General features: G+C 39.4%; 50 protein-coding genes, 2 tRNA genes and 2 pseudogenes (2 of these 54 running past the window's edge). 23 read left to right on the forward strand and 31 right to left on the reverse strand.

What is annotated here, in order from left to right; translation table 11 throughout:
- From EAL87_RS00590 to EAL87_RS00610, 5 genes are all read left to right on the forward strand, one after another.
- Positions 1-225: the 3' end of a TrbG/VirB9 family P-type conjugative transfer protein gene (locus tag EAL87_RS00590; protein WP_120912554.1), read on the forward strand. The gene continues 750 nt to the left of window position 1, outside the view; the window shows 225 of its 975 coding nt (coding positions 751-975); its start codon lies off the left edge, out of view; it ends in the stop codon at positions 223-225.
- Positions 218-1354, forward strand: a complete 1137-nt coding sequence (locus EAL87_RS00595; RefSeq protein WP_120912555.1) for a DNA type IV secretion system protein ComB10 — start codon at positions 218-220, stop codon at positions 1352-1354. The genes EAL87_RS00590 and EAL87_RS00595 overlap by 8 nt, the downstream gene beginning before the upstream one ends.
- Positions 1355-1423: 69 nt before the next feature.
- A complete protein-coding gene (locus EAL87_RS00600; RefSeq protein ID WP_120912556.1) occupies positions 1424-2836 on the forward strand; it encodes a mannose-1-phosphate guanylyltransferase/mannose-6-phosphate isomerase in 1413 nt (470 codons plus the stop codon).
- Positions 2837-2863: 27 nt separating this feature from the next.
- On the forward strand, positions 2864-4009 hold the full coding sequence (gene gmd / locus EAL87_RS00605) for a GDP-mannose 4,6-dehydratase (protein WP_120912557.1): 1146 nt from the start codon (positions 2864-2866) through the stop codon (positions 4007-4009).
- A complete protein-coding gene (locus EAL87_RS00610) occupies positions 4002-4940 on the forward strand; it encodes a GDP-L-fucose synthase family protein (protein WP_120912558.1) in 939 nt (312 codons plus the stop codon). The genes gmd and EAL87_RS00610 overlap by 8 nt, the downstream gene beginning before the upstream one ends.
- Before the next feature lie 19 nt (positions 4941-4959).
- Here the strand turns inward: EAL87_RS00610 and EAL87_RS08175 are convergent.
- From EAL87_RS08175 to EAL87_RS00670, 12 genes and pseudogenes are all read right to left on the reverse strand, one after another.
- Positions 4960-5086: pseudogene (locus tag EAL87_RS08175) on the reverse strand (anthranilate synthase component I).
- A gap of 226 nt (positions 5087-5312) precedes the next feature.
- Positions 5313-5543 (reverse strand): hypothetical protein, encoded by a 231-nt coding sequence (locus EAL87_RS00620; RefSeq protein WP_120912559.1) that lies wholly within the window; start codon positions 5541-5543, stop codon positions 5313-5315.
- Positions 5544-5907: 364 nt separating this feature from the next.
- The gene (gene hypE, locus EAL87_RS00625) at positions 5908-6906 is read right to left on the reverse strand and encodes a hydrogenase expression/formation protein HypE (protein WP_120912560.1); all 999 of its coding nucleotides are present in this window, start codon (positions 6904-6906) and stop codon (positions 5908-5910) included.
- A gap of 11 nt (positions 6907-6917) precedes the next feature.
- The gene (gene hypF, locus EAL87_RS00630) at positions 6918-9170 is read right to left on the reverse strand and encodes a carbamoyltransferase HypF (RefSeq protein WP_162972514.1); all 2253 of its coding nucleotides are present in this window, start codon (positions 9168-9170) and stop codon (positions 6918-6920) included.
- On the reverse strand, positions 9167-10159 hold the full coding sequence (locus tag EAL87_RS00635) for an agmatine deiminase family protein (protein ID WP_120912562.1): 993 nt from the start codon (positions 10157-10159) through the stop codon (positions 9167-9169). The genes hypF and EAL87_RS00635 overlap by 4 nt, the downstream gene beginning before the upstream one ends.
- Positions 10160-10210: 51 nt before the next feature.
- Positions 10211-10909 (reverse strand): DNA-methyltransferase, encoded by a 699-nt coding sequence (locus EAL87_RS00640; RefSeq protein WP_120912563.1) that lies wholly within the window; start codon positions 10907-10909, stop codon positions 10211-10213.
- The gene (locus tag EAL87_RS00645) at positions 10906-11973 is read right to left on the reverse strand and encodes a DNA cytosine methyltransferase (RefSeq protein ID WP_120912564.1); all 1068 of its coding nucleotides are present in this window, start codon (positions 11971-11973) and stop codon (positions 10906-10908) included. Before EAL87_RS00645 ends, EAL87_RS00640 begins: the two co-directional genes overlap by 4 nt.
- A 43-nt stretch (positions 11974-12016) precedes the next feature.
- Entirely contained in the window at positions 12017-12970 is a 954-nt protein-coding gene (locus EAL87_RS00650; RefSeq protein ID WP_240444219.1) for an iron permease, read from the reverse strand.
- A 15-nt stretch (positions 12971-12985) separates the two neighbouring features.
- The gene (locus EAL87_RS00655; protein ID WP_120912566.1) at positions 12986-13276 is read right to left on the reverse strand and encodes a hypothetical protein; all 291 of its coding nucleotides are present in this window, start codon (positions 13274-13276) and stop codon (positions 12986-12988) included.
- On the reverse strand, positions 13276-15744 hold the full coding sequence (locus tag EAL87_RS00660) for an adenine/cytosine DNA methyltransferase (protein WP_120912567.1): 2469 nt from the start codon (positions 15742-15744) through the stop codon (positions 13276-13278). Before EAL87_RS00660 ends, EAL87_RS00655 begins: the two co-directional genes overlap by 1 nt.
- A 38-nt stretch (positions 15745-15782) precedes the next feature.
- Positions 15783-17273 carry a sodium/proline symporter PutP gene (gene putP / locus EAL87_RS00665; protein ID WP_120912568.1) on the reverse strand — a complete coding sequence of 497 codons (1491 nt, stop codon included), beginning with the start codon at positions 17271-17273 and terminating at the stop codon, positions 15783-15785.
- Positions 17274-17299: 26 nt separating this feature from the next.
- Entirely contained in the window at positions 17300-20857 is a 3558-nt protein-coding gene (locus tag EAL87_RS00670) for a bifunctional proline dehydrogenase/L-glutamate gamma-semialdehyde dehydrogenase (protein ID WP_120912569.1), read from the reverse strand.
- Between the two features lie 327 nt (positions 20858-21184).
- On the opposite strand from EAL87_RS00670, the gene EAL87_RS00675 reads away from it, so the two are divergent.
- The 10 genes from EAL87_RS00675 to EAL87_RS00720 all read left to right on the forward strand — a co-directional run bounded on the left by EAL87_RS00675 (position 21185) and on the right by EAL87_RS00720 (position 31102).
- Positions 21185-21394: a hypothetical protein gene (locus EAL87_RS00675; RefSeq protein WP_000849021.1), complete on the forward strand. Its 210-nt coding sequence runs from the start codon at positions 21185-21187 to the stop codon at positions 21392-21394.
- Positions 21395-21720: 326 nt separating this feature from the next.
- Positions 21721-22512, forward strand: coding sequence for a hypothetical protein (locus EAL87_RS00680; protein WP_120912570.1), 792 nt, complete (start codon positions 21721-21723; stop codon positions 22510-22512).
- Positions 22513-23262, forward strand: coding sequence for a coiled-coil domain-containing protein (locus EAL87_RS00685; RefSeq protein WP_120912571.1), 750 nt, complete (start codon positions 22513-22515; stop codon positions 23260-23262). It begins immediately after the preceding gene.
- A gap of 10 nt (positions 23263-23272) precedes the next feature.
- Positions 23273-25693: a hypothetical protein gene (locus EAL87_RS00690; protein WP_120912572.1), complete on the forward strand. Its 2421-nt coding sequence runs from the start codon at positions 23273-23275 to the stop codon at positions 25691-25693.
- The gene (locus EAL87_RS00695) at positions 25690-26259 is read left to right on the forward strand and encodes a hypothetical protein (RefSeq protein ID WP_120912573.1); all 570 of its coding nucleotides are present in this window, start codon (positions 25690-25692) and stop codon (positions 26257-26259) included. Before EAL87_RS00690 ends, EAL87_RS00695 begins: the two co-directional genes overlap by 4 nt.
- 15 nt (positions 26260-26274) lie before the next feature.
- Entirely contained in the window at positions 26275-26535 is a 261-nt protein-coding gene (locus tag EAL87_RS00700) for a type VII secretion protein (protein ID WP_120912574.1), read from the forward strand.
- A gap of 9 nt (positions 26536-26544) precedes the next feature.
- Positions 26545-27933, forward strand: coding sequence for an HNH endonuclease (locus EAL87_RS00705; RefSeq protein WP_120912575.1), 1389 nt, complete (start codon positions 26545-26547; stop codon positions 27931-27933).
- Complete coding sequence (locus EAL87_RS00710) at positions 27903-28328, forward strand: SMI1/KNR4 family protein (protein WP_120912576.1); 426 nt, start codon at positions 27903-27905, stop codon at positions 28326-28328. The genes EAL87_RS00705 and EAL87_RS00710 overlap by 31 nt, the downstream gene beginning before the upstream one ends.
- Position 28329: 1 nt before the next feature.
- On the forward strand, positions 28330-28683 hold the full coding sequence (locus EAL87_RS00715) for a hypothetical protein (protein ID WP_120912577.1): 354 nt from the start codon (positions 28330-28332) through the stop codon (positions 28681-28683).
- A complete protein-coding gene (locus tag EAL87_RS00720; protein WP_120912578.1) occupies positions 28676-31102 on the forward strand; it encodes an FtsK/SpoIIIE domain-containing protein in 2427 nt (808 codons plus the stop codon). The genes EAL87_RS00715 and EAL87_RS00720 overlap by 8 nt, the downstream gene beginning before the upstream one ends.
- An 85-nt stretch (positions 31103-31187) precedes the next feature.
- Here the strand turns inward: EAL87_RS00720 and EAL87_RS00725 are convergent, their stop codons facing one another.
- From EAL87_RS00725 to glmM, 10 genes are all read right to left on the reverse strand, one after another.
- Positions 31188-31985, reverse strand: a complete 798-nt coding sequence (locus EAL87_RS00725) for an urease accessory protein UreD (RefSeq protein WP_120912579.1) — start codon at positions 31983-31985, stop codon at positions 31188-31190.
- Complete coding sequence (gene ureG / locus EAL87_RS00730) at positions 31985-32584, reverse strand: urease accessory protein UreG (RefSeq protein WP_000238758.1); 600 nt, start codon at positions 32582-32584, stop codon at positions 31985-31987. The genes EAL87_RS00725 and ureG overlap by 1 nt, the downstream gene beginning before the upstream one ends.
- 28 nt (positions 32585-32612) lie before the next feature.
- Positions 32613-33332 carry an urease accessory protein UreF gene (locus tag EAL87_RS00735; RefSeq protein WP_120912691.1) on the reverse strand — a complete coding sequence of 240 codons (720 nt, stop codon included), beginning with the start codon at positions 33330-33332 and terminating at the stop codon, positions 32613-32615.
- Between the two features lie 50 nt (positions 33333-33382).
- Positions 33383-33895: an urease accessory protein UreE gene (gene ureE, locus EAL87_RS00740; RefSeq protein ID WP_120912580.1), complete on the reverse strand. Its 513-nt coding sequence runs from the start codon at positions 33893-33895 to the stop codon at positions 33383-33385.
- A gap of 1 nt (position 33896) precedes the next feature.
- Entirely contained in the window at positions 33897-34484 is a 588-nt protein-coding gene (gene ureI, locus EAL87_RS00745) for an acid-activated urea channel protein UreI (protein ID WP_000901274.1), read from the reverse strand.
- Between the two features lie 192 nt (positions 34485-34676).
- Complete coding sequence (gene ureB / locus EAL87_RS00750) at positions 34677-36386, reverse strand: urease subunit beta (RefSeq protein ID WP_000724295.1); 1710 nt, start codon at positions 36384-36386, stop codon at positions 34677-34679.
- Positions 36387-36389: 3 nt separating this feature from the next.
- Positions 36390-37106, reverse strand: a complete 717-nt coding sequence (gene ureA / locus EAL87_RS00755) for an urease subunit alpha (protein ID WP_000779222.1) — start codon at positions 37104-37106, stop codon at positions 36390-36392.
- Positions 37107-37354: 248 nt separating this feature from the next.
- Positions 37355-37430 (reverse strand) — tRNA-Val (locus EAL87_RS00760).
- Positions 37431-37448: 18 nt separating this feature from the next.
- Positions 37449-37922, reverse strand: a complete 474-nt coding sequence (lspA, locus tag EAL87_RS00765; protein WP_120912581.1) for a signal peptidase II — start codon at positions 37920-37922, stop codon at positions 37449-37451.
- Complete coding sequence (gene glmM / locus EAL87_RS00770) at positions 37916-39253, reverse strand: phosphoglucosamine mutase (protein ID WP_120912582.1); 1338 nt, start codon at positions 39251-39253, stop codon at positions 37916-37918. The genes lspA and glmM overlap by 7 nt, the downstream gene beginning before the upstream one ends.
- An 89-nt stretch (positions 39254-39342) precedes the next feature.
- On the opposite strand from glmM, the gene rpsT reads away from it, so the two are divergent.
- The 5 genes from rpsT (at position 39343) to EAL87_RS00800 (ending at position 45462) form a co-directional block, all read left to right on the forward strand.
- Complete coding sequence (rpsT, locus tag EAL87_RS00775) at positions 39343-39612, forward strand: 30S ribosomal protein S20 (RefSeq protein WP_001273611.1); 270 nt, start codon at positions 39343-39345, stop codon at positions 39610-39612.
- A gap of 137 nt (positions 39613-39749) precedes the next feature.
- Positions 39750-40808, forward strand: coding sequence for a peptide chain release factor 1 (gene prfA, locus EAL87_RS00780; RefSeq protein ID WP_120912583.1), 1059 nt, complete (start codon positions 39750-39752; stop codon positions 40806-40808).
- 387 nt (positions 40809-41195) lie between these two features.
- On the forward strand, positions 41196-41453 hold the full coding sequence (locus EAL87_RS00790; protein ID WP_000755207.1) for a hypothetical protein: 258 nt from the start codon (positions 41196-41198) through the stop codon (positions 41451-41453).
- 11 nt (positions 41454-41464) lie between these two features.
- Positions 41465-43465, forward strand: a complete 2001-nt coding sequence (locus EAL87_RS00795) for an outer membrane beta-barrel protein (protein ID WP_120912585.1) — start codon at positions 41465-41467, stop codon at positions 43463-43465.
- Positions 43466-43710: 245 nt separating this feature from the next.
- Positions 43711-45462: a dentin sialophosphopreproprotein gene (locus tag EAL87_RS00800; protein WP_120912586.1), complete on the forward strand. Its 1752-nt coding sequence runs from the start codon at positions 43711-43713 to the stop codon at positions 45460-45462.
- A 305-nt stretch (positions 45463-45767) separates the two neighbouring features.
- Here the strand turns inward: EAL87_RS00800 and tlpC are convergent, their stop codons facing one another.
- The 9 genes from tlpC to fabD all read right to left on the reverse strand — a co-directional run bounded on the left by tlpC (position 45768) and on the right by fabD (position 56085).
- The gene (gene tlpC, locus EAL87_RS00805) at positions 45768-47786 is read right to left on the reverse strand and encodes a methyl-accepting chemotaxis protein TlpC (protein WP_120912587.1); all 2019 of its coding nucleotides are present in this window, start codon (positions 47784-47786) and stop codon (positions 45768-45770) included.
- Positions 47787-47938: 152 nt separating this feature from the next.
- Complete coding sequence (gene rpsI / locus EAL87_RS00810; RefSeq protein ID WP_001227269.1) at positions 47939-48328, reverse strand: 30S ribosomal protein S9; 390 nt, start codon at positions 48326-48328, stop codon at positions 47939-47941.
- Positions 48325-48750, reverse strand: coding sequence for a 50S ribosomal protein L13 (gene rplM, locus EAL87_RS00815; RefSeq protein WP_000167675.1), 426 nt, complete (start codon positions 48748-48750; stop codon positions 48325-48327). The genes rpsI and rplM overlap by 4 nt, the downstream gene beginning before the upstream one ends.
- 391 nt (positions 48751-49141) lie before the next feature.
- Positions 49142-49330 (reverse strand): DUF5408 family protein, encoded by a 189-nt coding sequence (locus tag EAL87_RS00820; RefSeq protein WP_078241314.1) that lies wholly within the window; start codon positions 49328-49330, stop codon positions 49142-49144.
- A 5-nt stretch (positions 49331-49335) separates the two neighbouring features.
- Entirely contained in the window at positions 49336-50688 is a 1353-nt protein-coding gene (locus tag EAL87_RS00825) for an FAD-dependent oxidoreductase (protein ID WP_120912588.1), read from the reverse strand.
- A gap of 53 nt (positions 50689-50741) precedes the next feature.
- Positions 50742-52124: an SH3 domain-containing C40 family peptidase gene (locus EAL87_RS00830; RefSeq protein ID WP_120912589.1), complete on the reverse strand. Its 1383-nt coding sequence runs from the start codon at positions 52122-52124 to the stop codon at positions 50742-50744.
- Positions 52125-52144: 20 nt separating this feature from the next.
- The gene (gene rpoD / locus EAL87_RS00835; protein WP_120912590.1) at positions 52145-54169 is read right to left on the reverse strand and encodes an RNA polymerase sigma factor RpoD; all 2025 of its coding nucleotides are present in this window, start codon (positions 54167-54169) and stop codon (positions 52145-52147) included.
- Positions 54170-54449: 280 nt separating this feature from the next.
- Complete coding sequence (locus EAL87_RS00840) at positions 54450-55145, reverse strand: 5'-methylthioadenosine/adenosylhomocysteine nucleosidase (RefSeq protein ID WP_120912591.1); 696 nt, start codon at positions 55143-55145, stop codon at positions 54450-54452.
- A gap of 10 nt (positions 55146-55155) precedes the next feature.
- Positions 55156-56085, reverse strand: coding sequence for an ACP S-malonyltransferase (fabD, locus tag EAL87_RS00845; RefSeq protein WP_120912592.1), 930 nt, complete (start codon positions 56083-56085; stop codon positions 55156-55158).
- Positions 56086-56217: 132 nt separating this feature from the next.
- On the opposite strand from fabD, the gene EAL87_RS00850 reads away from it, so the two are divergent.
- The 3 genes and pseudogenes from EAL87_RS00850 to EAL87_RS00860 all read left to right on the forward strand — a co-directional run.
- Positions 56218-56309 (forward strand) — tRNA-Ser (locus EAL87_RS00850).
- A gap of 215 nt (positions 56310-56524) precedes the next feature.
- A pseudogene (locus tag EAL87_RS00855) lies at positions 56525-57548 on the forward strand (HTH domain-containing protein).
- Positions 57514-57671: the start of a DNA-methyltransferase gene (locus tag EAL87_RS00860; RefSeq protein ID WP_120912593.1), read on the forward strand. Its footprint extends 667 nt past the window's final position; the window shows 158 of its 825 coding nt (coding positions 1-158); the start codon lies at positions 57514-57516; the stop codon falls past the right edge of the window. The pseudogene EAL87_RS00855 and the gene EAL87_RS00860 overlap by 35 nt, the downstream one beginning before the upstream one ends.

A 57671-nucleotide genomic window follows, 5' to 3' on the forward strand; every position in this document is an offset into this window, starting at 1 on the left:
GAAATTTTTAACGACAAGCAATTCACTTATTTCAAATTTGACAAAAGATTAGCGCTCTCTAAATTCCCGGTGATTTATAAGGTCGTTGATGGCTATGATAACCCGGTGAATACAAGGATTGTGGGTGATTACATTATCGCTGAAGACGTTTCGGCTAAATGGACTTTAAGGCTGGGTAAGGACTATTTGTGTATCCGTTTTATCAAAAGGGCTAAAGATGAATAAGTGGCTTAAGGGGGCGATTGTTTTTATAGGGGGTTTTGCAACGATTACAACCATTTCTTTAGTCTATCATCAAAAGCCAAAAGCCCCCTTAAATAACCAGCCTAGCCTTTTGAATGACGATGAGGTGAAATACCCCTTACAAGACTACACCTTCACTCAAAACCCACAGCCAACTAACACAGAAAGCTCCAAAGACGCTACTATTAAAGCCTTACAAGAACAGCTCAAAGCCGCATTAAAAGCCCTAAGCTCCAAAGAAATGAATTATTCCAAAGAAGAAACTTTTACCAGCCCTCCCATAGATCCAAAGATAAACACAACCCCCCCTAAAAAAGATTTTTCTCTAAAGCAATTAGATTTATTAGCCTCTCGCATCACCCCTTTCAAACAAAGCCCTAAAAATTACGAAGAAAACCTGATTTTCCCCATGGATAACCCTAAAGGCATCGATGGTTTTACTAACCTTAAAGAAAAAGACACCGCCACTAATGAAAACAAGCTTTTACGCACCATTACGGCCGATAAAATGATACCCGCTTTTTTGATCACGCCTATTTCTAGCCAGATCGCTGGTAAAGTCATCGCGCAAGTGGAAAGCGATATTTTCGCTCACATGGGCAAAGCCGTCTTAATCCCCAAAGGCTCTAAAGTCATAGGCTATTACAGCAACAATAACAAAATGGGCGAATACCGCTTGGATATTGTATGGAGTCGCATCATCACTCCCCATGGGATTAATATCATGCTCACTAACGCTAAGGGGGCGGACATTAAAGGCTATAACGGCTTAGTGGGGGAATTGATTGAAAGGAATTTCCAACGCTATGGCGTGCCGTTACTGCTTTCTACGCTCACTAACGGCCTATTGATTGGGATCACTTCGGCTTTAAACAACAGAGGCAATAAAGAAGAGGTAACCAATTTCTTTGGGGATTACCTTTTAATGCAATTGATGAGGCAAAGCGGTATGGGGATCAATCAAGTGGTCAATCAAATTTTAAGAGACAAGAGCAAGATCGCCCCCATTGTGGTGATTAGAGAGGGGAGTAGGGTTTTCATTTCGCCTAATACTGACATCTTCTTCCCTATACCCAGAGAGAATGAAGTCATCGCTGAGTTTTTGAAGTGACTCAAAAATGCCAGATTAAAAACGCTATAATAACCCTAAAAAACAAAAGAGAGCCTGACAAGAAAGCCCATGAAAATTAAAAATATCTTACTGAGTGGGGGGAGTGGCAAACGCTTATGGCCTTTAAGCCGTAGCCTATACCCTAAGCAATTTTTAAAGCTTTTTGACCATAAAAGCTTGTTTGAATTGAGTTTTAAAAGAAACGCTTCCTTAGTAGATGAAACGCTCATTGTGTGCAATGAAAAACATTATTTTTTAGCCCTAGAAGAGATAAAGAATGAAATCAAAAACAAAAGCGTGGGTTTTTTATTAGAGAGCTTGAGTAAAAACACCGCTAACGCCATTAGTTTGAGCGCTTTAATGAGCGATAAAGAAGATTTACTCATCGTTACGCCAAGCGATCATTTGATTAAAGACCTTCAAGCGTATGAAAATGCGATGAAAAAAGCGATTGGTTTAGCCCAAAAAGGCTTTTTAGTCACTTTTGGGGTGAGTATTGACAAGCCCAACACGGAGTTTGGGTATATTGAAAGCCCTAACGCTCTAGATGTCAAGCGATTCATTGAAAAGCCAAGCCTAGAAAAAGCGATAGAGTTTCAAAAAAGCGGGGGTTTTTATTTCAACAGTGGCATGTTTGTTTTCCAAGCGGGCGTTTTTTTAGACGAACTAAAAAAGCATGCCCCTACTATTTTAAAGGGGTGTGAAAGAGCGTTTGAATCGTTAGAAAACGCGTATTTTTTTGAACAAAAGATCGCTCGTTTGAGCGAAAAGAGCATGCAAGATTTAGAAGATGTGAGCGTGGATATAGCCTTAATGCAGCAAAGCCACAAAATCAAAATGGTAGGATTAAACGCCAAGTGGAGCGATTTAGGGAATTTTAACGCTCTTTTTGAAGAAGTGGCTAACGGCACTAAAGAAAATGTCAGCTTGAATCAAACGCCTGTTTTTGCCAAAGAAAGCGCAAATAATTTAGTGTTTTCTCATAAAGTGAGCGCTCTTTTAGGCGTTGAGAATTTAGCCATCATTGACACTAAAGACGCTCTTTTAGTCGCTCATAAAGACAAGGCTAAAGATTTAAAAGCTTTAGTGAGCGAGATAGAAATAAATAACCAGGAATTGTTGCAAACGCACACTAAAGTGTATCGCCCTTGGGGGAGTTATGAAGTCTTGCATGAGAGCGGTTGTTACAAGGTTAAGATTTTAGAAGTCAAACCAAACGCCAGGCTTTCTTTACAAAAGCATTTCCACAGGAGCGAACACTGGGTGGTGATTAGCGGGATGGCGAGCGTGGAATTAAATCACCAATCGTTTGAATTGCAAGCTAATGAGTCCACTTATATCCCTAAAAACACCCTACACCGCCTGGCTAATTACGGCAAAATCCCTTTAACCATCATAGAAGTTCAAGTGGGCGAGTATGTCGGCGAAGACGATATTGTAAGGGTTGATGATGATTTTAACAGAAAAAATCAAAACGCCTAATAAAGGAAAATTAATAAAGGAACAATAATGAAAGAAAAAATCGCTTTAATCACCGGGGTTACCGGGCAAGACGGGAGCTATCTGGCTGAATACTTGCTGAATTTGGGTTATGAAGTGCATGGGCTAAAAAGGCGCTCTTCTAGCATCAACACTTCTAGGATCGATCATTTGTATGAAGATTTGCACAGCGAACACAAGAGGCGTTTTTTCTTGCATTATGGGGATATGACCGATAGCTCTAACCTCATCCATCTAATCGCTACCACTAAGCCTACAGAGATTTATAATTTAGCCGCTCAAAGCCATGTGAAAGTCTCTTTTGAAACCCCAGAATACACCGCTAACGCTGATGGTATTGGCACGCTAAGGATTTTAGAGGCCATGCGGATTTTAGGCTTAGAAAATAAAACACGATTTTATCAAGCCAGCACGAGCGAATTGTATGGCGAAGTCTTAGAAACCCCACAAAATGAAAACACCCCCTTTAACCCACGAAGCCCCTATGCGGTCGCTAAAATGTATGCCTTTTACATCACCAAAAATTACAGAGAGGCTTATAACTTGTTTGCGGTTAATGGCATTCTTTTTAACCATGAAAGTAGGGTAAGGGGCGAAACTTTTGTCACTCGTAAAATCACACGAGCCGCTAGCGCGATAGCGTATAACTTAACGGATTGCTTGTATTTAGGGAATTTGGACGCTAAAAGAGACTGGGGGCATGCCAAAGATTATGTGAAAATGATGCATTTAATGCTCCAAGCGCCCACTCCACAAGATTATGTGATCGCCACAGGAAAGACCACAAGCGTGCGCGATTTTGTGAAAATGAGCTTTGAATTTATCGGTATTGATCTAGAATTTCAAAATACAGGGATTAAAGAAATCGGTTTGATCAAAAGCGTTGATGAAAAAAGAGCGGACGCTTTAAACTTAAACTTAAGCCATTTAAAAACGGGCCAAATCGTGGTGCGTATAGATGAACGCTATTTCAGGCCTACTGAAGTGGATTTGCTCTTAGGCGATCCCACTAAGGCTGAGAAAGAGCTGGGCTGGGTTAGGGAATACGATTTAAAAGAGTTGGTTAAGGACATGTTAGAATACGATTTAAAAGAATGCCAGAAAAACCTTTACTTGCAAGATGGGGGTTATATTTTAAGGAATTTTTATGAATGAGGTTATTTTAATCACCGGCGCTTATGGCATGGTGGGGCAGAACACGGCGTTGTATTTTAAAAAAAATAAGCCTGATGTTACTTTGCTCACCCCTAAAAAGAGCGAATTGTATTTATTGGATAAGGACAATGTTCAAGCCTATTTGAAAGAATATAAGCCTACAGGCATTATCCATTGCGCCGGGAGAGTGGGGGGCATTGTCGCTAACATGAACGATCTTTCAACTTACATGGTTGAGAATTTACTCATGGGCTTGTACCTCTTTTCTAGCGCTTTAGATTTGGGCGTGAAAAAAGCCATTAATCTAGCGAGCTCTTGCGCTTATCCTAAATTCGCCACTAACCCTTTAAAAGAGAGCGATTTATTGAACGGCTCTTTAGAGCCAACGAACGAAGGCTACGCTTTAGCCAAACTCTCTGTGATGAAGTATTGCGAATACGTGAGCGCTGAAAAGGGCGTTTTTTATAAAACCTTAGTGCCTTGCAACCTTTATGGCGAGTTTGACAAGTTTGAAGAAAAAATAGCGCACATGATACCTGGGCTTATCGCTAGGATGCACACCGCCAAATTAAAAAATGAAAAAGAGTTTGTGATGTGGGGCGATGGCACGGCTAGGAGAGAATATCTAAACGCTAAAGATTTAGCGAGGTTCATCGCTCTCGCTTATGAGAATATCGCTTCAATGCCTAGCGTGATGAATGTCGGCTCTGGCGTGGATTATAGCATTGAAGAGTATTATAAAAAAGTCGCTCAGGTTTTAGACTATAAGGGCGTGTTTGTGAAAGACTTATCCAAACCAGTGGGCATGCAGCAAAAGCTTATGGATATTTCCAAACAAAAGGCTTTAAAATGGGAATTAGAAATCCCTTTAGAGCAGGGCATCAAAGAAGCTTATGAGTATTATTTGAAGCTTTTAGAGGGTTTGAAATAAAATCAAGGCTCTTATAGGGTTATAAAAACGCTCCGCTATTAAGGGCTAGCGATTTTACGATATTGTGATTACATTCGCTTCAAACAGACTTGAGCCATTAAAAGGGGTTTGGTTTGCCTTTCGCTCTCAATTTCAAGCGCTTTCAAAAAGCAGGGTGTGTTACCATTCTAATTTTTCATAAAAAACTAGGGAAAGTAAGGGGCTTTTTCTATGAAACTCATTATCGCTTGCTTTAAATAAAAAATAAACTCATAAAGGGCTATGGCAATAACGATGATTGGAATGAAAAGTTTTATAGCTCTTATCGGTTTGGATTTTAATTTCCAAATGTCTTGGATTTCTATGCTGTCTGTTTTAGAGGTGATTGGGTTTTTATCTCATTCTAAAATCCCAAATCCCTTTATCCGTCTTAATGCTAATTTCTTTGACATACCGACAAAACGATGGAAGAATACGAAATTCATAACTATCGTTAAGTCCTAGTTTTCTATCAATCCTACTGGTTCCACCGCAATCCCCACGATTGACTTTTATGCCGACTATAGCGACATTATCAACATTTGAAATGATGTCTATCCAATAAAAATTGTTCCTAAAAGTCATTCTAAGATCTATTGGTGGTTTTTTTGGCAGTTTTTCAAACGCTTCTCTTATCTTTTCCTTTATCTTTTCTTTTTCTATTGTTTCTTTCTCTTTTATATTTTTTTTAATTCCTTTCTCTTTTATTATCTTTACTATCTTTTTTTTGCGTAATCACTCTTACACGCAGAAAAAAACACAGCAAACCCAAAAATGATTGCTAGCATTAAGCCCGCTTTTTTGTAACCCACCACTAACACCCTCTTATTGCAAGTTTTTTCTCAAATGCCTTGAGTATAGTGGACTTAGACTTAGACTTAGATTTAGCTTAAGCGGACTCTAAACCATTTTTAGGGCAGGCTTAAAACGATTAAAAAATGACGGCGTGTTAACAAATCCTAGGCAACAATTCGCCTTCTGGCGTCTCTAAAATCCTTTCAAAACCCCATGCGTTCTTTAAAACCACACTAGGATAAGGGTTTTCAAACACTCCGCCAATCACGCAAGCGTTTTTAGCTTTTTCATTACTTTTTAAAATTTCTAAGGCTTTTTGGGCGTCTTTTTGATTGAGCGCTAAAACAAACACCCCCTCATTGGCTAGCGCGTAGGGTTCTAGCCCTAAAATCTCACAAATCCCTTTCGTTTCTTCTTTTAAAGGGATTTTTTCTTCTTCTATAACGATTTTCACTCTAGAGCTGTTCGCCCATTCATTCAGCACGCTCGCTAACCCGCCCCTAGTCGCATCTCTTAAAGCATCAATTTTGAGATCGCTTAAAAACAGGGGTTTTAATAAAGGATAGAGCAATTGGCAATCGCTTTCTAGATTCGTTTTAAGCTTGATTTCATGACGCATTGCAAACAGGCTTGCCCCATGATTGGCGATAGTGTCGCTTAGGATAATGGCTTGCCCTGGTTGTAAATGGCGCGAAGAAACCCCTGGCTTGATGATTTTACCAATACAAGTCGTGTTGATAAAAAGCTTATCCACGCTCCCCTTTGGCACGACTTTAGTGTCTAGGGAGAGGAGTTTCAAGTTGGCTTTAAACAATTCTTTTTGTATGGATTGTAAAATTTGTTTTAAAAGAGGGATTTCTAAGCCTTCTTCTAAAATAAAACCGATATTCAAATACAAAGGTTCGCCCCCTTGCACGCTCACGTCATTCGCACTCCCGCAAACGCAAAGCTTGCCTATATCGCCTCCATTAAAAATTAAAGGCGTGATGACAAAACTATCCGTGCTCACGCAATATTCCCCACTAGCTTCAAATTTAGGGGCGTCTTCATCAAACGCAACGATAAATTCTTTTAAATAGGGCATAAAGACTTGCTCAATTAAAGCGTTTGTTTCTTTCCCTCCGTTCCCGCATGCTAGAGTTACGCTATCCATTTTTATCCTTTTTATCCTTTTTTGATGATTGTAGGGTTGAAATACGCCATTAAGGCTTGACCGACAGGGATACTGCTGTCATTAGGGGGGAAATGCTTGTGGAAAAAATACTCCCTTTGAAGCTTTTTGAATCGCTTGGCTAATTGTTCGCACAATAATTGGTTGCAAAACACGCCCCCACTGCACACCACCGCATGCTCTTTAAAAGGCGCAATCAAAGCGGTAATGATTTCTACTAGGCTGTTAAAAAATTTCTTAGCGATGCGTTCAGGCTCTAAAACGCCCAAATCCTTTTCAAACGCTTGATAAAAATCTTTTAAACCCACCACGCTGTTTTTGATTGTAAACGGATAAAAAGCGATCTCATCGCTTTGTAAGGCCAGATTTTCTAAAACCTGCCCGCTCTCTGCTTCAAAGCTAATCGTTCCCGCTAAATCCAAACTAAACGCTACTATATCAAACAAACGCCCTATGGAATTGGTGGCGACGCTTTGGATTTTTTTGTCATGCATTTGTTTAAAAATTTCTAATTCGTCTTCTTTAAAATGCTTTTGAACACGCCCTAAAAGCTTGTTGAGTTGGTGTTTTAAAGCGATTTCTAAAACCAAGCGTTTAGGCTCTTTGATCGCTTTTTGCCCCCCTAAAAGCCAAAATTCTTCAAACCTAGCCACTTCTTCAATGCGTTCAAAATCCCCTATAAAACACTCCGCCCCATAAATCTTATTGTCATAAGCCCCACTCCCATCCCAGATGATACCTATAAAGGGGTGGTTTAAATGCGGGTCTTGTAACAATGCGTCTAAGACGCTCGCTAAAAAGTGGGCATGGTGGTGCTGGACTTGCAACAAGGGCGTATTAAATTCAAAAGCCATTTGAGTGGTGGTGTAGTTTTTATGCTTATCGCAAGCTAAGAGCGTGGGTTTAAAATCATAGGTGTTTAAGAAAAAATTCAAAGTTTCTTTAAAGTGTTTTTCATTTTCTAAAACGCTCAAATCCCCGCAAAAAGGCGAGAGCAAAAGAACAGAAGTTTTGCTATCTAATAAGCTAAAATGCCCTTTTTGCTCCGCTCCAAGCGCTAAAATCTTTTTGGGCGCTTGATTAGAGCGTTTGGGCAAAGTGAGGTAAAGGGGGGCAAACCCTCTAGCCAAACGCATGGGGCGAATCGCATTATCCACGCGCTGCACGATGCTATCATCAATCCTATGAATAATGGCACGGTTGTGCGTGAGCTTAAAATCAAAAATGAAACTCAAGGAATCAATATCAGCCTCATCGCTCGCTAAAGGGAGGGAGCTGAAATTCGCGCTCGTGAACACAATAGGGAAATCCAATAAATCCAATAATAAAGCATGCAAAGGGGTATAGGGCAAAATCACGCCATAAAAGGGGGAGTTTTTGGCGATATTGGGGGCTAATTGGGTATTAGGTTTTTTACGCGCTAAAAGAATGGGGGCGTTAGCCGCTCTCAAGCTCTCGCCTTCTAACGCGTTCAAAAACGCATGCTGTTTGGCTGCGTTTAAGTCTTTAAACATGAGCGCGAAAGGCTTTAGGGGGCGGTTTTTTAAAAGCCGTAATCTCTCTATGGTTTGAAAATTCCTCGCATCGCACAAGAGAGCAAAGCCTCCCAAACCTTTAAGAGCGATGATTTTACCTTTTTGAAGGTCTTTAGCGCATTCTAAAAGCGCGTCATCGTTTTTGAATCGCTTATAATTGAGCGCGATACCGCACTTTTTGCAGCTGATGCCTTGAATGTGGAAGCGCTTATTGGTGGGGTCTTTATAAACGGATGTGCAAAATTCACAGAGCTTGAAAGGTTTTAGGGCGGAGTTTTCTCTGTCATAGGGCATGGCGTTTAAAAGGCTGTATCTCGCCCCACACTTCGCGCAAGAATTGAAAGCGTAATGAAAATAGGGGGAGTTTTTATCCCTGATTTCGCGCAAGCAATCCTCACACACGCCTAAATCTTTAGGGATTTGACTGAGCAAATTTAAGGGGTGGTTCTTGCTTTCTAAAATCCTAAAATCATTGAAATTTAACGCCTTATCATAGGGGCTAATAATGATTTTTTCTACCAGCGCTAAAGGGGGTAATCCTTTTTTTAGGGCGTTTAAAAAAGACTCTGTTTTGTGAGCGGGCAAGATGATTTCTAAAGCCGCTTGGGTGTTACGCGTAAAGCCTACAAGCTCTAATTTTTGAGCTAGGGTATAAACAAAAGGACGCATGCCTACGCCTTGAACCACGCCAAAAAGCGTGATTTTGTTCAATAAAGTTGCATCGTTACACAATGCAAGCTTCCATGCTGTTTGATTAAGGTGTTGCAATCAATTCCTATCACTTCTAAGGGCGTGTGTTGTTTGAAGGTCTCTAAAACGAGCGCATCTTTAGGGTCGTTGTAAGTGGGGACGATGAGGGCGTTATTGCACAATAAAAAATTCACATAAGTGGCCGGCAAGCGTTGTTGGTTTGTATCAAAAATGGCTTTGGGGATTTCTAGGGGGATGAGTTTATAAGGCGTGCCGTCTAGTTTTTTAAAGGTTTTTAATTCTTCTTGCATTTTTTTTAAGGCTGTGTAATGCTCATCGTTTTCATCCTCGCATGCGCTATAAACAATGGTGTCTTTATCTAAAAAGCGAGCGAGCGTGTCGGTATGGCTATCGGTATCATCGCCCTTTAAATAGCCATAAGAATACCACAGCACTTGTTTAGCCCCTAATTCCTTTTTAAGCATGCTTTCTATTCCATTTTGATTCAAATGGGGGTTACGATTTTTTTCTAGCAGGCATTGGGTGTTGGTTAAAATACTCCCAGCGCCATCGCTTTCTATGCTCCCTCCCTCTAAAACATAGGGCATCGTTTTTAAAGGGTGTTTTAAAAACCCTAAACTTTTGAGTTTGAAATTCACTAAATTGTCTAAATTGGACGGGTATTTTAACCCCCAGCCATTAAAGCCAAAATCCAAGCACTCTAAAACGCCCTGATTTTCAATACTGATCGCTCCAAAATCCCTAGCCCATGTGTCGTTAGTGTCAACCCTTGCGATTTCTACGCCCGGTAAGTTTTTAAGCGTTTCATAGCCGATAGTATCGCTAGTATGGACGCACACTAACACCTGAGCGTGTTTGGTTATGGTTTGAATGATGTTTAAAAAGCTCTCTCTAGCCTCTTTGATGCAATACGCCCAGTCGCCAAACTCATGGGGGAACGCCATTAAAACCGCTTGGATTTTTTCAAACTCCGCTAACATTCTTTTCATTAAAAATATCCTTTTAAATAACTATAACACAATCTCATTCAAATAGCGTTTTTAAAACAAATTCAAACGCTTTTGGGCGGTTTGAAAATATTCTTTTTCTGATTCTATGCCGATAAAATTTCGTTCTAAATTCTTGCACGCTAAGCCCGTGGTGCCGCTCCCCATGAAAGGATCCAGAACGATGTCATTAGGGTTTGTGTGGATGGAAATGATTTTTTCCATTAAGGCCAGGCTTTTTTGCGTTGGGTGTTTCACTCTTTCAAGCCCGCCAACCACAGGGCTTTTTAAAATCAAGGGCCGTAAGTATTTTTCATTTTTGGGTTTGTTAAACACCCATTGTGCTTTCTTTTTAACCGCCCATAGGGCAAATTCCGTGTCTTGGACATAGCGCCGGTGAATGTTTCTTGGCATGGGATTATTTTTAACCCATTGGATAAAGTCTTTGACCACAAAGCCGTTTTCTTCTAAAAAATCAGCGATATAGCTTATAAACCTGTAAGAGCAAAAAATCACCATGCAGCCGTTTGGATTGACTAAGGGGGCGTAGCGCGTGATCCATTCTAAAAGCTTGAAATTTTTATCCCATTCCCCAAAATCTATGCCTTGCCTTTTAGCGCTCTTTAGGGTGGAAAAATTGTTTTTAACCGAAATGTTATAAGGAGGATCCGTGATGATCGCATCCACTTTTAAATTTTGCTGGTGAAAATCCTTGATAATTTCAAAAGCGTCAGCGTGATAAATTTGTATCATTTTCTCAAGCTTTTTAAGATCGCTTTGTCTAAGGTTAGGGCTAGAAGAGGAGGCACAGCGTTACCGATTTGCTTACAAACGCTCGTTTTATTGCCATAAAAGATATAATTATCGCTAAAACTTTGTATCCTGGCGGCTTCTCTGGGCGTGATAGAGCGGTGCAATTCAGGGTGGGAGTTGGTGCCATTACTGGGAGTGTCAAAGCGTGTGTCTATGGTGGGGCTGATTTTATTCCAATTCAAGCGCCCCCATGTGCTTTTGAATTGCTGTTTGCCATGCAAGTTTTTGGGCAAGCATTCTTTGCCCTGTTCTTTATTAATGAGTTTTAATTTCTCTAAAGCGGCTTGCGAGTGGTTGGTGGCTTGGTGGTTGTATAATTTAGGGCTATCTTTTCGCATTAAAGCTTGATAATTGGATTGGATAGGGTTTAAATAATCACTCTCAAACGCCCCTTCATTAGAACAAAGATAAGCTAAATCGCTTATGGCATCTTGGACGCTCACGCTTTGAGAAGGCTCTAAAAGATTGAAATCAAAACTAAAACGACTAGCCCCCACAATAAAAGCCCTCTCTCTGTTTTGAGGCACGCCGTAATCTTTAGCGTTTAGGATTTGATAGCTCAATTGATACCCTAAAGCGTTCAATCTTTCTTTGATTTCTTCTAAAAAATAGCCTTTAGCGCAAGAGATTAAGTTTTTCACGTTTTCAATGATAAAAATTTCTGGCTTTATGGCTTTGACTATTTCTATATATTCTAAGAATAAAAAATTCCTAGGGTCTTTTAGCCCTAAATTTTTCCCTTTATTAGAAAAGCCTTGGCATGGAGGCCCGCCAATGATCATGTTGATTCCTAATTTTTGAGCTAGTTTGATGACTTTTTCTTTAATTTCGGTTTGAGTGATGTCCCCACAAATACCTATGGCGTTTTTATGGTTGTTTTCAAAAGTAATTAGGGCTTGTTTATCGCAATCTAGCCCTATTAAAGCGTCAAACTCTTTTAAACGCTCTAATCCAGCACTAAAACCCCCAGCCCCACAAAATAAATCTAAAATTTTATAATTCATTTCAAGCTTTCATAAATTTCACAGCCGGTTTCAATAAAACTTATTAAAATTTTAGCTTGAAAGCTCTTAAATCGTTTTTATCTAGCAAATATTGCCAACTTGGATCTTTGCTTTTGTTAAAATCAAAATAAAAAGTATCTATTGCTCGCAATAATTCCCACTCATTATTGACTTGAGAAAAGATAGTTGTCTTGAGACCCATATTCAACACAAAAATGTAATGCTTCCAATCATATACGCCTTGAGTGTCATTAAAAATTGTATTTGTTTTAGCTAATAAACAGATATATTGAAAATCTTTATCAATCGGGCGGGTTTGATTGTTGGGGTGGGCGTAAATAAAATGCTGATTGGGAGTGAGCGCGATAAGATTTTCTATATAATCAGTAATAAGAGGAAAGTCTTGAACAGGGAAAATATGGTGTATTTGTGTGGCTTGCACTGTTTCATTTTCTCCTTTCACTTCAGAAAGAGAATGATTGAATTTATCATTATATTGCTTCACCACTTTCTTAGCTTTTGAAATAAGATAGTTAGAATTAGCAATCCTTTTAGAGTTTATAAGATCGTATTCTTGTCTGGTGATATTTTTATCTTTTCCTATATCTCGCCAATTGATACGATTGTAATTAAGCTCATCTTTTGTAATTATAGTGTTGGATAAAAACCCTTTTCTTGTGCCTTTTTTACCATAATAAAAAGCTAAAGGATTGATAATTTTAGTAAAAATCCTAAAACATTCTGTAGTGTTTTTGATTGCTGTGTTATTGATAGTAAAATGAGTGAAACCATCTTTTAGTTGTTTAAAACTTTCTGTGTCTTGTTTTTGTAAAAAGTTGTCAAATATAGGCTCAACCCCACTATCCATTAATACCTTTTGAATGTATAAAATAAGGAATTTCAAAGCGTTTGTTTCTCTTTGCATGAGGTATTCTAACAGCTCTATGTTTTGTATGGTATAAATATTTCTATTGCCAGTTTTTGTTTCAAATAAAATACCGCTATAGGCTAATCATTTAATAGGCTGAGAAAAAAACTTATCGTATTCATGCATGGAAAAGTCAGAATTTAAATCAGGTTTAGAAAAAATCATTTTAACATTTTCATTGGTGTAAGGGCTATCCCAAATATCCCTAATAGAAAATGATTTTTCAATATTATATTGCGTAAATTCTAAAATACAATCAGCAACAATAGACAACACATCAGGGGTGCATTTTTGATCTATCCATCGCGCGTTTTGTGTTTTTCTAATATCATAATATCTGAGTTTTAAAAAATCAATAATTTGCTGTTCTTTCATTAGCTACTCTTTAAAATCCCAAACCAAAAGCAACTCATGCTATCAATATTCAAGGTGCGCGTTTGATAATTCCTAGCGATTTTATAAAAATCTCTAAATTCAATGCTAGAGATATAATCGCATTGTTTCTTGCTTAAAGATATAGGGTTTTTAGGGATTAAAATAGCCACAGATCCATTAACTACATAGCCTTTTTCTTTTTTTAAAATCCTTGGCTTATAGGTCATATTGGGGGTTAAATAGACATCATCTCTGTTTAAAAATGAAGCTATCTTGAACGGATTTAAAACCTCTTTTTGAATGTAGCTATCGTAATTTTCAATGCTAATAATCTTTCCGTTTTCATCAATATTGCGAGATTTAATCACACGAATACCATTTTTAACTAACACAGAATTAGTGATTTGTCTGTCTCTAAACACTTCAAAAAGACCAAACTGCATGGAATGAAACACCTTATCAAAAAAAGCGTTACGATAGATAACCCAATAGGGTAATTGTTTGTCAAAAATATAGCTTGGCTTTTGCTTGATGCTTAGATTTAGAGGTAACGAACGCGCTAAAATTTCTTTTGATTTTTGTGTAACAATAGCAATTGTTTCTACTAAAACACCCTTAAAACCAAGCTCGCCAAAATCTAAAATCGCTCCTACTCCCTTTTTTTCAAGCTTAGTTCTGGTTTCTGCATACTCTTTAGTGTTTAAAAGGTTTTTAGGCATAACCATTGCTGTAAAGTTGGCTAGTTTTAAAGACTTTTCTAAAAAAATCCCTGCTAAATGAGTGAGTCCTAAACTATAATCTTTAAATCTTTCATGCGTTTTGCCAAAAGGCGGATTGCCCACAATTAAATCCACTTTGCCGCATTCATAGGCTAGAAAATCTGTGCAAATCAATTCCATTTCAAAATTGTTAGGAATGCAATCTTTATATAAAATCTCTAAAATTTCTAAACTATTTTTATCAATATCTATACACTTTAAATAAACTTTTTTAACAGAAGCGTATTTTTTAAAAAGAGCGCTTAAGAAATTCCCACACCCTACACTTGGCTCTATGATAGTAACGCTCTCTTGTTTAAAGCTTGGCAATAACTTTGCTATCTCATTAATAATAAAAGGGTTTGTAAAATACGCGCTTTTTTCTATGCGTTTAGAATTAGACATTTCCGCCAAACTCACCAAACTCGCTCTTGCAATCTTGTTTTTATTCTCTAAAATAAATCGCTTCAAATTTTTTGGCTCTAACAAATGGCGCGCATCAATAAGCCTAATGATTTCTTTATAGCTTAAATGGATTTGAGACATGAAGTTTTTTATTTTTATAGCAATTTGCTTAAAAATAATCGTTGGAACAGCTTCACCGATACTTTGTCTTATATTCATTTCGTTTTGTTTGGAGATTTTTTCTTTTTCTTGTTGGTTAAGGGCGTTTAATTCTTGTAATTCTAAATCTAACCACTTAAAACGGCTAGGGATATTCATTAAAAGCATCAGCTCTCTAATGGAAAACACTCTATCATCTTTGGGGTGGATCGTGTTTTGGCTAGCCATTTGGTCGTTTCTTGTATGAATGCAAGGGGCAACGCTATGATATTTTTGTCTTTTATATTTATCGCCATTTTTAGAAACATTTAAGACAATCTTATTACCGACCATTCTATGAGGCTTTTTGTTTAATTCTGTGTTCTCAAATGCGCTTTGTCCTTCTTTTAAATCCTTAATCCATTCTTGCATATGCTTTGGATAAGTTCTAAAACTATGATAAAAATCCGCGCTATCATACTCGCCCCAAGTAAGTGGTTTTAACGAACCTATCACTTCTTTTAAGGTTTTTTCTTGTTTGAAATCAGGAAAAAATTCTAACGCGCTTGTAAAATCTTTAAACTCTTTACAAACCCCTATCACTAAAGTTCTTGTTCGGCTTGAATTAGCCCCAAAATTTTTAAAATTAATTACCTCATCATAGAGCATATAATCACCACTCAAATTTTGCTCTATCATAGATCCTATTTCTAGCAAATTGTCATTTTTGTCTATACAACCTGTTTTATAAAAACTAGGGACATTTTCTAAAATAAAAAATCTGGGTTTGATTTGTTTGATCAAATCAATGCTCTCAACCACCAAAGAATTCCGTTTGATTTCATCGTTTTTCTTTTTATGATTGGCCACGCTCATGCCTTGACAAGGTGGGGTTGCTACCACTAAATCAACCCTATCATTACCAAATTTTTTAGAATAAAATCCAATTTGTTTTAAAATTTTTTCTTTTGTTTCTGGCTTTTTAATATCCCCACTAATGTAGCTTTCATCTAGTTTGCATTTACGATTGATCCTTTGGATATTCAAGCGTTTTTCTAAAATTTCATTAGTAGCAATGCATTCAAACCCCTCTTCTAAAAGCCCATAGCACCCCACTCCTGCCCCAGAAAATAAAGAAATATAGGTTAAGGTTTGATTAAAGAGCATAGGGGTTTTAGGGATTAACCAAGCTCATTTGAAGCGTCTTAATGCCTCAAGCTCTCAATTTCTTTAAGCATGGTTTCAAAAGCCTCTTTAGTGCCTGCTCGCACGCTAGAAAACAGACTAAACACAACAATAGCTATACTCGCTACAATAAAGCCCGGAACGATTTCATAAATATCCAAAAAGCTCTTGCCGAATTTATCGTATAAAATCACCGTGCTAGCCCCAGAGAGCATGCCAGCAATCGCACCAATGCGTGTCATTCTTGACCAAAAAAGCGAGAATAAAATCACCGAGCCAAAACTCGCGCCAAAGCCAGCCCATGCGTAACTCACGATGCTGAGAATGCTGGCGTTTTTATCCGTTGAAATGAAAAAAGCGATGCAAGCCACCCCTAAAACCGAAAGCCTAGAAATGACCATCACCAATTTTTGGGGGGCGTTTTTATTGAAAATCGTCGCATAGAAATCTTCAGCAATGGTAGAAGAGCTTACAAGCAGTTGCGAACTGGCCGTACTCATCACCGCCGCTAAAATCGCGCTCAACAAAATGCCTGTGATCCAAGGGTTAAAGAGCAATTGACTCATCACAATGAAAATCTTTTCAGGGTCCTCTAAGCTCAAGTCAAATTTATGCACATACGCAACGCCTAAAAGCCCCATAACGCATGCCCCAATCAAAGAAATAACCATCCAAGAAATCCCAATAGTGGTCGCTTTAGGGACATCTCTAATGGAGCGGATAGACATGAAACGCACTAAAATATGGGGTTGTCCAAAATAGCCTAACCCCCAAGCAAGGCTTGAAATAATGGCGACTATGCTAGAGCCTTGCAAGAAAGAAAGGTTTTCAGGCTTGATTTCTCTAATGATTTTAATCCCCTCTCCAATCCCACCAAGATGGATTATCATCACAATCGGCACTACAATTAAAGCGCTCATCATCAAAAGCCCTTGAATCAAATCCGTCCAACACACTGCCTTATACCCTCCTAAAAAGGTGTAAGAAACAATAATCAGCGTGCCAATGCTTAAAGCGTAGTTGTATTGGATGCCAAAGGTCGCTTCAAAGAGTTTAGCCCCACTCACTAGCCCTGAAGAAATGTAAAAAATAAAAAAGATTAAAATCACAAAAGCTGAAATCAAGCGCAAGATGTGTTTATCATCGCTAAAGCGCGTTTCAAAATAATCTGAAATGGTGATGGAATTAGCGATCACGCTCGTATAAATGCGTAAGCGTTTGGCCACAAAAACCCAGTTAATGAGCGCTCCCAAACTCAACCCTATGGCGATGTGTGAGTTGATTAAGCCCCCCACATATAAAGCTCCCGGTAATCCCATTAAAAGCCACCCGCTCATATCGCTCGCCCCCGCGCTCAAAGCGCTAATCACAGGCCCCATAGAACGATCGCCTAAGAAATAATCTTCAGTCGTTTCATTTTGTTTGTAAAAATAAAAACCAATATAGAGCATTAACAGCGAATAAACGATAAACATCGTAACAATAGGGGTGCTTAAAACAACATGTCCCATTTTGATCTCCTTATTTAATACAATATTTATTTTTCAGCGCAGCATGACTTGTGGCAAGTGGGTTGCCTTAAAACCCTTGAGCCTAAATTCCCATAACGATGATACGAAATGCTAACCGATCGCTCTAAGTGGTAATACAGCAATTCAAAACGCCCGTTCAAGCATGGTTTAGCCGTGGCTAAAACCATCCCTAAAGCGCTCGCTTGCTCGTGCAATAAATCCAAACCGCTTTTGAGATAACGCACACGACTAAAAGCGTTCAATTTCTCGCTAAATTTTTGCAAGCTTTCATAAACAATAGGGGCGTTTGCTCGGAGCGTTTTCAAGCATTCTAAAAAAAACGTTAAATCTTTGTTCGTTCGTTCATTTTCTGCACTGAGCGTTAAAGGGATTTGAGAGATTAAACACGCTAAAGCCACGCCCAACATATCGCTTAAAGTGTCCTTTTCGGTGATGCGATAGCCCACGCTTTTAACTTTAGTGTAGGAAAAAAGGTTGTCTTCGCCTCTGATTTTGACATAGTCTCTAGCTTGGCTGAATTCATGTTTATAATGATAAGCGTAGCTCTTTGCCATAAAAATCGCGCGCTTCAACTCATGCGTGTGTTCGTCATAGCCTTTTTGAGTCAAGCCCTCTAAAGCTTCGCTTAAGGGGTTTTTTAGGGCGTGTTCATCTTCTTCTTCTTGATGGATATCCACAAATTGCGTGATATAGTTAAAAATACCCACCTTCCTCCCAAACCCCACAGCGGATTTTTTAATCCCCCCAAAAGGCTGGCGCAAAACGATCGCTCCTGTGGTGGGCTTGTTGATATAGATATTACCGGCTTCAATGCGATCTAAATAATATTCCCACTCCCTTTCGTCTAACGACTCTAACGCGCTAGTCAGCCCGTAACCGGTAGAATTGACTATTTCTATCGCTTCGTCTAAATCTTGCGCTTTCATCACGGATAAAATGGGCGTAAAAAGCTCGGTTTGGTGCGTGAAATCGCCTTTTTTAGTGCCGTATTTGATGCTTGGCTTCATCAAATAGGGGTTATCATTCACAAAGCTTGCAGGGATTTCGTAATTTTCATAGCCTTTCAATTCCTCTATGGCTTTGATGACCTTTTCATTAGGCTTGTCCGCTAGAGCGCCGATTTTGTTTTTGAAATCAAAAGGATCGCCCACGCTAAGGCTTAGAGTCGCATCTATCAAAGTTTTTTTGAAATTCTCATCTTCATAAACTTCTTTTTCTAACACTAAAAGCGAAGTGGCGGAGCATTTTTGCCCCGAATTGCTAAAAGCTGAATGGATAACATTCTTAATCGCTTGATCCCTGTCTGCCATTTTGCTCACAATGGTGGCGTTTTTACCGCCCGTTTCAGCGCTCAAGGCTAGAGTGGGGTTAGCTTCTAGCATTTTGTAAGCGGTGTCTTCGCCCCCGGTTAAAATGGCAAACTGGATGCTTCCATCTTTTAAAAGATGCTCGCTAATATCGCTCCCTTTAGAGGGCAAGTAAATGAGCGCATCTCTAGGCACGCCCGCATCCCAAAAGCACTCACAAAGCTTATAACCCGTTACGCTAGACAAACTTGAGGGCTTGTAAATCACCCGATTGCCAGCGGCTAGGGGGGCAGCGATAGTGCCTACAGAAATACCCACAGGGAAATTCCATGGAGCGATGACCACGCCCACGCCTTTAGGGGTGAATTGGGTTTTTGTGTTTTGCTCTTGCAACACCCTTAAGCTGTAAGGGTAAAACTCTAAAAAGTCAATGGCTTCGCTCACTTCAGCGTCCGTTTCAGCAAAAGTCTTACCCACTTCTAAAGCGGAAATCCCTACTAAATCGCCTCTTCTTTCTCTAAAAAGCTGGGCGGTTTGACTCAATAAAGCATGGATTTCTGTGAAGCTTTTTTGGCTGAAATGGCTCTTATCGCTTTTAGCCACTTCTAGGGCTTTTAAAATCGCTTCCTTATCCGCTAAATGCACGCTGGCGATTTTTTTATGATGGATTTTATCAAAGACTTCTAAGGGGGTTAAATTAGGATCTTCAAACCTCCCATCTATTTCTGGGTAAAGCTCTAAAATAGGAGCGTTATGCATTTTCTCGCGCACTTTTTTAGCCCACTCTCGGTTGGCTTTTAAAATAAAATCGGTATCGCTTTCGTTTTTAAAGGAGTGGTTTGGGTAGGTGGTGTGGCCGGTTTGCTTGGCGTTTCTGTCTTGGGTCCTGTGGGTAGCGTTGTCTAAAGCGGCGATTCCTTTAAGGCTGTTTAAAAAGCGTTGTTCTTGGTCTTTCCATTCGCTCGTGCCTACTTTGAGGTTGAAGAAAGCTTTCATGAAATTATCGCTTGAGGTGTTTTCATCTAGCCTCCTCACCAAGTAAGCGATCGCGTTGTTAAAATGCGCTTCATCGCACACCGGCGCATAAAGAATGAGCTTGTGCATCTCTTTTAATTCCTGGCTCGCTTGCAAGCTCATGCCCTCTAGCATTTCAAAACTAAAATGCTCCAACACAATAGGGTCATTAAGGGCATGGATGCGCATATAGACATAAGCGATTTCAAAAATATTATGGCTCGCTGCGCCGATATGAATGTATTTATAATTGTCGCCCTCTAAAACAAAATCCAGCATTTTATTGTAATTAGAATCGGTGTCTTGCTTACTAGAAAATGTGGGTAACGCCCAGTCTTTCATAGAAGCGATAGTCTCTTCGCTCTCCATGTTCGCTCCCTTAACAAAGCGGATTTTAATGGGTTTTAACCCTTTTAAAACCCTTTCTTTAGAAAAAGCGTGCAGTTTTTTCAAATATTCATAAGAATCAGGGATATAAGCTTGCAGCACAATTCCGGCGTTCAAATCAAATTTAGCAATGGATTCCATAAAAGACTCCACCGTAAGCTCTAAATCCCTAAATTCCTCCATGTCTAAATTGATGAATTTAGGCATGCCTTGCTTTTTTTCTTCTTCTAAAGCTAGGGCGTAAAGAGCGTCTAATCGTTTGACAATTTCTTTTTTAGAGTATTCAAAATCAAGGATATTGATTTGAGAAAAAATCGTGGTGATTTTAATGGAAATGTATTGGATGTAGTTGGATTTTAGGGCTTGAGAGTATTTTTCAAAACGAGCATGAGCTTCTTCTTCGCCTAAAACCTCTTCGCCAATAAAATTCACGTTCAAAACGATGTTTTCATTTTTTCTTTTTAAAATCCGCTCTTTTAATTTATCCTCTTCTTGATCCAAGACCATCGCTTTTGTGTCGCTTCTGATCTTATTGACAAAGAAAGGCACGCTCATATCAGGGAGCATTTTCCCAAAGCTTAAAAACCCCATTAAAAGCACTTTTTCAAACGGAGAAAAAATCTCACGGCTTTTGTATTTGTCCAAAACATGCTCAATCATTTCAAAGCGGGCTTTATTGTCCAAGCACCTGAAACTCCGATCCATAAGCTCTATGAGCATGACTTTGTTTTCAGGGTTGTTTAAAAGCTTTTGCATTTTAGAGTGGAACGCTTTTTCTTGTTCGCTCAAATGCTGACTGATACGATTTTGCAACTTTTTAGCCAATTCTAATGAATCGTCAATGATTTTTTGCATGAGCTTACCTTTTATTTAAGAATTTGGCTTGATTGTAGCATGTTTTAAGCGGGTGGCTTTAAGTCTTATGGGTTGGTAATGTTTTTTAATTTTAAATTTTATTTTAGTGGTAATTAATTCTCATTCCAACCTTTTTGAGTTTATCACGCATTTTTACACAATGATAAGAATTTGAGTGATAATTTGTATTGTTTTTAGCTTCATTTACTTTTCGTTTAAAAATGAATTATAATATTCGCATCGTGTAATTTAAAGTTTAGCTTATTCAATTAAACGATTTTAAATTAAACGGATTTATAACAAATTTTACAAAACAAAGGATATAAAATGAAAACAATTAAAAATGGTATTATGATTGGCACACTCGGTGCGTTGTTATTGAGCGGTTGTTCTAGCTTTGATACTCAGCGTTTCGCTTGTCTCCCTAAAGACCATTCTTCAAAAGACGCTTCTACCAAAAAAGAAGTGCAATACATGCCTAAGGGCTTTTTTGACCCTTATTCTTCTAACTTAAACCACTGGGATTCTACATTCTAGGGGTTTGTTAGAGGGGGCAAAAAAAAGGGGGGAAAAATAAAGCTCATTTTAAGTTTTCTCAAATTACAATAACAATTTTATTAACATTGATATGATACAAAAGGAGATATTCTTACGAGTGGTGCTCATATTGTAGAAAATACGAATAATGAGAAAATAGAAAAACCAAATATTTCAAATCCCACTGCTTCCACCCCCCCAATAATGAAGAGCCTTTAAAAACTGAAGAGCTTTTAAATTGTGTTAGAGATCTCAAAGATCGCATTAAAAAATTAGAAGATCTTAAATTAGAAGACTTTGAACCCCTTAGAAAACTCTCTCATCTTATAGGCTCTTTCTTTTCGCTTGGAAAATCCTCTAACGACACCCAAGAAAACTCAAAAGACGCTTTAAAAAAAGAGAAAGAGCTTAAAAAAGTCCAAGAAGTCCAAGAAGAAAACGCCAAACTAAATAGAGAAAAAGATAAGCTAGCTAGCCAAAACACCGCTCTAACAACAGATAAAGACAATCTAACTAAAGACAAAGAAAATCTAACCAAAGACAAAGCTGAATTACAAAAGCAAGTGAAAGCGTTAGAACAATCTCAGCAAGTTTTAGAAAATGAAAAAGCCAAGTTATTAAAAGAAAAAGATAATCTCAATACAGATCTATCAAATGCAAAAAGCCAAGCCGAACAAACGAGCCAAAAATTAAACGAGCTAGAGCGAAAGCACGCTCCATACCAAAAATTAGAAAAACTCTATGAAGTCTTTTTGGAGGTCAAAGATCGCTTGAATTTTAATTTTGTAGCAACCACTCACAGCGCAATGGATTTGATTGCATCTGTTCTTAGCGATAGCAAATACTATTTAGAAAGCCTTTATAACAAAGCGAGCCAAGAATTAAGCGATAAGAGGAGCGATAAGGGCGAGAAATTAGCTGAATTGTTTGATTTGCTTTTTGAATACATTAAGGACAATAAATTTGAGCGTTTGAAAGAGCCAAGCACTTATGACCATTCATGCAAAACGCTATACCCAGAGCAAAACACTTCTCAAAAGATGCAAAGAGTGGTCTTAAGAGGCTACACATACGACAAAAAAATAGCATGTTACACTATCGTGGATATGGGATCATAAATGGGAGGGCTCATTGAAAAATGGTTTGGCTTCTCTCCAATCAGAGAAGAATTAGAAGCCCGCATCGGTGAGTTAGAAAATGAAAACGCCGAGCTAGAAAACAAAAACGCCGAGTTATTCACAGAAAACGAAAACTTATCTGTAAACATCAGAGGGTTAGAAAACACTAACAAACAATTATGGCAAGATAAAGAAAAGCTCACTAAAGAAAACACCGAGCTAACCCATAAAAACGCCGCGCTGACTGAGAAAACCACCGAATTGAAAACCGAAAACGACAAGCTCAACCACCAAGTTATCGCGCTCAATAAAGAGCAGGGCAGCCTCAAGCAAGAGCGAGCGCAATTGCAAGGTGAACTTGGGTTTTTAGAAGATCGATGCGCTAATTTAAAAAAAGAAAACCAACACTTAACCGACAAACTCAAAAAGTTAGAAAGCGCTCAGAAAAATTTAGAAAATACTAACAACCAATTACGGCAAGCTTTAGAAAAATCTAACGCTCAATTAGCACAAACTAAAGAAAAAACAGCCAAAGAAAAAACCGAGCTGGAGCGAGAAATCGCGTGCTTGAAGAGCTTAGCGACTATAGACAAAAGCGATCTGGACTTGGATAACAGGCGTTTAGCGAGTGCAAACCAGGATTTAAAACGCCAAAACCGAAAATTAGAAGAAGAGAACATCGCCCTCAAAGAGAAGGTTGATGGCTTGAATGAGCAACTCTTCACATTGCAACCACAAAAACCACAATAAAGGAAATATCATGGTAACACCCTTACAAAGTTTAAGACTGCCTATTGACCACCCGTTAGTAAAGATTTTGTGCGATCTGTCTTTAAACAATAAGATCGCATTCAATGAAGAAATACCGATCCATTTCAAAAAAGAAGTGTCAGAAGAAGAGAGAATCAAGTTCAAGCAAGTGCTGTGGGTGCTTCATGCGATCGTTAATAATGAGACTTCTTCAAGGTATCTTTCTGATGACAATCAAAAATTCATAGAGAGTTTAGCGCAAGCTGAAAAGATCACTAATGAGCAAATAGAAAAAGCCTTAGAGATCGTTTCTACTAGCGATGTGGATGTGGATTTTGAAAAATTTAAAGAATTGATTCTCAATGTAGATAGTGTAGCAGTAGGTCTTAGGAGCTATAGCCAAAGCCAATTGCTTGATTTAAACGGAGGGCATTGGGATTTAGAGGTGCCTAGCGTGCCTAAAGAAAGCGTAACCTTTAGGTTTGATAATTTAGACGAAAACAGCAAAGAAATGAACTTCTATGCGCGCTCAAGCTTGAAGGATTTAAACAAGGGCGTTGTCGCTATTGACTTTGGGACTAAAAGCACGACCGCAAGCTATATGGATAAGACAGGAACATACCGCTTGCTCTCTATTGGCGGGCTAGTAGATGACGCAAGCCTAACCAAGTTTGAAAACCCTACGATCATGGAGTTTAGATATAAAGAAAAATTTATTACAAAATACAACGCTTTAGATCACCGCCCTTTCACAGAAAAGAACGATATAGAAGTGGCGCATGAAGCCCAAAGGAACGCTACAGGCGTTAAAGGGAATGATTTGTATCGGTTTTTTTCTCAATTGAAGCAATGGGCTGGAGCGGATGAAAAACGGAATTTTAGGGATCTCATAGAGGATTTTTCTTTAGAAAGCTTCACTAATTGCGCGGATTTTAACCCCATAGAAATCTATGCTTACTATATTGGCCGCTGCATCAACAACATGGAAAATGGCGTGTTTTTGAAATACTTTTTATCCTACCCCATCAAGTATGAAAAGCATCAGGCTGAAAAAATCAGAGAGAGTTTTGAAAAAGGCTTGAAAAAATCTTTACCCAGGCATGTTTTTGACGATGAAAAAACGGCTAAAACTTTCAAAGTGGAATTGAGAGCGAGCGAGCCTTGCGCGTATGCCATTAGCGCTTTAAAAAGCTATGGGTTTTTTAAATCAGAGAAGTTAGACAAGCCGGTTTATTACGGGGTGTTTGATTTTGGGGGCGGGACGACGGATTTTGACTTTGGCAAATGGGAAAAAAGCGCCAACCCTAAATTCCTTTACAAAATGACGCATTTCAGCAGTGGAGGGGATAAATATTTAGGCGGTGAGAATTTATTGGAATTGTTGGCTTGGGAAGTGTATGCAAAAAACTTTCAAACGCTAAAAGCAAAAGACATTGTCATCGCTAAGCCTAACTATGACAGGATCGATACGCAACGCTTTGGATCGTTTATGCAAAATTCCAGGGAAGCGCGCTTGAATTTGCAAACGATCGCTTCTCAATTACGCCCTTTTTTAGAAAATTTAGACGCTGATATGATAGAAGCGATAGAAGAAAATGAAGAGTTTAGCATAGAGAGTTTTGAAAAGGATTTTAAAACCATGCTGTTGGATAGGAATGGGGTAGAAACAGAATGCGATCTTAAAGTTGATTGCAAAGAGCTTTTAAACCTCTTAAAAGACAAGATCAATGAAGGCGTTGCCAATTTCTTTGCCGGATTTTCTAAAGTGATGGCTGAAAACATTGACGATCAATGCAAGGCGTTTCACATTTTCTTAGGCGGGAACGCGAGCCGTTCGGTGTTAGTCAAGCAAGCGTTTGAAAACGCTAAAGAAAAGCAGCTCAAAGATTACAAGCAAAAGACTTCTAAAGATGATTTCACATTCATCATTTACGAGCCGCTAGGCACAGAAAAATCAGACAAACAGATTTTAGAGCTTACAGGAGAAGATGTTTCTAACACGCCCGCTTATTTGAAGCCCACTTGCAAAACCGGGGTGGCTTTTGGGCTTTTAGAAAGCAGGGACAAGGCTAAAGGGATTGAAATGCCCTCTATAAGCGCCAATCCTGTGTTTAAATACGATTTAGGCATTGAGATAGAGGGGAAATTCCACGCTAAAATCCATAGGGATTCTTTAAAGCCTAATGAATACCAGATTTTCCAAACTAAAGAGGAATGGGGAGGCTTTGATGAGTTAGAGATACGCTACAGCGATAAAGCCCTAGCCAACACCAACACTTTAAACATTAAAGATACGCAAATGATTTCCATAGCGCTAGAAGAGGTTGAAGAAGTGGATGTGAAAGTGTGTTGCGTGGATTCCCAAAGCATTAAAGTGGGGCTGTTTAAAGACGGCCAATTAATCTATGAAAGCGAGGCAGAAAAATTATGATGGCTAAGAACGCTTACGCGTTTGTCGTGATTGAAGAAAGCGTTATGGTGTTTAAACACACTAAAGACAAGGGGCTAATCCCTATCACGGAAGGCTTTGCGCCGTTAAAAGAGGGCTTTTTGAAAAGTTTTAAAGAGCGTTGCAATCTGGAATTTTTAGAAAATTTAGACCTTTTGTTTTTGTATGACTACCCGTTTTCAAGCGAGGTTTTTTCCTTGTGTAAGGATTTGAAAAATTCCATTTGGGACAGGAAGCTTGTGGTAGCGTTAGTGGAGGCTTTGGAGAATTTTAAGGGCTTGAATTTGTCTCTTAAGATAGAAGACAAGCGTTCTAATAGCTTGGGTAATGGCACTCAAAAATTGCTCACTAACGCTGATTTAGGGAGCAATCACAAAACGATCGTGATAGACAGCATGAAAACATACCACCAAAGCCAGCAAGAAAAATACAAAAGAGAAAGAGGCGAAACGCTAGAGGTTCGCCCCACAACACCCCCTAGCTATGGGGGTGGGAGCATCAAAATCAGCGGCGATAAAAAGCCTGATTCTAATGAAGAAAATTTTTAAAAGAAAGGACAACCGATGAGCAAAGTGCAAATGGATACCGAAGAGGTCAGAGAATTTGTAGGGCATTTAGAACGCTTTAAAGAGCTACTAAGAGAGGAAGTGAATAGCTTGAGTAATCATTTCCATAATTTAGAATCATGGCAAGACGCTAGAAGAGACAAATTTAGCGAGGTGTTAGACAACTTGAGAAGCACTTTCAACGAGTTTGATGGAGCCGCGCAAGAGCAAATCGCATGGCTTAAAGAGAGGATTAGGGTTTTAGAAGAAGATTATTAAGGATAATTTATGGCTGAATGGAAAACGGACACAGAAGAAGTCAGACAAATCGTTAGAAAATGCAGGGATTTTAAAGAATCCCTGCAAGAAGAAAGGTGTCTTCAATTTATCACCAATCTTGATAGTTACGCACGAGGAATCCTAGTAGAGCACAGAAAAATTGAAATGCAATTGGAAAAAGCCATAGGAAAATTAAACGCAGCCATAAAAAAGCGAAAGGGCTTTTGGGGATCTGTTTTAGATTTTTGTGGAGGTGTTTGTGATGCAGTCTCGACTATTTTCCCTCCTGTTAAATTAGGCGCTGAAGCTTGTGAAAAGGGCTTAAACCTTATGGAAGACAATATAGAAAAATGGGAACACAATGTAAGGTTATTAGAACGAATGCTTGAAATCTACTCCACTCAAGCCAAAGCGAGCGTGGAGCTTGTGGATGGGGTTTGGGAGAGCGTTAAAAAGATGTTGCACTTTTATACCGATAAACACCAGGAATTTATCAGGCGTTTGAACTATGCGAGCGCGGCGATAGATAACGAATACAACTTTCCAACCCCAGGCGTTTTAAAGGAATACGATTTTGAAAGCCCTAAGATTGTGTATAGCCCTAAAAAAAGCGTTTTTGATGAGCGCTTGAAGGATTTAAGGGAAGATTTTAGCTTTTCTTTATACGCTGATTTGAAAGATAAGATCAGCGCTTTTTCTCATAGGGATCGCGCTAAAGCCTCTAAAGAGCGAGAATTTGAAAAGAGTTTAGAGGATTTGATGCCGAGTTCTTTAGGCGTGCCTTCTTATAATGAGAGCTTGACTCTAGCCAAAAAGCATTGCGTTAAAAATTGTAAGAAAGCCTTACAAGATTTTGCGGAAAAAATCAAAGAATCCCCTAACGATTGGAACGCTATTAATGAAGCTTTTGATAATTTGGAAACAGAGTTGGAGCGCGCTACAGAAAGTTTGAGCCAAAAAATAGCGCCTATCTTAGAACGGAATGAAAATTATACGCAAAAAGCGTTGGAGTATAGAGAGTTTTTAGAAAGCCGTAAAGCGGACTTTATTGTAGATGAGCAAAATCCCTACCCTGATGAGGTCAGATTCAATGATTTGCGTTTAGCGGAATTTGATAGCGTTTTTAGCGTCATTGTGCCTTTAGAAGATTGGAGTAAAACCGCATGCGCTCATCATGCCCTAAAGGCTTTAGAAGCTACGCTTAAAGACAACAATTTGGGCTTTGACGCGGCAGAGTTGGAACAGATCGCAAAAGGATTCATTCCTAGGGGGTATTTGTGGCATTTTGACGCGAATGTTTTAGGGAATATGGCGTTGGTGGGAGAAGAGTTATTATTAGGCGTGAAACACACGAAAGGATACAAACTATGGGAGAAATTCCTACAAACACAGAATTGAATTGGGAATTTGTAGAGCCGCTCAATGAGAATGCGTTGAACGATTTAGAAGAGCGATTAAAAATAGGCTTTAGCGATGCGTTTAAGGACTTTATCAAACGATCAAACTATGGTTTTAGCCAATGGCGTTCCTTTATGGTGGGCAATGAATCTTACACATTCAAGCATGTTTTGAACTTCAATTTAGAGGGCAAGGGCTTGTTTGTTGATTTCATGCAGAGCTTGAAAGAATTTTTAGAACCTGAAGAAATCGTCTTTGCTAATGACGGGTATGGGGGGTATTATCTTTGGAATACGACTACTGATGTGGTGCTGTTTTTAGACACCGATGATGGCTCAAAAAAAGCGCTATTAAATCTTAAAATGTTTTTAAAAAAACTGGAATCAAGGGGTTAAAATGTTTTCTCATAAAGTTTTTTTGGAGGGTTGCACCAATAAATTAAGAAAGATTTGCGATGATCTCACAGAAAACGCCATGCAAGATGATTTAGAGCAGAAACTCAAAAGTGAGGTGCTAGAGGAGATGCTAAAAATCGCGCATGACTTAGAAAATTTAGAGCAAGACACTCAATACCAAAGAAGAAAAATCAACGAGCAAATTGAAGAAGCCAAGTCTTTGGAGAAGCAAATTGATATGAATTTCCATTCACCAAGCGAAATTGATAAGCTTATGCGTGAAGCCAAAGAGCATGAAAGAGAAGCTAAGAGGCGCTATGATGAATACTTGAAATCTAAGGATAGAGATGATTGATGCAGGTAATTTATTAAAAGAATTAGACGACGCCTTAGATAAGGTTGTTGCTAAAAAAGAGCCAGAGAGCTTTCTCAAGCCGTCCACTCTAAAAATAGAAGAGTATCAAAAGAGCATCAGGCAAATTCAAGCGCAATTCATAGACGCGCCACAATTCAATGAAACGAGTGCTTACCCTAAATTTTTAAGCTGTGGTTTATTGCATATTAAAGGCAAAAATGGCGCTAACATGGAATTTTTATTGCCTAAAGTTTATCCTTTTCCTCCTAAAAACTTGTATATAGAGCATGAAAAAGACGGGCAGTTTTTGAGAGAAATGCTCATGCGCTTACTCTCCAGCGCGCCTTTAGTGCAATTGGAAGTGATTTTGATTGATGCGTTGAGCTTGGGGGGTATTTTCAATCTGGCCAGAAGACTTTTACATAAAGACAATGATTTTATTTACCAGCGAAGGATTTTAACCGAAAGCAAGGAAATAGAAGAAGCCCTAAAGCATTTGTATGAATATTTAAAGGTTAATTTGCAAGAAAAATTGGCCGGCTTTAGAGATTTTGCGCATTATAATGAAGAAAAAGAAGACCGCTTGCCTTTAAAAGCGCTTTTTTTAAGCGGGGTAGATGCTTTGAGTAAAGACGCGCTTTATTATTTGGAAAAAATCATGCGTTTTGGCTCTAAAAATGGGGTTTTGAGCTTTGTCAATTTGGAGAGCGAAAAAAACAATAAATCCGTAGAAGATCTGAAAAAACATGCGGAGTTTTTTAAAGATACGACAAGTTTTGAACGCTTTAAATACCTTAATGTGGAAGTGATCAACGATCAAGGCGTTAAATCCCAGCACATGCAAGACTTCGCTGATAAGATCAAAGCGTATTACAAGCAAAAAAAAGAAGTTAAAAGGGAGTTGAAAGACTTACAAAGAGACAAAGAATTTTGGACTAAAAGCTCTCAGTATGAAGTGAGCGTGCCGGTGGGGTGGGATATTAACCATAAGGAAGTGTGTTTTGAAATCGGTAATGCGCAAAACCACACGCTCATTTGCGGGCGTAGCGGGAGCGGGAAATCCAATTTCTTGCATGTGTTGATTCAAAATCTAGCTTTCTACTACGACCCCGATGAAGTCCAACTCTTTTTGTTAGACTATAAAGAGGGAGTGGAATTTAACGCATACACAGATCCGATTTTAGAGCATGCGAGGTTGGTGAGCGTGGCGAGTTCGGTGGGTTTTGGTGTCAGTTTTTTAAGCTGGCTTTGCGGTGAAATGGAAAAAAGATCTAATCTGTTCAAACAGTTTAAGGTGAAAGATTTAAGCGATTACCGAAAGCATGAAAAAATGGCTAGATTGATTGTAGTGGTTGATGAATTTCAGGTGCTTTTTAGCGATAAATCCACTCAAATGAAAGGGAGCGTGGAACGATTTTTAAACACTCTGCTTAAAAAGGGCCGCAGCTATGGGGTGCATCTAGTTTTAGCCACTCAAACCATGCGAGGCGGTGAAATTGATAGTAGCATTAAGGCTCAAATCGCTAACCGAATCGCTTTGCCTATGGATGCAGAAGACAGCGCTAAAATTTTAGACGATGATGTAGCTTGTGAGATTCAAAAACCAGAAGGCATTTTCAACAACAACGGAGGGCATAAAAAATACCACACCAAAATGAGTATCCCTAAAGCCCCTGATGATTTCACAGCGTTTATCAAAAAAATCCATGGAGAATTTAACCAAAGAAATCTTGCACCCATAGATCGTAAAATCTATAATGGCGAGACACCTTTAAAAATGCCCCACACCCTTAAGGCTAATGAAATGCGTTTGCATCTGGGCAAAGAAGTGGATTATGAGCAAAAGGACTTGATAGTAGAGTTTGAAAACAACGAATCGCATTTGTTGGTGGTGAGCCAAGATTTAAACGCTCGCATCGATTTAATGAAGCTTTTCGCTCAAAATTTCAAGACTGCTAACAAAGAGTTGCTCTTCTACAACGCCGAAAAACGCCTTGTGAGAGAACTTGATGCGTTGAAAAAACACCACATCACGCCCATGCAAAGCCCTCTAGGGAGCGTTTTAGACACCGCCATGAACCCTAATAGCGTGCTTGTGATAGACAATCTCAACGAAGCCAAAGAGTTGCACGATAAAATAGGGGTGGAAAAATTAAGATCGTTTTTAGAAAAAGCCACCGACAACGAGCAATATTGCATCATCTTTGCGCATGACTACAAACAGATTAAAGCTAATTACCATCTTGACAAGTTAAAAGAATTGTTAAACAACCACTTCAAGCAATGCCTGGCCTTTAAGTGCAATGGGGAAAACTTAAACGCTCTCAAAAGCGGTTTACCCTCACCAAGCGAACACAATGCGCTCTTTATAGAGCTTTCTAAAGACAGCCACACTGAATTCAGGCCTTTCAGCTTATAGGATCAAAAAAAAGGGGGATCAAAAAAAAGGGGGGTTAAAAAGACTAAAGAAATTTAATCTTAATTTAATCTTTTTGAAGCGCTTTTTAAATCTTTGGCGTGATGGTTTGCGTGATTGTGCGAGCGATTTTTTCTCTTAAATGCAACAAGGGTTCTGATCCTTTCGCTAAAGCTTTTAGGCATAAATGAGAACTAGCGATTTCGCTCACGGCTCCATCCACTCCTTCGCTCTCTTCAATCCATTCTCGCGTGCTAGACAGCTCTATGGGGCAATTGACAAGCACCAGATTCAAATAATGCGTATAACCATCAAACATGCACATGTTTGTCATGTCGGTGGTTTTTGGATCTAAAATCGTGTTGTCATAATAGATGGGTTTTTCATCTTGTAAAATAGAGATTTTTGTGTGCAAGCGGTTGAATTTAAACAACTCATTGCGTGCCACTCGCCCTGCGACAATGATTTCACTATAGAGCAATTGGGAGCTAGAGTGCAAAGAAATCGTGGTGTTGCCCTTAAAATGCGCGTTTTCAAAAGGGATTAACGGAAAAGGCGCGAAGTCTAAAAAAGCGTTTTCCCCCACAACAATGTGCATGTCTCTGCTGGCAAACCCATCTTCAGTGTTATGGATTTTTTCAAAGGATTGCGAAGTGATCCTTAGCTTGCAATTTGGACCGATGTTTAATTGCACATCTTGCACATCGCCCCTCATCATGCCAGGGCTTACCGCTAAAAGCATGATTTCAGCTAAATCGTCTTTAGGGTAAAAGGGTGCCATGAGCTTAAAGGGGGGCGTGAAAAAATTGTCTTCAATCACGCACCGCCCATCAGCCCCTATTTTGGTTTTTAACCTGAGCTTGGATTCTTGAGCGTAAGTGTTCATCAATCTTCCAATAAAGCGTTGCGCTTGATCCAAGCGATCACATCGTCTAAACCTTCTTTAGCGCGGATATTCGTGAAAATAAAGGGCTTTTCGCCGCGCATTTTTTTAGAATCCCTTTCCATGACTTTCAAGTCCGCTCCCACATAGGGGGCTAAGTCAATTTTATTGATGACAAGCAAGTCTGAGCGCGTGATTCCTGGTCCGCCTTTCCTGGGGATTTTATCGCCCTCAGCCACATCAATCACAAAAATCGTAAAATCTGCTAGCTCTGGGTTGAAAGTCGCTGAAAGGTTGTCGCCTCCGCTTTCAATCAAAAGCAATTCCAAATCAGGGAAACGGCCATGCATTTCTTCTACGGCTTCTAAATTCATAGAAGCGTCTTCTCTAATAGCCGTGTGCGGACAGCCTCCTGTTTCTACGCCAATGATCCTCTCTCGTGGCATCACCGAATTTTTACACATAAACTCCGCGTCTTCTTTCGTGTAAATATCATTAGTGATGACCGCCATGTCATAATCCTTTGACATGTGGCGCGTTAAAGCTTCAATCAAGGCGGTTTTACCGCTTCCTACAGGACCACAAACTCCAATTTTTACCATAAAATTCCTTTCAATTTGAGATTAAAATTCAAGACATGTAAAGGCGCGAGTATAAACTCTCATGCTGCATCGCCTTAATGTCGTTTTGAACGCTTGCCGCACACAGGTGGCTTTCATCTAGTTCTAGGGTTTTTTCTATGAGCTGGTTAAAAGGGCTTTGCAAGCTCAATAAGATTTTTTGCCCGTCGTTTTGAGATAGTGGGACGCTTTTAACGCAGTTGATCACCATGTTAGAAGTTTGCGCATAAAGATAATGCCTTAAAGCCTTTTTCAATTCAATATTCAAACTCGCCACAAAAACGCCATAACTAGTGGCATGGGTGGGGTCTTTAGTTTGTTGAGCGTAAGCGTTAAAAAATGCACCCATGTCTAATTCGTTCATGGCTTGTAAGGTTTTAATGAAACGATTGCCTAGCTTTTGATTGGCTAATCGTAATTCCATGGGGCTTGTGGATAGCCTAATGACTTCTTCAACCCCTAAGATTTTTTTTAAATCTTGTTGGAGAGCGCTTTCATAGGTGAGTTTCAAGCTCAGCATTTCCGTATAAAGGAACTGGCTAGAGAGATTGGCTTTTAAATACTCCAAAGCGCTTTCTTTATCGGTAACCTTTTTTTGCTGGATGTAAGTTTCTAGCCCAAAAGAATGCGTGTAAGAGCCAATAGGGAACACCGCATCATTGACTTGCAAGATCAGAAATTCATTATCCACATGAGCATTGTTGTCTGCTTTTGGGGTTTTTGGGGGCATACCCACGCTTTTTTTAGTGCTTTTCACGCTTTTTCCTCTATCCTCTATATTTATTTCATGACCACTTTAAAATCGCTCGCTAGTGAGACCTTAAAATTAGGCTCACTATGGGGCATGCTCACGGTTAAGCGTTCTTTGGAATCCAATTTTGAACTTAAAACACGATTTTGAACCCCTAGCTTTTCTAGTAACGCTAGTGTGGGCTTTTCAAATGGTGTTTTAAATTCAAATTGAGACTCGCCATAGTATAAAGCCGCATGGCGGTTTCCTATTTCATAGCATATTTTCGCTACTTCTGCCACGCTCTTAGCTTGGATGTGAATGACTTCAGAATCCAAGATATTAACGGCGATAATTTCCTTCTCTTCTTTAAATAAAATATCCCCTTGAGAGAGACCCAACTTGGGAGCGTCTTTAAGGCGTACGGCTATGTCTTTGCCTTGTCTGGTTTTAAAACGAGCGATTTTTTTCCTCGTTTCAAACCATTCTAAATCCACATAATCCACATTGAAATCCAAGGGGTTAAAATCCCTTAGATTGCCCATCAAACGCTCTATGATCATCTCACACCCAGTGTTGGATAAAGAGCAACCAAGCAGGGATCCAAGCGGTTAAAATACCTTCAATGATGGCAAGCCATGGAGTGAATTTCCCTAAAGGGATTTTCAAGATGTTTTCAATGAAAGCAGTAAGCCACAAAACACCCCAAGCCAACCAAATGATTGCCCACCAATCGCCTTCAGTGATGCCTAACACTTTGTGGTCATCAAGCATATCGCTATAGTGGGATAAAATCGCAGCAGGAACAGTGTTGATCGCTACGAACAAGCTATACCAAGAGTAAGGCCTCCAATCCAAACCAAAAGTGTGGTTGATAGCCGCATACAAGTAGGTAAAACCAAACAATAACCCAGTCGCTGGCCCATAGAAACTAGTCAAATGGTGCGATACTTGAACAATATCTTCTGCACCTTCTACAGGAGCTGTAGGGTGGAGCGCGGAATAAGTGATGACCACCACATTACAAACAATGGAAAGCCCACCCACAAAAAAGTTCATCACCGCAGTGCTTTTAGGATCGACTTTGGTTAATCCGCAAATCCCATTGCTGATTAAAACAATCCCAACATATAACAATACAAGTCCTAGCATTGCCTTTTCCTTCCAAACAAAAATTTTTACAACAAACGCACCTTACGAATAACTTTTGTTGCTTGAGCTAATCATAAAGAAAAATAGTAAATTGACAAAAAATAAAAACAAAAAAAAGCCCCCAATTCTTTGATAAACAAAAAATCAGAGAGCTTAAAAATCAAGGATTAAGGAGCGTTGCTCCTAAAAATCCTAGAAAATGCTAAAGAGTTGTGCCAAGCTCACTTTATTGGCTGGTTTAGAAGTTACTTCCTTGCCATCCACGAACACATGGTAAGTTTCAGGATTGACTTCAATGTGAGCGGTAGTGTCGTTGAATTGCATGTCTTTTTTGGTGATGTTTCTGCAATTTTTTACCGGCAACACTTGTCTTTCAAGCCCTAATTCTTCTTTAATGCCTTTGTCATAAGCCGCTTGAGACACAAAAGTGATGTTTGCATCGTATTTAGCTTTACCATGATGAGCGAACATTTCTCTGTAATAAACCGGTTGAGGGGTAGGGATAGAAGCGTTCGCATCACCCATTTGACTCAATGCAATGAACCCACCTTTGATGATCATGTTAGGTTTCACGCCAAAGAATGCGGGACTCCACAATACCAAGTCAGCCACTTTGCCCACTTCTACAGAACCGACATACTCGCTAATCCCATGAGCTATCGCTGGGTTAATGGTGTATTTAGACAAGTAGCGTTTGATCCTGAAGTTGTCGTTATCGCCTTTTTCTTCTTTCAAGCGGCCAAATTCTTTTTTGTTTTTGTCAGCTGTTTGCCAAGTTCTAGTGATAACTTCACCCACACGGCCCATCGCTTGAGAGTCAGAACTGGTGATGGAGAAAATCCCCATGTCATGCAAAGTGTCTTCAGCCGCAATGGTTTGAGGGCGAATCCTTGAATCAGCGAACTGAACATCTTCTTTAATGCTTTTATCCAAGTGGTGGCACACCATAAGCATGTCCATGTGTTCGGCTTCTGTATTCACAGTGAAAGGGATAGTAGGGTTAGTGGAAGCGGGCAGGATGTTGTGTTCACCGGCTACTTTAATAATATCAGGAGCGTGTCCGCCGCCAGCACCTTCAGTGTGGAAAGTGTGCATAGTGCGCCCAGCAATAGCTGCCATAGTGTCTTCTACACAACCGGCTTCATTCAAAGTGTCTGTGTGGATAGCGACTTGCACATCGTATTTGTCCGCAACATCTAGCGCATGATTGATTGCAGAAGGAGTTGTTCCCCAGTCTTCGTGGATTTTAAAACCAATCGCACCGGCTTCAATTTGATCGGCTAAGCTCGCATCGTTAGAAGCGTTACCTTTAGCTAAGAAACCTAAGTTCATAGAATATTCTTCAGCCGCTCTGAGCATCCATTTTAAATTTCTTCTACCTGGAGTGATAGTAGTCGCATTAGTGCCATCAGCAGGACCGGTTCCGCCACCAATCATGGTTGTTACACCGCTTGCAAAAGCTGTAGGGATTTGTTGGGGTGAAATGAAGTGGATGTGTGTGTCAATACCACCAGCCGTTACGATTAAGCCTTCACCGGCTAGCGCTTCAGTAGCAGGACCCACGCTAAGATTGTTTTTAACGCCATCTTGCATGTCTTTGTTACCGCCTTTGCCAATACCAGCGATTTTGCCGTCTTTAATACCAATATCCGCTTTATAAATACCGGTGTAATCCACGATTAAAGCGTTAGTGATGATTAAATCCAGTTCTTCTTTGCTGGGGTTGTTAGATTGGCTCATGCCTTCTCTTAGGGTTTTACCGCCACCGAATTTAAGCTCTTCGCCATAAATAGTGTAGTCATGTTCTACTTCAGCGATCAAGTCTGTATCGCCCAATCTCACTTTATCGCCTGTAGTAGGACCATACATAGAAACATATTCTTTTCTGCTAATCTTTTTCATTTCTTACTCCTTAATTGTTTTTACATAGTGGTCATCGCTTTTAGCACCATGAAAACCACGTTCTTTAGCTCTGTGTAAAGCAATTTTTTTGCTTTCGTTGTCTGCTTGCCTATCAACCAATGCGTTAAATCCAAAGATTCTTCTGTTACCGCCAATGTCAATCAATTCTACGGATTTTTCTTCGCCAGGCTCAAACCTTACTGCTGTCCCGCTCGCAATGTCTAAGCGTTTACCGAAAGTTTTTTCTCTGTCAAAGTCCAAGCATCTATTCACTTCAAAGAAATGGAAGTGTGAGCCGATTTGAACCGGTCTGTCGCCAACATTTTTAACTTTCACGCTGACAGCTTTTTTGCCTTCGTTGATAGTGATGTCTTCATTTTTTAAGAACAACTCACCAGGCACTAATTTACCATTGGCCTCAATAGGGGTATGCACGGTTACGAGTTTGGTCCCATCAGGAAACATCGCTTCAATACCCACTTCATGGATCATGCTTGCCACGCCATCCATCACATCATCCGGTTTTAAAAGAGTGCGCCCTTCTTGCATCAATTCAGCCGCAGTCTTTTTACCAGCTCTCGCTTCCTCCATAATATGGGCACTAATCAAAGCTACAGCTTCTACATAGTTAAGCTTAATGCCTTTTTCTTTGCGTTTTTTAGCTAATTCTCCAGCGTAGTGGAGCATCAACTTATCTAACTCTTTTGGGGTGAGTTTCATCTCATTCTCCTATTCTTAAAGTGTTTTTCCTTGAAGACATAACGAAATCAAGGTTGGAGTAATTGTAGCAATGTTTTGATTTACTAAGATTAACAGAAGCACTCATTAACTAATTATTATTTAAAATGAATTAGTGTTATGGTTTTGAAACACTATAAAAGCGTTATTGGAAGCGCGTTTAATACCCCTTTAGAATTTATAAAAATCAAAAACTCGCAAAAAAATGAGAATTAAAATTGGAGTGATAATGGTGGCCACGACTGGACTTGAACCAGCGGCCACTACCATGTCAAGGTAGTGCTCTACCAACTGAGCTACGCGACCTTTATTTAAAAAGGGCAATTATGCCTTAATTTTGTTTTGTTTTTGCTTAAAAAAGAATTGCCTTAACAATAAAACGCCCACGCCCGCATCTATCATGACATCAGCGAAATTAAAAATAGCAAAATCAAAGCCATAATGATAATACACATAATCCACCACGCCCCCATGCACAAACCGATCCAAAACATTAGAAACCCCAGCGCCAAACACCATGCCAAACTCTATCGCATGGGTTTTAAAAAGCTCCCTTTGGCGTATCAAAAAGATAAAAAGCCCTAAAATCAAAAGGATTTGCAAGTATTTCAAACCCCCCTCTAAAAAACTGAGCAACGAAAACGCCACGCCTTTATTGAATACTAAAACAATATCTATAACCAAACTTTCATAGCGAAACCCCTCTAAAATAGCGTATTTAATCGCTTGATCCACGCCAAAAATAAGGAAAAAAACCCCTATAAAAACCAACAGGCTTTTTTGGGTGGTGTTTAGCACAAATGCCCTTCAAAAAACTCTTTTAATTCTTGCATTTTGGATTCTAAAAGTTTTTCGTCTTTAGCTTCTAAAAGGATTCGTAATTTGTTTTCAGTGCCGCTATAACGGATCAAATGGCGGATTTCTAGCTTGTCTAATTCTTTTAAAAGAGCGCTATAACCTTTCAGGCTTTCTAAAGGAGGCTTTTTTTGGATATTCAAATTCACTAGGTTTTGGGGGTATAATTCAAAGGGGTTTAACGCAACAGAACTCACAAGCTTACTTTCTAGCACTAAAGCGCTCACTTGCAACGCGCACACCAAACCATCGCCGGTTTTAGCGTAATCGCTAAAAATGATATGCCCGCTTTGCTCGCCTCCAAAATTGGCTTTATTCAATCGCATGCATTCGCTCACAAACTTATCCCCAATCGCGCAATGCTTTAATTCTAAATCTTGGGATTTTAAGTATTCTTTAAGGGCTAAATTGCTCATGTTCGTGGCGACAATTGCTTGAGAAGAAAGGGCGTTTTTAGATTTTTGATAAACCCCTAACACCCCTAAAAGCTTGTCCCCATGCACGATATTCCCTAAATTATCCACCACCACTAGCCTGTCAGCATCGCCATCAAAAGCAAAGCCTAGATCCGCGCGGTATTTTTTCACTTCATGGCTCAATTGGTTAGGGTGTAAAGCCCCACATTGTTCATTGATGTTACACCCATTAGGCTCATCATTAATCACTAACACATCAGCCCCAAGCTCGCTAAAAACGACCGGAGCCACCTTATAAGCCGCACCATTAGCGGTATCTAGCACGATCCTTAAACTCTGTAAATTCAAATGTTTGGGGAAAGAGTGTTTTAAATGCACGATATAGCGCCCTATGACATCATCTATCCTTTTAGCGCTACCAACGCTCTCGCCTGTTTGGTAACTAGAATGCAGCAATCCTTCATCATGAAAGATTTCTTCAATCGCTCTTTCTTCTTCTTCTTTAAGCTTATAACCATAAGAATTGAAAAACTTAATGCCATTATCTTCAAAAGGGTTGTGGCTCGCGCTTATCATAATGCCCGCATCACAGCGCATGTCTTCGGTTAAAAACGCGATCGCAGGGGTAGGCATAGGCCCTATTTGAATCACGTTATAGCCTATGGAAGTGAGAGCGCTCACTAAAGCGTTTTCTACCATGTAGCCGCTTTTTCTGGTGTCTTTACCGATTAGAATTTTATTCGTTTTAGAATGTTTTTTAAAATACAATCCAGCAGCAATGCCTAAACGCATCACAAACATGGGGGTGAGTTTCACCCCTGCTTTACCCCTCACGCCATCAGTCCCAAAAATTTTCATCGTTATAAAATACCTTTTAAACTATTTTTAATCAATTTTTAGATAGAATTATGCCAAATTTTACATTACAAGGGGATTAAAACAAGGCTATGGCAAATCATAAGTCCGCAGAAAAGCGAATCAGACAGACCATTAAGAGAACCGAACGCAACAGGTTCTACAAAACGAAAATTAAAAATATCATTAAGGCCGTGCGTGAAGCGGTCGCCATCAATGATGTAGCAAAGGCTCAAGAGCGTTTGAAAATCGCTAATAAAGAGTTGCATAAATTTGTCAGCAAAGGGATTTTAAAGAAAAACACCGCTTCTAGGAAAGTCTCAAGGCTTAACGCTTCAGTGAAAAAGATCGCTCTCGCTTAGTTTTGGGGCGTTTTTAACTTCTTTGGCTCAATGATGGGTTTTTATTGTTGGGCTTCTTTTTAAGTTTTTGCGTTTTTTAGATTGTTGCATCTTTTTATTGACATTTTTTTATTAATTTTATTAATAGGTAGTCTTGCATGTCTATTCTAGCTGAAAAGCTTTCTTCCATTCTCAAGCGATACGACGAACTCACAGCGCTGCTTTCTAGCGCTGAAGTAATTAGCGATATTAAAAAACTCACCGAATTGAGCAAAGAGCAAAGTTCCATTGAGGAAATCTCCATAGCGAGTAAGGAGTATTTGAGCGTTTTAGAGAATATCAAAGAAAATAAGGAGCTTTTAGAAGACAAGGAATTGAGCGAACTGGCTAAAGAAGAGTTAAAAATTTTAGAAATCCAAAAAAGCGAGTTAGAAACTGCCATTAAGCAACTCCTTATCCCCAAAGACCCTAACGATGATAAAAACATCTATTTAGAGTTAAGGGCCGGCACAGGGGGCGATGAAGCGGGCATTTTTGTAGGGGATTTGTTTAAAGCGTATTGCCGTTATGCGGATTTGAAAAAATGGAAAGTAGAGATTGTAAGCTCTAGCGAAAACAGCGTAGGGGGCTATAAAGAAATCATCGCTTTGATTAAGGGTAAGGGCGTGTATTCAAGGCTCAAATTTGAAGCAGGCACGCATCGAGTCCAAAGAGTCCCTGAAACAGAATCTCAAGGGCGCATCCACACTTCCGCTATCACAGTAGCGATCATGCCTGAAGTGGATGATGTGGAAGTTTTTATCAACCCTAGCGATTTAAAGATTGAAGTGTTTCGCGCTGGCGGGCATGGGGGGCAATGCGTCAACACCACAGACTCTGCGGTGCGCATCACGCACCTTCCCACCAATATCAGCGTGAGCATGCAAGATGAAAAATCCCAGCATAAAAACAAGGATAAAGCCCTAAAAATCTTAAAAGCGCGCCTTTATGAAAAACAAATTGAAGAGCAACAACTCGCTAACGCCAAAGATAGAAAGGAGCAGGTGGGTAGTGGGGACAGGAGCGAAAGGATCCGCACTTATAATTACCCGCAAAACCGCTTGAGCGAACATAGAATCAATTTAACTCTGTATAGTTTAGAAGAAATCATGCTTTCAGGGAATTTAGATGAAGTGATTAACCCTTTAATCGCCCACGCCCAAAGCCAGTTTGAATGAGATTTTTACACGATACGACAAAAGCGATAAAACACCCAAGCCTTTTTTAAGATAGCCACCCACGACTACCACAAGCCCTAACATGCTCCAAATTTTCGCCTCACAAAAACAGCGCAAGAGCTTCCATAAAATCTAGTTAAATATAATTTTAAATTCTATATATAAATGCATTTTTAAAAAATAAAAAGTTTTATTTAACCCATTCTTAACAAAAAATTCACCTTTTTGTGATATAACTCCAAAGCTTAATAAAGTGGCATTGTATTCTGTAGAAGCGAATACATGAGGACAACTCTCAAACTTTGATAGCTCCCTATATCTTTGCACCATAGCATGAATGCAATAAAAAAAGAAATCCTTAGGATTTCTCACATTAAGGAGTTTTAAATGAAAAAGGTTTTTTTAGGTATGGCGTTAGCCTTTAGTGTGTCCATGGCAGAAAAAAGCGGTGCGTTTTTAGGAGGGGGGTTTCAATATTCTAATTTAGAAAACCAAAACACCACCCGCACCCCAGGCGCTAACAATAACACCCCGATAGACACTTCAATGTTTGGCAGCAATCAAACAGCTCCAGCCCAAGAAACGCAAAGCGCTTCCAAACCGGACACTAAAGTCAATCCAAGCGCAAGCTGGATGAAAAAATAAGGGAGAAAGCCATGAAAAAGTCATTCAAAAAATTAGGCTTTTTCTCTTTAGCAACGAGTAGCGTGCTTTTAGGGAGCATGAACGCTACCGATTTAGAAACCTACGCAGCATTGCAAAAACCATCGCATGTTTTTGGTAATTATGCTGAAAAGAAAAAGGGAAAAGAAGAGGGTAGTAAAAAAGAAGATAATAAATCACAAGCCCCCACCGGTTCTACAAATGGCAGTGGTAAAGACGGCAGTGGCAGTGGCAAAGACAGCAGTTCTACAAATGGCGGTAACAAAGGCAAAGGTAATAGTGGCGACACACCAACCCCACAACAACAAGCCCAAACCACCGTTACAAGCGACAAAACAGAAGCAACAACACTTGAAAACACCGCTATTACTGACAACACCACAGCAACTAATGATGAAGCTGATACAAAGAGCAGCGATAGTGCTGTATCTAGTGCGGCTAAAAATGTAGAAAGTGATAACACAACCGTTCAAGCCGATGAAAAAGCTTTAGAAAAAGCTGTAGATCAAGTTCAAGCTGATGCTAGCGCTAAAGATTTTGATGAAACCACTTTTACAAACGATCAAAAAGCAGAGCAAACCGCTAAAGAAAATTTACAAAAGGCTGAGAATCAGCTCGATACAGATCAAGATGCTTTAAACACAGCGTTACAAGATCAGACGAAAACATCAACCCCACCAACTAAAAAAGATGAAACAAGCGGTGGCAGTGGCACTACACACACCACCAAAAATGAAACACCAACTCCAGCAACCCCACCAACTAAAAAAGATGAAACAAGCGGTGGCAGTGGTACTACACACACCACCAAAAATGAAACACCAGATTCATCAACCCCACCAACTAAAGAGGAACCAAAACACACCGCTAGCACACCAACCCCAAGCACTAGTGGCGTGGCAAGCCAGCTAGTTAAAGACACCACTACGGTTAATAATCTTAAGAGCGTGAGCGTGAGTGGCATGAACACCACTTTAAGTGGGGTAGAAACCATGTCTCAACAGAGCGCAACGATTGGCAACCTTTTGAATAGCAGCACTGATTTAAGCAGTGTGATTCCCAACGCTCAAGGCTTAAGCAGCGCGTTTGGCGCATTAGAAAGCGCTCAAAACACTTTAAAAGGCTATTTAAATTCTTCTAGCGCGACAATCGGGCAATTGACGAACGGATCTAATGCGGTTATGGGCGCGTTAGATAAAGCTATCAATCAAGTGGATACGGCTTTGTCCGATCTTAATGCAACTGATACGCAAAAAACGCAAGCCGTTACGCTTGCGGCTGCTAGTGATAGTTCAACGACAACGACAGATGCCATCAATTTCTTAAACGCGCTAAAAACCAATCTAACGGCTCAAAAAGACGCTTTCATGAATGTGCATAAAAACATTCAAACCGCTGTCGCTCAAGCCCAAGCAACCTACACGCCAAGCGTGATCAACACCAATAATTACGGGCAAATGTATGGGGTAGATGCGATGGCAGGGTATAAGTGGTTCTTTGGTAAAACCAAACGCTTTGGCTTTAGGTCTTATGGATACTACAGCTATAACCATGCGAATTTAAGCTTTGTGGGGAGCCAGCTTGGAATCATGGAGGGCGCGTCTCAAGTGAATGACTTCACTTATGGCGTGGGCTTTGATGCGCTCTATAACTTCTATGAAAGTAAAGAGGGCTATAACACAGCAGGGTTGTTCGTGGGCTTTGGGTTAGGAGGGGATTCGTTTATCGTTCAAGGAGAGAGCTACTTAAAATCTCAAATGCAAATTTGCAACAACACCGCAGGCTGTTCAGCGAGCATGAACACGAGCTATTTCCAAATGCCTGTTGAATTTGGTTTCAGGAGCAATTTTTCTAAACACAGCGGGATTGAAGTGGGCCTTAAATTGCCTTTATTTACCAACCAATTCTATAAAGAAAGGGGCGTAGATGGATCAGTAGATGTGTTCTATAAAAGGAACTTCTCTATCTATTTTAACTACATGATCAACTTCTAAGCCTTTTTCTTCTTTTCAACAGAGAGTTTTCTCTCTGTTGGTTTCTTTTTTCTTTTTTTGTGATGTTTGGTTGTATTGGGGGGTTAGGTTTTTGTTTAAGAAAGTTTTTTAAAAACTAAAGAAGCGTTTAAAACAGAACCTTTTGTTTTGGGATTTGATTTTTTACTTTGGCTTGTTTTCAAAAGCCATTTTGATTTCTAAAAATAGTCTATAATGCTCGCAAGAGATATTTTTTAAGGTTATCAATGAAAGCTATAAAAATACTTTTTATAATGACACTCAGTTTAAACGCTATCAGCGTGAATAGGGCGTTGTTTGATTTAAAAGATTCGCAATTAAAAGGGGAATTAACGCCCAAAATAGTGAATTTTGGGGGTTATAAAAGCAGCACTGAAGAGTGGGGGGCTAGCGCTTTAAACTATATCAATGCGGCTAATGGCGATGCGAAAAAATTCAGCGCGTTAGTGGAAAAAATGCGTTTTAACTCTGGCATCTTGGGGAATTTCAGAGCGCATGCGCGTTTGAGGCAAGCCCTAAAATTGCAAAAGAATTTGAAATATTGCCTTAAAATCATCGCCAGGGATTCTTTTTATAGTTACCGCACCGGTATTTATATCCCCTTAGGCATTTCTTTAAAAGATCAAAAAACGGCTCAAAAAATGCTCGCTGATTTGAGCGTGGTAGGGGCGTATCTTAAAAAACAACAAGAGAATGAAAAGGCTCAAAGCCCTTATTACAGGAGCAACAACTATTACAACTCTTACTATAGCCCTTATTACGGCATGTATGGAATGTATGGCATGGGAATGTATGGAATGTATGGCATGGGCATGTATGATTTTTATGACTTTTATGATGGCATGTATGGGTTCTACCCTAACATGTTTTTCATGATGCAAGTTCAAGATTACTTGATGTTAGAAAATTACATGTATGCACTCGATCAAGAAGAGATTTTAGATCATGACGCTTCTACTGACCAACTTGATACGCCTACTGATGATGACAGAGACGATAAGGATGATAAATCCTTACAGCAGGCAAATCTTATGAGCTTTTATCGTGATCCCAAATTCAGTAAAGGCATTCAAACCAACCGCTTGAATAGCGCCTTAGTCAATTTGGACAACAGCCGCATGCTCAAAGACAATTCGCTTTTCCACACTAAAGCCATGCCCACTAAAAGCGTGGATGCGATCACTTCTCAAGCCAAAGAGCTTAACCATTTAGTAGGGCAAATCAAAGAAATGAAGCAAGATGGGGCGAGTCCTAGTAAGATTGATTCAGTTGTGAATAAAGCTATGGAAGTGAGGGACAAGCTAGACAATAACTTGAACCAACTAGACAATGACTTAAAAGATCAAAAAGGGCTTTCAAGCGAGCAACAAGCTCAAGTGGATAAAGCCCTAGACAGCGTGCAACAATTAAGCCATAGCAGCGATGTGGTGGGGAATTATTTAGACGGGAGTTTGAAAATTGATGGCGATGACAGAGATGATTTGAACGATGCGATGAGTAACCCTATGCAACAACCTGCACAACAAACGCCTACCAACAACATGAATAACACCCATGCCGATGACAGCAAAGATCAAGGGGGTAACGCGTTCATAAACCCTAACAGCGCCACTAACACCGACGACACTCACACCGATGATGCTCACACCGATGCTAGCACCACAAACGATGCCAGTACCACTGACACCCCCACTGACGATAAAGATGCTAGCGGCAACAATACCGGCGATATGAATAACACGGACACCGGCAATACTGATACCGGTAACACTGATGATATGAGCAACATGAACAACGGCAACGATGATACGGGTAATGCTAATGACGACATGGGTAATAGCAACGACATGGGCGATGATTTGAACAACGCGAACGACATGAACGATGATATGGGTAATGGCAACGACGACATGGGCGATATGGGGGATATGAACGATGATATGGGAGACATGGGAGACATGGGCGATATGGGGAATTGATAACAAAATTTAAAAAACGCTAAAAAAGGCGTTTTTTATAATCCTAAAAAGGGCTTGATTGATAATCAAGCGATAATCTCTTACAAAAGCGGTTTTTTGGAGCTAGGGGGATTTTAAAAGGGATTGTAGGGGGAGAATTGTTTTAAAACGCCCCTTATTCTCTTATAATTTTGATCATAAAATAAATCTAAAACGATATTCTCTTATGATTTTTATCATAAAATAAATCTAAAACGATATTCTCTTATGATTTTTATCATAAAATCTAAAACGATAAAATAAAGTTTAAACCCACATTTTTGGAATTAAAACTTCTTCTTGCCCACATCTTCTAAAATATCTTGGGAGATCCCATCAATTTTAGTGCTGACTTGTAAGGAATGGTTAGCGATAGTCAAATTATCTTGCACATCTTGTTGCAAGGCGTTAATGGAGCGGTGGATATTTTCCACACCCTTATTTTGCATTTTAATAGACTCAGCGTTATCGGCGATGCTTTGAACGAGAATATTAATATTGGCTTCAATCTCGCTGAGCGATTTTTGCGTCCTTTCAGCGAGCTTTCGCACTTCATCAGCCACCACCGCAAAGCCTCTGCCATGCTCACCAGCCCGTGCGGCTTCAATAGCGGCGTTTAGGGCTAATAGATTCGTCTGATCGGCAATATCTCTAATCATATCCACCACGCTTTTAATGTCTTCGCCTTGAGAGATCATCTCTTGGCTTTTAGAATCAATTGTTGTAATGATATTAGTGATTTCTTCTAAGGATTGGGTGGTGTTTTTTAAGCTTCTTTCTTGCTTGTGGGCGGTTTTGGTCAAATTATCCACGCAAGTTTTTAAGTCTTTGGATTCATGATTGAGCGCGTTAGCAAACCCTAAAGAAGCTTTAAGCATGCTAGAAATTTCTTGCCCTAAAGTGTTGAGCGCTTTTTCCATGTTGGCTTTAGGATTTTGGATGTGGTGGGTGAAATCCAGGTTTTTATAATGCTCTAGGGCGTTATTTAGGGATTCAATATTGGCGCCAATTTGGTTACGAAAATACTGGATAATGCTATTAATCGTGTTTCTTAAAGCTTGCAAATCTTTATTTTTAGGCACGCATGCGATTTCTTGGGTGAAATCCCCACTTTCCACAAAATTAGCCACTTCAATGCTGTTTTGAATGGCTTTATTATCGGCTTGAATGCTTTCTTGGGTTTTAAGAATGTTTTCATTGATAGAAGCTTGCATTTGCCCGATTTCATCATAAGCGCTTGGGGGCGTTAGGTGTATGGCATGGTTATTTTTGGGGTTATTGAGCAAGTTGAAAAAATCATTTAGGGTGTTATTGACCCTACTGATGCGTTTGGTTATGAGACTAGAAATGATGATAAAGACTAAAAGGGCTAACACCAGCACGCCCAAAATCAAAGTGGTGATAATAATGAATTTGGTGTTTGTCGCTTCTTTAAAGACTAAAGATTTATTGACATATTTCCCAATCGCCCAACGCCAATGGTTGCCGTTATTTTCTTTTCCTTCAAAAAAATCAAAGGGCTGTATGGCTAAAAAGGTCTCTGTATCCCCGCTCAATGAATGGTAGCTCAAAGTACCCGCTTCGTTTTGATTGTAATACGCCACAGCTTTAGCGACTCGTTTATCCGGATTGATAGCGCTTAAGATCTTATCTTGGATCTCACGATTAGGGTTGATTAAAAGCCTGCCGTCTTTACCCATTAAAAAGGTGTTGCTCTTTTTCTTGCCTACCACATCTGTATAAAAAGCGTCAATGTTTAAAAAGAAATTCAGCACACCTATCACATTTTGATTCTTGCCCATTAGGGGGAGGGTAATATCCATGCCATAGATTTTATCGCCATTAACCTCTTTATAATAGGGATCTGAACGGGTTATATTTTTGAGCGAATGGATTTGATTGATCATGTTTTCATTGAGCGTGGTATTAGGGTAGGCGATTTTTGAATTGATGTTCATGGTAGTGATAGCTCGTTCATTATTCGTATAAATCGCGCTAACCAATAACACATGAGGGTTTGCTAACAAAAACTCAGAGAGCATGCGCCTTTTTAGGGTGTCGTTGATAGCGCCATTTTCATCGCTTAAGAATTTTTCAAGGGTATTAGCGCCAATAAAAATGCGCTTCATGATGCTTTGAATTTTAAAACTAGTCAGTCGTGCTTCTTTTTGCAGTAATTCCGTGGCCTGGTGTTGCAACACGCTTTCAACCTTGTAGTTGATGATAACGCCCATAATAGCACTAATAATAATAACGACCGCACACACCATCATGACAATTTTAAAACCAATTTTTGTAGATCCCATCGCCCTTGCCTTTTAAAATTAATTTAATAGCGGATGATTATTATACATTATTTTGAAACTTTAATAAAAAAAGAGAGAAGAGAAAAGCAGAAAATGAAAGAGAGCCACAGCTCTCCAAAGTTCCCCCCAAAGAAGAGCTGAAGAAATAAAAATTACCTTTTGGAGAATTGCGGGCTTCTTCTGGCCTTTCTTTTACCATATTTTTTGCGTTCAACCACCCTTGAATCCCTAGTGAGTAAGCCCTTAGGTTTCAAAATGGCTCTAAAAGCAATATCATAAGCGTTCAAAGCTTTAGAAATGCCATGCCTTAAGGCTTCCGCTTGTGCTGAGTAGCCCCCACCAAAAACCACCGCTTTAATATCCACAGATTGCTCTTGTTTGGTTAAAAGTAGGGGTTGCATGACTTTCATTTTAATGGCTTCATGCCCGCCTAACCATTGATTCAAGCTCTGCTCATTGATACTCAATTCGCCTTTGCCCGGAGTGAGCCACACTTTAGCGATAGCGGTTTTTCTTTTACCGGTAGCATAGATTTTTCTCATTTAGCGTCCTTTTTGCTAGTTTGTGCGGTGTGAGGGTGCTTATCATCACGATAAACTTTGAGTTTTTTGATCATCGCTTTCCCTAATTTCGTTTTAGGGAGCATGCCCCTAACGGCTAAGTGGTAGAGCTTTTCAGGGGTTTTTTCTAGCATTTCTTGGAGAGTCTTGCTCTTGGTGCTGCCAAAATAACCTGAATGGGTGAAATACTCTTTATCCTCTAATTTCATGCCTGAAAATTTAACCTTATTGGCGTTGATAACCACCACAAAATCCCCACAATCCACATTAGGGGTGTAAAAAGGGCGGTGTTTGCCTCTTAAAAGCACAGCGATTTCAGTGATCAAGCGGCCAAAAACTTTGTCTTTAGCGTCTAAAACGACCCAATCACGAACGATGTCATTGACTTTAGCGGTCTTTGTCATGAGAATCCTTTGATAAAATTGAAGCGACTATTATAAGGAAATAAGCTTAAATATTGCTGAATTTAAGGAAAGTTTAAAGTTTGAAAATAGGGTTTTTTAAAAAATTGTTTGATTGCTTTTGATTTTATAGTCAAACTCATTTCCTTAAGAGGATAGGGGGCATTTTGAAATAACTCTCCCCTACAACCCCAACTAAAAACCCCCTAACCCAAGAAGACCGCTTTTAAAAATAACTCTCCCCTACAACCCCAACTAAAAACCCCCTAACCCAAGAAGACCGCTTTTAAAGAGGCTATCACTTGCTTGTGCAAGCTCTTTTATTGTATTTATTTTAAAAAATGCCTTTGAGCATTTTTTAATTTTGTTGCTCATGCTTAATAAGCCAAAGCCTTTATTTTTGCCCTTGATTGAGTCTTTCTTCTATTTTTTTGATTTGTTGGCTCATGTGAGCGCTCGCATTGATTTGATTGATGAGCATGTAAAGGTTTATCATCATCAAAAGCACCACCACAATCCCTAAAAAAAACACGATTTGAACAGCTTTTTTAGCGATTTCTCGGGCTTCTTGTTCTTTTTGCATGCGTTTTAATTTTCCAATTCTTCTGGAGATAAATCTTTATAAAAGCGTTCCAATTCAAAGCTCTCGCCCAAATACGCAGCGATTTCTTGGGAATCCACAAGGGCGTTTTGCAAGCAACTCGTCGCGCCTGGAGAGGGGGTCATGTTGAAAGTGATGCCTTTATGGGTGCAAATCTTTTTTTCGCCTAATTCCAGTTTTCGCTTGGTTCTGTCTAAAACTTGCGGGCGCACTTCGCCAAAACCATGAGCGTATTCTAAATCTTCTAGGCTAAGTGAAGGAATGATTTTTTGAGCGTCTTTTAAAAATTTCCTTTTACCGATAATGGGCAATTCAAAAACCATGTTTTTAAACACGTAATTACGGATTTCTTTATCGCTCATCAAATCAAACGCAATTTTAAACACATCTTTATTCAAATCCATTTTCAACAAGTCCAAGCTAATGCCCTTAAGCCAGCATTTGTTGCGTTCTAATTTAGGCATCGTTAAAGCGGTGGGTCCGATTCGTGTTTTTCCTTTAATGACCGCATCAGGGTCGCCATGCACGGCCGCAAAAGGGAGTTTGGGGTTTTGAACGGTATAAACCTTACCCCTTAATAAATCTGGCACAAAATAAAAACTGCCCGCCACAGGCAAGCACCCTAAATCCAAGCCATATCCCATGCTCTGAGCCAAGGGCAAAGCGTAAGAGCCAGCATTGACTAATACGAATTTAGCATACACTTCCTCAGCGTCTTCTGAAATTACGGCGTAAGTGTCGCTGCGTTTTTCAATCTTTTTCACTTTGAAATTCAAAAACACCTGGTTGTTAGGCTTTAATTTTAGGGCTTCTTCAACGAAGTTTTCGCTCAACTTCGCAAAATTCATGGTGCTCCAATCCTTTCTATACCCATGCCCAACAATGTTTTCACGCCTGTCTATGCCATTAGCCCCTAAAATCACATTAGGCTCTAATTCTTTAATCTTTTGTTTGTCAAATTCTTCCAACCCCACAAAGATTTCTTTAAAGGATTCGTAGCGTTTTTTCATGAACTCGCATTCTTCATCGCCCACGCCTATAGCCATTTTTTGGGTTTCAAAAATCACTTCATTTTGCAAGCCTTTATTCAGGGCGTATTGCCTAGTCTTATAAGCACTCAAACGCACTTTTTTAGCTTTTTCGGGAGTGTAGTTCGTTTCAATAGAGCCATCATGAATGGTTTGCGAATTAGCCTTAGCACTGGAGCTGATTTGAGCTAATTTAGAGCATTTTTCCACGATAGCCACGCGCTTTAAGGAGCTGTATTCGCTCAAAGTGTAAAAGGTCGCGCACCCTGAAACCCCACCTCCAATAATAACGGCATCAAATTCCATACTCATTGTCTTTCTCCAAATGTTTTAAATTGATAAATTGCAATCATAGTATAAGAAAATCAATTCGCGTTCAAAGGGCTTGAAGTTTTATTGACAAAATCTTTCAAATCGCTCATTCCAAGCACCCTATCAATCAATAATTTCTTTTTAGAAAACGCCCCATTATGTTCTTCCGCTAGCCATAATGAAGTGATCACCACGCCCCCTATTTTATGGCTCAAGGTTTTAAAATGCTTTTGGGTTTGCACCGACCAAATGCTGTGAGCGACTATCGCTTGATGGTTGTATGCGCCTAAATAGAGCATGATATGCCCTTTTAAATAGATGAGCGTTCCAAAAGGCGTGGCGTTTTTAAGGATGTAGTCTTCTTTTTCTTTAGCTTTCATGGAGCTTAAATCCACATAATTGTTCGCATAACGGCTTTGCGCGTAGGAATTTCTGGGGAGCAAAATACCAAAATTAGCAAAACTATCTCTGGTGAAAGCCGAGCAATCCCTGTTGCCTAATAGCCCACCCCAGCCGTATTTTTGCCCTAGCATGGTGTCTATAAAATACGCCATGTTCTCGCTGTTAAAAGCCTTAGGGAAAACAAAAAAATCCTTTTCATCTAAGATCACGCTTTGTAAAGCTGCATAACCCTTAGCGTCTCTCAAAAAACCATAGGCTTTCAATTCCTTTTTTTGGGGTTTTTGAGGTGTTTTTTGACTTTGGGGGATGAGAGCGAACAATTCGCCCACTCTCGCTTGGGTGTAAAAATCCCCATAGTCCGTATAAAGGGGGATTTTATCTTTTATAGGCATGACATAATCTTTGAGTTTGGTTAAAAGCTCTATATCTTTATCGTGCATATAGGCTAAATCGCTAACTTTAATCCAGCCATAAACAAAACTGCTTTGAATGTGAGCGTAAGTTTTATCCGTGTTGAAATGCGTGACTAAAACCGGCGTGCCTTGAAAAATCAAGGAATTTTGATACCTGTCAAAAGGATAGCCTTTTTGGGAGAGGTAATAAGGTTTGTTAGTAGGCACGGCCCTAACATCGCTATCTCGCACCACAACAGCTTTAATCTTAGCGCTCGGGTAATGCTCAATATCCATGCTTTTAATAAGCTCATCATTGAAAGCTTTTGCGTTGGGTTTTAGATCTTCGCCATAACCGGTGGATTTATTCATCTCCTTAAGGATCCAAAACACTTCTTTTTTATTGCTTTTGACTTTCGCATCTAGCCATGGGGAATACCACGCCTTAAGATAGCTCTCTTTCAGATTTTCTCTTAACGCTTGGGGGTCAATACGATTGGCACTATTGCCATTATTGCTACCATTTTGAGAGCTTGTAAGATAGCTTGAAGCCTCTTGAGGCAAGGATAAATCTTTGAGTGTGAAATCCTTTTTCATGCAACCCACAAACAAAAACAAGAAAACTACAAGAAAGTAACGCATGCTTTAGAGGAACCTTAACATCAAATGCGCAAATAATTTCTTAAAATACGCCCGTATTGCGGGCTTCTCAATTTTTTAATCGCAGAGCTTTCAATTTGGCGCACCCTTTCTCTAGTAACATTCAATTCCTTGCCAATTTCTTCTAAAGTTCGATCGCTTTCATCGTCTAAAAGCCCAAAACGCATGCGGATCACCGCTTTTTCTCGCTCATTCAACTGATCCAAAACGCTTTCAATTTGCACTTTTAAATCTTCGCGCATGATGTGATCAATAGAACTAACGATATTCTTATCTTCCACGAAATCCCCAAATTTGCCATCATCATCATTGCCGACTGGGGTTTCTAAACTGATAGGCTCTTTAGTAACCTTAATCACATTCTTCACTTTATCTAACGAAAGCCCCACTTCTTCAGCCACCACTTCCAAATCAGGCTCTTTGCCGTTTTCTTGAATGTGTTTGCGCATGACTTTATTGATGCGATTAATCGTGTCAATCATGTGAATGGGGATACGGATAGTGCGGGCTTGATCGGCTATGGCTCTGCTGATAGCTTGTTTGATCCACCAGGTCGCATAGGTAGAAAACTTGAAGCCCTTTTCATGCTCAAACTTATCCACCGCTTTCATCAAGCCAATATTACCCTCTTGAATCAAATCCAAGAATGGTAAGCCTCTGCTCGTGAATCGTTTAGCGATGCTCACTACCAATCTTAAATTGGATTTAGCCATTTTGTTTTTAGCGCGATCGGAAATCAATTTCCCTCTTTTGATTTGCTCTAAAATTTCTTTTAGCTTATTGGGATCTAAATCAAAGCCCTCTTCGCTCGCTTCTTTAGTCAAAAAGAGTTTTTTGAGATCCATATACACGCTCACCATAGTCGCTTCTGGCACTTGAGCGATGATGTCTTCTTTAGTCATGTTAGTGATATTAGCAAGGATTTTTTTATGGTTAGCGATGAGAGTGTCATTGAATAAGGGCAGTTTGTATTCCAAGCGTTTCAACTCTTTTTCAAACCCATCGCCGCTTTTTAAAGTGGTTTCCATCGTTTTGACTAATTCATTAATCAGTTTGCTAGTAGGCTCTAAATCATAGAGTCTGTCTTTGAGCGTTTGGCGTTTGTAAGCTAGGGTCAATAAACGCACTAACTCGTCTTCTTTTTCATCTACAGGGACTTCAAGGGCTTTAAGCCATTCTTTTTTAGCCTTATCTAGGGCTTTAAAGCTTTCTTGAACCTTTTCTACACGCTTCTTGTCTTTTTCAGAAACGACTTTTTTCTTTTCTTCGTTTTCTTCATCTTCTTCGTTGTCGTCATCTTTTTTAGAATCGCTCACGCTATTTTCATCGTCATCATCAAAGCTCCTGAAAAGCTCCTTAACCCTTCGCTCACGATTGATTAAAGCGTCTTTATACGCATAGATAAAATCAATCAAATACGGCACCGAGCAAATCGCGTCTAAAATAATGTCTTCGCCCAAGCGGATTTGCTTGCTCAATTCAATCTCTTCATCTTTGCTTAAGAGTTTTATGTCTCCCATCTCGCGCAAATACATGCGTACCGGGCTATCGCTTCTGCTCCACTCTAAAAAATCCTTTTCTTTCAAAAAGTCATAGCCATCTTCTAATTCTTCGTCTAAAACTTTTTGCTTTTCTTTGGTGTTTTTAATCTTGTCAATCGCATTGAGTTTTTTAGCGTATTCTGAAGAACTAACCAATTTCTTTTGGTATTTTTGGCACAATTCTTTGATTTTTTTGATTTGGGCTAGAGTGGGGACTTTCGCACTGATTTGAATGATAGACTCATAAGAAACGCAATCGCTTAAGGAATTAGCGAACAATTCTTCTAACGCTTCATTAAAACTAAGCTTTTTAATAAGAATAGGTTCTTTCTCTTTAGTTTCTTTGACTTTGCTTTCTTTGGTTTTGGCTTCTTTAAGTTTGCTTTCTTTATTATTCTCTTTAGCTTTGGTTTCTTGTGTGGCTTCTATTTTGGCTTCCTGTTTAGCTCTTTTGGGGGCTTTTTCTTCGTTAGCTTTTTTTTTCATTGGACACTCCATAAAATAAAGAACCCATGCTTTCAATCAAAAGCTAGGTCTATAAGATAAGATACACCTAATCCTCCGTCATTTTACTAAAAAATAGCTTAAATTCTAATTATATTATTGGAATTTGGTTTTATTTTACTGAATATTGATCGCAAAATCATATAAAAGTGTAACGCTAATCAAGCGATAACCTTTAAAAAATGAGTTTAAAATAAAATTCAAAACCCCCATTTTTTTAAAAAATAGGGTTTTAATTGTTTGCGTTTGGTAAAAACAAACCCTAAAGCTTATCCACCATGCTTTTTAAGAATTTTGCTGAAGTTTGAGCGCTTTTTTCTAAAAACGCATCAAAGCTCATGTTAGCTTCCTTATCAGCGTTATCGCTAATGCTCCTTAACACACAGCATGGCACGCCAAATTTTTGGCACACAAACGCCACGCTCGCCCCCTCCATTTCCACCGCGCTCGCCTTAAACTCGCTAACTAAAAACTCTTTCCTTTCTTTGCTATGCACAAACTGATCGCCTGATGCGATGACGCCTTCTTTGAGCGCAATATGTTGCTCACTAGCGACTTTTTTAGCCAAAGCGTTTAAGCTTTCGCTCGTCTCAATAAAAATCGCGCTTTCGGGGATGAACCCTAAAGGGTGATCAAACGCACTCAAATCCACGTCATGCTGGACTAATTGATTGGCCACTAACAAATCATTGATTTTTAAATCTTTAACCAAACTCCCAGCCACTCCGCTAAAAAGCACCTTTTGAACGCCAAACGCTAAAATCATGCTCGTTGTGGTTAAAGTGGAATGCACCTTGCCAATCTTGCTATAAGCGACAACGATTTCTTTATCATTATAAACGCCTTTATGGAAAACATTCCCCCCCAAAGAAATCTCTTCAAAACCCGTGCCAAACAATTCTAAAATGGGGGTTATTTCTTCTCTCATCGCCCCTAAAATGCCAATTTTTTGCACCATTTTCTCCCCATCACACGTATTCTTCTAAAAATTCAATGGCTTCATCAAGCCCTTTATTATCCCCCACGCTTATAGTGGGCTTGTTGCTTAAGCGCTTGTTAAGCCCCTTTAACACACTCCCACAGCCTAATTCAAAAAAAACATCCACTCGGTCGTTGTTAGATTTCACGCAGTCTTGATAACGCACCGGCTGAGTGAGTTGCAAGCTCAATAATTCAACGGCTTTTGCTTTGTTGTGATACGCTTCATTAGTCGCATTGGAAATGATTTCAAAATGGAATTTATCTTTCAGGTTTTTTTCTAGCAATTCCTGGAATTTAAAAATCATAGGCTCTAAAAAAGGGCAATGGCTCGCCACGCTCATTTCTAAAAAAACCACTCTTTTAGCCCCCATTTCCTTTAAAGTCGGCTCTAGGGCTTTCAAATCGTCTTTAACCCCGGCTAAAACCACTTGCATGCCACCATTAAAATTCGCGCACCACACGTTTTTGGTTCTTTGACACAAGCTTAAAAGGCTTTCTTCAGAAACGCCCAAAACGACCATCATGGAAGCGTCTTTATTCAGGCACGCTTCTTGCATCATTTTACCTCTTTGGTGCGTGAGTTTAAGGGCTTTTTCAAAATCTAACGCCCCACTCAAAGACACCGCGCTCACTTCACCGAGCGAATGCCCTAAAGCAAAAACGGGTTTTAACCCCCCATTTGCTTGCTTGTTGAGTAATTGGTAAGCGATATAGCTCACTAAATAAATGGCAGGCTGGGTGTAAGCGCTTTCTTTTAAAAGCTCGTTTTCTTCAAAAAGCGTTTTTTTCATATCCACTTTAAGCGCGTTAGAAGCCCTTTCAAACAATTCTTTGGCTAGGGTGTGGCTCTCATAGAATGATTTCCCCATTCCTATACATTGCGAGCCTTGCCCTGGAAATAATAGCGCGTATTGCATGGTGTTATCCTTTAAATTTTATTAATCCATAATTTGAGATTGTAATATAAAAGCCCTTAGTTTTGTTTAGAAACCATTAAAGTTTAAGGTTTATTTTAACTTATTTTTACTATAATTCTACTTTGTGAATGAGGACAGGTGGGTGAGTTGGCTGAAACCACATCCCTGCTAAGGATGCGTAGCCGTCAAGGTTACCGAGGGTTCGAATCCCTCCCTGTCCGCCAGCCTTTTTGCCTTTAAAAACTTTTTGTTTAGAATGTATTAACGAGACACCATAGTTTCTAAGCATTCCTTTTACGACACTCCTTTTACAGATTTTACAAATACAAATTTTAGGTTGGGTGAAGAGAGACACCCAGCCTAAACCCTATAAGGGTTGCGGTATTTTCAAACATTTTGAGTATAATCGTTTCCACTACAATCACAAAAAAGAAAGAACATGACTTACATAGAATTAGGTAAAAAAGTTTTAGAACAAGCAGGGAAGCCTTTGAGCGTTAAAGAAATTTTTGAAAAAGCTTGTGAAATGGGATTGGATAAAGAATGCAACGACGGAAAAATACTTTCTCATAGTCTTGGAAGTCAGCTTGGTGAGCACAACATTAAAGAGGAAGACAAGCAATTCTATGTTGCACGCAAAGAAGGAAAAACCTTTTTCTATTGGCTCAAATCTCGTGAAAGAGAATTTCCTCCACAAAAAACCCTAGATGCCAAAGAAGAAGATGATGAACAGAGCGAGTGTTCAGGCACAGCCAAAAAAACAAAAAAACTCTTTTCATGAAAGGGTTTTACACCCACTGCTTGTGAAATTCCTCAGCGAAGATCCAAATTTCAAGCTCCTATGCAAAACCATCCGCCATGAAGAATGTAAAAAAGGCGAAGTGGGCGAATGCAAGTGGAATTATCCTGACATCGTGGGCGTGTATTTTCCCTACAATAAATATAAAGAAGAAACTTTGAAATTTTTACACCATACCGGTCAAGAAAAACACAAGCTTTTTTCCTTTGAGCTTAAAAAAGAGCTTAGTTTTTCCAATTTAAAAGAAAGCTATTTCCAAGCGGTGAGCAATTCTACTTGGGCTAATGAGGGGTATTTGGTGGTTTTTAAGATTAAAGATGAATATGAAGTTTTGGGCGAATTAAGGCGGCTCAACCAAAGCTTTGGTATAGGGGTTATCAAGCTGGAATCTGAGATTTCAAACTCCAAAATCTTGTTGCCAGCTAAAGAAAGGGAGATTGATATACCCACACTTAACATGCTTATAGAACAAAGTCCGGAGGATTTTAAGCCTTTTATAGCAAACATTAACAAGCAAATTGAGAAAGGACTTGATACGGCAGTGGATATGGGGGAGTTTTTTGATGAAGTGCTTGATGATGAAGCAATGCAAAAATACATTAAAGACAAGGGCATTAAAGCAGGAAAAAATGGGAGTGCCTTATCTTTCTTACCCCATTTTTAAAAGCGCAGACGAGCTTTTCACTCTTTATCAAGGGGATTGCAATGAGGTTTTGCCCCAATTTGAAAATGCTTTTGATTTGATTTTTGCTGATCCGCCTTATTTCCTTTCTAACGACGGCTTAAG

This window comes from Helicobacter pylori (assembly GCF_003636935.1).
In the GTDB taxonomy this organism is placed as follows: domain Bacteria; phylum Campylobacterota; class Campylobacteria; order Campylobacterales; family Helicobacteraceae; genus Helicobacter; species Helicobacter pylori_CH.

Coding starts and splice junctions, on each gene's coding strand:
- EAL87_RS00595 (WP_120912555.1), top strand. CDS start 218: ATGAATAAGTGGCTTAAGGGGGCGATTGTTTTTATAGGGGGTTTTGCA.
- EAL87_RS00600 (WP_120912556.1), top strand. CDS start 1,424: ATGAAAATTAAAAATATCTTACTGAGTGGGGGGAGTGGCAAACGCTTA.
- gmd (WP_120912557.1), top strand. CDS start 2,864: ATGAAAGAAAAAATCGCTTTAATCACCGGGGTTACCGGGCAAGACGGG.
- EAL87_RS00610 (WP_120912558.1), top strand. CDS start 4,002: ATGAATGAGGTTATTTTAATCACCGGCGCTTATGGCATGGTGGGGCAG.
- EAL87_RS00620 (WP_120912559.1), bottom strand. CDS start 5,543: ATGACTTTTAGGAACAATTTTTATTGGATAGACATCATTTCAAATGTT.
- hypE (WP_120912560.1), bottom strand. CDS start 6,906: ATGGATAGCGTAACTCTAGCATGCGGGAACGGAGGGAAAGAAACAAAC.
- EAL87_RS00635 (WP_120912562.1), bottom strand. CDS start 10,159: ATGAAAAGAATGTTAGCGGAGTTTGAAAAAATCCAAGCGGTTTTAATG.
- EAL87_RS00640 (WP_120912563.1), bottom strand. CDS start 10,909: ATGATACAAATTTATCACGCTGACGCTTTTGAAATTATCAAGGATTTT.
- EAL87_RS00645 (WP_120912564.1), bottom strand. CDS start 11,973: ATGAATTATAAAATTTTAGATTTATTTTGTGGGGCTGGGGGTTTTAGT.
- EAL87_RS00655 (WP_120912566.1), bottom strand. CDS start 13,276: ATGAAAGAACAGCAAATTATTGATTTTTTAAAACTCAGATATTATGAT.
- EAL87_RS00660 (WP_120912567.1), bottom strand. CDS start 15,744: ATGCTCTTTAATCAAACCTTAACCTATATTTCTTTATTTTCTGGGGCA.
- putP (WP_120912568.1), bottom strand. CDS start 17,273: ATGGGACATGTTGTTTTAAGCACCCCTATTGTTACGATGTTTATCGTT.
- EAL87_RS00670 (WP_120912569.1), bottom strand. CDS start 20,857: ATGCAAAAAATCATTGACGATTCATTAGAATTGGCTAAAAAGTTGCAA.
- EAL87_RS00675 (WP_000849021.1), top strand. CDS start 21,185: ATGAAAACAATTAAAAATGGTATTATGATTGGCACACTCGGTGCGTTG.
- EAL87_RS00685 (WP_120912571.1), top strand. CDS start 22,513: ATGGGAGGGCTCATTGAAAAATGGTTTGGCTTCTCTCCAATCAGAGAA.
- EAL87_RS00690 (WP_120912572.1), top strand. CDS start 23,273: ATGGTAACACCCTTACAAAGTTTAAGACTGCCTATTGACCACCCGTTA.
- EAL87_RS00695 (WP_120912573.1), top strand. CDS start 25,690: ATGATGGCTAAGAACGCTTACGCGTTTGTCGTGATTGAAGAAAGCGTT.
- EAL87_RS00700 (WP_120912574.1), top strand. CDS start 26,275: ATGAGCAAAGTGCAAATGGATACCGAAGAGGTCAGAGAATTTGTAGGG.
- EAL87_RS00705 (WP_120912575.1), top strand. CDS start 26,545: ATGGCTGAATGGAAAACGGACACAGAAGAAGTCAGACAAATCGTTAGA.
- EAL87_RS00710 (WP_120912576.1), top strand. CDS start 27,903: ATGGGAGAAATTCCTACAAACACAGAATTGAATTGGGAATTTGTAGAG.
- EAL87_RS00715 (WP_120912577.1), top strand. CDS start 28,330: ATGTTTTCTCATAAAGTTTTTTTGGAGGGTTGCACCAATAAATTAAGA.
- EAL87_RS00720 (WP_120912578.1), top strand. CDS start 28,676: ATGATTGATGCAGGTAATTTATTAAAAGAATTAGACGACGCCTTAGAT.
- EAL87_RS00725 (WP_120912579.1), bottom strand. CDS start 31,985: ATGAACACTTACGCTCAAGAATCCAAGCTCAGGTTAAAAACCAAAATA.
- ureG (WP_000238758.1), bottom strand. CDS start 32,584: ATGGTAAAAATTGGAGTTTGTGGTCCTGTAGGAAGCGGTAAAACCGCC.
- EAL87_RS00735 (WP_120912691.1), bottom strand. CDS start 33,332: ATGCCCCCAAAAACCCCAAAAGCAGACAACAATGCTCATGTGGATAAT.
- ureE (WP_120912580.1), bottom strand. CDS start 33,895: ATGATCATAGAGCGTTTGATGGGCAATCTAAGGGATTTTAACCCCTTG.
- ureI (WP_000901274.1), bottom strand. CDS start 34,484: ATGCTAGGACTTGTATTGTTATATGTTGGGATTGTTTTAATCAGCAAT.
- ureB (WP_000724295.1), bottom strand. CDS start 36,386: ATGAAAAAGATTAGCAGAAAAGAATATGTTTCTATGTATGGTCCTACT.
- ureA (WP_000779222.1), bottom strand. CDS start 37,106: ATGAAACTCACCCCAAAAGAGTTAGATAAGTTGATGCTCCACTACGCT.
- glmM (WP_120912582.1), bottom strand. CDS start 39,253: ATGAAAATTTTTGGGACTGATGGCGTGAGGGGTAAAGCAGGGGTGAAA.
- rpsT (WP_001273611.1), top strand. CDS start 39,343: ATGGCAAATCATAAGTCCGCAGAAAAGCGAATCAGACAGACCATTAAG.
- prfA (WP_120912583.1), top strand. CDS start 39,750: ATGTCTATTCTAGCTGAAAAGCTTTCTTCCATTCTCAAGCGATACGAC.
- EAL87_RS00790 (WP_000755207.1), top strand. CDS start 41,196: ATGAAAAAGGTTTTTTTAGGTATGGCGTTAGCCTTTAGTGTGTCCATG.
- EAL87_RS00795 (WP_120912585.1), top strand. CDS start 41,465: ATGAAAAAGTCATTCAAAAAATTAGGCTTTTTCTCTTTAGCAACGAGT.
- EAL87_RS00800 (WP_120912586.1), top strand. CDS start 43,711: ATGAAAGCTATAAAAATACTTTTTATAATGACACTCAGTTTAAACGCT.
- tlpC (WP_120912587.1), bottom strand. CDS start 47,786: ATGGGATCTACAAAAATTGGTTTTAAAATTGTCATGATGGTGTGTGCG.
- rpsI (WP_001227269.1), bottom strand. CDS start 48,328: ATGAGAAAAATCTATGCTACCGGTAAAAGAAAAACCGCTATCGCTAAA.
- rplM (WP_000167675.1), bottom strand. CDS start 48,750: ATGACAAAGACCGCTAAAGTCAATGACATCGTTCGTGATTGGGTCGTT.
- EAL87_RS00820 (WP_078241314.1), bottom strand. CDS start 49,330: ATGCAAAAAGAACAAGAAGCCCGAGAAATCGCTAAAAAAGCTGTTCAA.
- EAL87_RS00825 (WP_120912588.1), bottom strand. CDS start 50,688: ATGAGTATGGAATTTGATGCCGTTATTATTGGAGGTGGGGTTTCAGGG.
- EAL87_RS00830 (WP_120912589.1), bottom strand. CDS start 52,124: ATGCGTTACTTTCTTGTAGTTTTCTTGTTTTTGTTTGTGGGTTGCATG.
- rpoD (WP_120912590.1), bottom strand. CDS start 54,169: ATGAAAAAAAAAGCTAACGAAGAAAAAGCCCCCAAAAGAGCTAAACAG.
- EAL87_RS00840 (WP_120912591.1), bottom strand. CDS start 55,145: ATGGTGCAAAAAATTGGCATTTTAGGGGCGATGAGAGAAGAAATAACC.
- fabD (WP_120912592.1), bottom strand. CDS start 56,085: ATGCAATACGCGCTATTATTTCCAGGGCAAGGCTCGCAATGTATAGGA.